This window comes from Kitasatospora sp. NPDC127067 (genome assembly GCF_042724755.1).
In the GTDB taxonomy this organism is placed as follows: domain Bacteria; phylum Actinomycetota; class Actinomycetes; order Streptomycetales; family Streptomycetaceae; genus Kitasatospora; species Kitasatospora lactacystinica.
Genome location: NZ_JBHXEM010000017.1, coordinates 56,559 through 113,625, shown reverse-complemented (window position 1 = coordinate 113,625; position 57,067 = coordinate 56,559). Strand labels below are relative to the sequence as shown.

Genomic DNA, 57,067 nt, shown 5'->3' with positions numbered 1-57,067 from the left:
CGCGGTGTCGTCCCCCGCCGCCAGCTCGACCAGTTGCTCGAACGGCAGGTCGGTGACCGGACGGCGGCGCCGGGCGCGCAGGTGGTCGAGGGCGCGGTGGCGGGCGACGGTGGCGGCCCAGCCGCGGAAGCCGTCCCCGTCGCCGGAGAAGCCGCGCAGGTCGCGGGCGATCTGCAGCCAGGTCTCGGAGGCGATGTCCTCGGCGTCCTGCGCGTCCTCCGGCCGGCCGCCGACCAGCACCCGCAGGTAGCGCAGCAGGCCCGGCTGGACGGTCCGGAACAGCAGCCGGAACGCCTGTTCGTCCCCGGCCTGCGCGGCCCGGACCGCCTCGGTCAGGTCGGGGGGAGCGGGGGCCGGGCCCGGCGGCGGGCCGGCGGGTGGGACTGGTCCGGACCGGCCGACGGGTCCGTCGGTGCCCGCTCCGGGGCGCTCTGCACTCTGCACCCGCCACATGATGCGCCATTCGGGCGAACACTTCGGCTCCGGCCGAACGACCGCCCGCGGCCGGGGCCAAGGTCCCGAGGACTCCTGTCGTTCGCCCACGGCCCGGACCGGCCCGTCCGGCCTACGTTGTCGGTAGGCGAAGCAGTCCGGGCCGACGGCCCGCCCCGACACAGGGTCCGCCGACGCACCCGGAACGCCGCCCGTGCCCCCGCCGTGTCCGAGGGCGCACGCACGACCCGTGCGGGCCCCGGTCGCACGACCCTGCCTGGTTTGAGCCGTGCCGCTGGGGACCAGCACTGACGGGGACCACCACCGGCGCCGGGCCCGGCACACCGCACCCGGCGCACCCGTCCGGCACCACGACCAGCAGGGAAAGACCGCGATGACGACCGCCCACGAGCTCCACGGGCTCCACGAGCTCCATGCGAAGGGCCTGCGCGAGCACCTCGCACCCGCCCTGCGCGCCCTGGGCCTCATCGGGTGGCGCCGGACCTTCAGCCTGCCGGACGAGACCCACTGGCTGCTGCTCGGCCTGGTCGAGCGCCCCGCCGCCGACCGGGTGCCCTTCACCTTCGAGCTCAGCGTGGTCCGCCGCACCGCCTGGAGCGTCGCGGCCCTCCCCGGCCACCGGCCCGACCCGCGCACCCGGTACGGCGTCGAGACCTGGCGGGCCCGGATCGGCGAGGTGCTGCCGGTCGGCGAGGACGTCTGGTGGGAGGTGCTGCCCGGGCCGCGCTGGCAGCTCCCGCTGGACGACGCGGTCGCCGCCGTGCACCGTTACGGCCTGCCGGAGCTGCGGCGCCGGGCCGAGGCGGACCGCACCCCCGCCGGGGAGACCTACCTCCTGCCCGCCGAGCTGGAGGCGGTCAACGCCGCGCTGCTGACCGCGGCGGTGGCCCGGGTGCAGCGCGCCGAGCTCGCCGACGAGGCGCTGGTGCTGACCGGCGCCTGGACCCGCGGCGACGGCGTCGCCCGGACCGTTCTGGCGGGTGTCGCGCAGGGCTTCCTGTCCGCCGGCGACGAGCGCTTCGGCACCGTCCGCTGCCTGGACACCCTGGGCCGCGCACTGTGGACCTTCCCCGACGAGGGGTAGGAATCCGCAGGTCGGAGGCGGTGTCACGGCGCGCACCATGACAACCGTCACGCGGATCACGCAACGGACGGCACTGCGCCGACGGAGGGTCGGACGGAAAGACTGGAGGCACGACGCGGGCAGCGGCCCGCGGCCACCAGTCGGGGAGGAACCCACCGTGAGCCAGACCGTCAGTGCCGCCGCCGTCACCAGCACCGTCGCCCTCACCGGCACCACCCCGGCCACGTCCGCCGCCACCCGCGCCGCCACCCACGCCAAGGCCCCCAACCCGCTGGTCTCCGGGCTCCGCCCGCTGGCCCTCGACGTGGCCGCCCCGCTGGCCGGCTACTACCTGCTGCACTCGGCCCTCGGCCTGAGCGAGTTCGCCGCACTGGCCTGGAGCAGCGCCTTCCCGGCCGCCCGGACCGTCCTCGGCCTGCTGGTCGAGCGCAGGCTCAACCTGTGGGCCGCCCTGATGCTGACCGTCAACCTGGCGGGCCTGGCGCTGACCTTCGTCACCGGCGACGCCCGCCTGATGATCGCCAAGGACGGCGGGCTGAGCGGCACGGTGGCACTGGCGATCCTGGCCTCCGCGCTGGTCGGCCGACCGGTGATGACCCCGATGCTGATGCCCTTCCTCACCAAGGGCCGGCCGGAGCGCGCGGCTGCCTGGCAGCGGCTGGTCGAGGGCCGGGCGGCCGGAGCGCGGGCCTTCCGCCGCCACGAGCGCCTGTTCTCGGGCATCTGGGGCGCCGCGCTGCTGGCCGAGTGCGCGGCCCGGGTGGTCGGTGCCTTCACCCTGCCGGTGTCGACCATGGCCTGGCTGTCCACCGTCGTCCTGATCGGCGCGATCGTGGCCGGTTCGATGCTCGGCCGGATCGCGGTCGAGCCGATGGAGCGGCTGGTCCGCACCGAGGCCGAGGCCCCGACCGCCGCCTGAGCACACGGCCCGCCGCTTTCCCGAACACCCGGTCCCTGAACAGCCGCCTCCCCGAACACTTCCCCGAACACTTCCCTGAACGGCCGGTTCCCGGGACTCGAACGGCGAGGAACCATCCGGATCCCCCGGGAGTCGTTCATAACGAGGGGGTAACGGGACCCCCGCCGAGGAAAACGGGGACCCCCATGTACCGGACGACGCACGCGCCGAGCAGCACCGAGGACCGCACGCTCGTCTGGGACGGCTGCCTGAACGTCCGCGACCTGGGCGGCCTGCCCACCGCCTCCGGCCGGCCCACCGCCCACGGCGCGATGGTCCGGGCGGACAACCTGGACCGCCTCACCGCCGAGGGCTGGGACGCCCTCCTCGACCACGGCGTCCGCACCGTGGTCGACCTGCGCAACGCCGAGGAGTACAAGCCGCTCCTCCCGCTCCCCGAGGACGTCGAGCTGATCCGCGTCCCGCTGGACGAACTGGCCGGCCCCGCCTGGTGGGAGGCCCACGGACGACTGGACGGCACCCCGCTCGCGCTCCGCCCCTACCTGGACCACTGCCCGCACGCCGCCGCCGCGCTGGTCTCCGCGCTCGCCGGCGCCCGCCCCGGCGGCGTGGTCGTGCACTGCGGCGCCGGCCGCGACCGCACCGGCCTGGCCGTCCTGCTGCTGCTCGCCCTGGCCGGGGTCGACCGGGCCGCGATCGCCGAGGACTACCTGATGAGCGGCCCCAACGTCCGTCCGCTGTACGGGATGCTGGGCCTGCCGGACCCCTACCGCCGGATCGACGCGGTGCTCGCCGAGGCCGGGACCACCGCGGAGGATGCCCTGGCGGCCGCGCTCGACGACTTCGACCCGGTCGGCTACCTGCTCGCGGCGGGCGTCGCGCCCGAGCGGATCGCCGCCGTCCGGGAGCGGCTGCTGCCCGCCGAGTAGCGCGGGCCCCGAAGCCGCCGGGGCTCCGAAGGGGTTCCCCGGAGACTCCCGGGAAGACCTCCGCAAACCATCGTCAACCGATGGTTGACGATTCCTGGATCGACAACCTACGGTTGACGCATGGAGAATCCCGTTGTTCCCAACAGCACTCCGCTGCGCCTCGACGACCTGATCGCCGCGATCAAGAAGGTCCACACCGACGCGCTCGACCAGCTCTCCGACGCGGTCATCGCCGCCGACCACCTCGGCGAACTCGCCGACCACCTCATCGGCCACTTCGTCGACCAGGCCCGCCGCTCCGGCGCCTCCTGGACCGACATCGGCCGCAGCATGGGCGTCAGCAAGCAGGCCGCCCAGAAGCGCTTCGTGCCCAAGGATCCGGGCGCCCCGAACGACCTCGACCCCAGCCAGGGCTTCAGCAGGTTCACGCCCCGGGCCCGCAGCGTCGTGGTGGCCTCCCAGGAGGAGGCCCGCAAGGCGGGCAACGCCGAGATCACCACGGCGCACCTGGTGCTCGGCCTGCTCGCCGAGCCCGAAGGCATCGGCATGAAGGCGCTCACCGCCCAGGGCGTCACCCCGGAGGCCCTGCGGGCGGTGGCCGCCGCCGCCCTGCCGGCCGCCGCCGACGACCTGCCGGCACTGATCCCGTTCGACGCCGAGAGCAAGAAGGCGCTGGAACTGACCTTCCGCGAGGCGCTCAAGCTCGGGCACAACTACGTCGGCACCGAGCACCTCCTGCTCGCCCTGCTGGAGCTGGAGAACGGCCAGGGCGTGTTGGCCGGGCTGAAGGTGGACAAGCCCGCCGCCGAGGCCTTCGTCTCGGAGGCGATCGCCGCCATCGTCGCCGCCGCCCGGGACGCGGAGGCCGAGCCGCAGCCGTGAGGCCCCGTGCCCTGTCCCGGACGGAACTCCCGCCCGGGACAGGGCACGTGCGCTCAGAACCCGGAGACCTGGGTGGTGACGATCCGCACCCGGCCGTCCTCGGCCGCCTCCAGCGCCGCCCGCAGCCGGGCCGACCGGGCCGGGCCGAGCAGCTCCAGGGCGTCCTCGACCGACGCCCAGCGGTAGTCGTCCAGCTCGCCGGCCGGGACGGTCACGGGGGTGCCGTCCGGAACGGCGCCGAAGTCGAACATGAAGTGCTGGGCGGGGTGGTCGAGTTCGGCCGAGGCGTGGGTCCAGGAGATGGCCAGCAGCTCGCCCGCCCGCCGGACGAGGCCGGTCTCCTCCCGCAGCTCCCGCTCGGCGCACTCCACCGGGCCCTCGCCGAGGTCGATCGTGCCGCCCGGGAACTGCCAGTGCTCGCGGTACCCGGCCTTCACGATCAGGATCCGGCCGGACCCGTCCCGCAGCAGGCACCCCGCCGCCGCGTAGATCCGTGGCAGGGAGGCCAGCCATTCCTCGCGGGACTTCAACGGCTCAACCGTCACGGTGCTCCTCCTGGGACGGGTCGGGTTCGGTCGCCCCCACTCTGCCACCAGCCGACGACCGATGAGTCGAGGCCGCCCCGGCGGTCCTATCCGGCATGAACACCGTGGAAGGCTCACCGGAACGCCCCGTACTGACCTGCGACCTGGGCGCGCTGACCGCCCCCGACCTGGCCGTCGTCGACGCGCTCGCCCGGCTGCGGCTGGCCGCCGCCCGGCACGGAGTGGCCGTGGTGCTGCTGAACGCCGGCGGCCCGCTGCGCGAACTGCTGGCGTTCAGCGGCCTGTCGGCGCTGCTGCCGGGCGCGGCCGACCCCCCGGCCTTCGCGGAGCTACTCGGCGACGGAGTCCACGGCGGGCTCGACGGGCTCGGCGAGCTCGGCGGCTTCGGCGCCGGACTCCGCGACGGGATCGGCCTCCAGTCGGGACGAGAGGCCGAAGAGCGGGAAGAGCACGTCGGTGTCCAGGAAGTTGGTGAAGCCGGTGATCCGCCCCTCTGACACCTCCGGCACGATCAGCGCCCACGGCTCGTACCCGCCCGCCGGACTCGGCCGGTACTGGCCGAAGGCCGGGCCTCCGTTGGCCGTCACCGGGAGCAGCCGCGAACCGCGGCAGCCGTGACCGGGACCCAGCATCCACGCCCGGAGCTCGTCCCGCCCGCGCAGCCACATCGAGAACGGCGGCATGTTGAGCGTGACGTCCTCGTGCAGCAGCGCGGCGAGACCGTCCATGTCGTACGCCTCGAAAGCGCGGACGTAGCCGTCCAGCAGCGCGCGCCGGCCCTCGTCCAGCTCGGGGGCCGGCCGGGCCGCCGAGGCGTCGACGGCGAGCACCGCCCGGGCCCGCTGCAGCGCGCTGTTGACCGAGGCCACCGTGACGCCGAGCAGTTCGGCCACCTCGGCGGCCTTCCAGCCGAGCACCTCGCGCAGGATCAGCACCGCCCGCTGCCGGGGCGCGAGGCGCTGCAGCACCGCGACGAAGGCCAGCTTCACCGACTCGCGCTGGACGGCCACCTCGGCCGGGTCCCCCGTCTCGGGCAGCACCCGGCCGTCCGGCGCCGGACCGATCCACGTCACCTCGGGGAGCCGGGTGTCGTGCGCCGCGGCCACCGTGACCGGCCCGGCCAGGTCCATCGGCCGAGCCCGGCCGTTGCGGCCGTTCAGCGCGTCCAGGCAGACGTTGGTGGCTATTCGGTACAGCCAGGAGCGCAGCGCGGCCCGCCCCTCGAAGCCCCGGTGCCCGCGCCAGGCGCGGACCATGGTCTCCTGCACCGCGTCCTCCGCCTCGAAGACCGAGCCGAGCATGCGGTAGCAGTAACCGGTCAACTCGGTGCGGTACCGCTCCAACTGGAGCTCGACCGGCTCCTCCGTGATCACGTCGGTCATCGTACGCCCCGCCCCCGTCGTCCTGCCCCGTACCTGCACCGGTACCTGTGCCCTGGTGAACGGGACGAACGTAGCGCACACCACCGACACCGACCGTGCCGGCCGCGCTCCGGCGGCAACAGCCCTGTGGGAGCGGGCCGAAGCCGTCGCCGACCGGCCGCCGCGGGGGGACGGGGAACGTCTGACGATGCGCCAGGAGCGGTCCGGCCGCAGTGCGGTGCAGTGCACTGCGGCACGGTGCGGCTCAGTGGGCGGAGTGCTTCTCCGCGCCACGGTGCCGGTGCCCCTTGAGCTCGGCGTGCATCGCCGGGGCGGCGTGCATCGTCGTGCCCGGCGCATCCCTTCCACCGTGCCGGAACGATTCGCCGGCGCCGTGCCCGGCGGCGGCGTAGGACATCGCGCCGGCGCTCGGCATCGGCGCGAACCGGGCGGGCGGGCTCGCCATGCCCCGGCGTTCCAGCAGTTCCTGGGTGCCCTGGCGGAGCTTGGCGGTGCTGCCGGGCGTTCGCTTGGTCATCGTCGGCCTCCCTTCGTCGGCCACCGGCCGGTCGGATGCCGGCCGGTGGGGCCGAACGGGCTTTATGTCCGGATTTTATCCGGATTGCAGGTCCGTGCCAGTGCGGAAGGGATGTGCGGGCGCCACACCCGGGAGACGTCCGCGGGAGCCTGCGCGAGCGCCGGTACGCGGGCCCCGTCACACGCGGGCCCCGTCACACGCGTGACCGGCTCAGCCCATGACCTCGTGGACGAAGCACCAACGCCAGTCCTCCCCCGGCTCGTACGAGCGGATCACCGGGTGGGAGGTGTTGTGGAAGTGCGCGGTGGCGTGCCGTTGCGGAGAGAAGTCGCAGCAGCCGATGTGGCCGCAGTCCAGGCAGATCCGCAGGTGCACCCAGTCCCGGCGGCCCTGCTCCAGGCAGTCGGCGCAGCCGTCGGCGGGCGGCCGGGGCTCGATGTTCTGAGGGGCCAGAGCGAGGTCTTCGCAGGCGCTCATGACTGAAAGGCTATGCCGCCCCGGCACGGAACGCCCGCTCAGGGCGGCCATGGACGGGCGTCCCGAGGGTGGCACTGCCGTTCCCGGGTTCCCCCGTCCCAGGCGCCCCCGGCCCAGGAAGGGCCGTCCCAGGAAGGGAGTTCCCGGGAAAAGCACAACCCTGGGTAACCGCTCGCAGCCCGCGCAGAGTGGTCGGCACCGGCCCGACCGAACCTCTGGAGTCCCCGATGAGCCACCCCTCCGCCGCCGCCCGCACCGCCGTCGTCACCGGAGCCGCCAGCGGCATGGGCGCCGCCACCGCCCGGCTGCTCGCCGCATCCGGCGCCCGGGTCGCCCTGCTCGCCCGCCGCACCGAGCGGCTGGACGCCCTCGCCGCCGAGATCGCCGCCGCGGGCGGACGGGCGCTCACCGTCACCACCGACATCACCGACCAGGCCTCGGTGGACGCCGCCGCGAGGACCGTCCACGACGCCTACGGCCCGGTCGACCTGGTGGTCAACAACGCCGGGGTGATGCTGCCCAACCCCCTCGCCGACGGCCGGATCGACGAGTGGACCCGCATGGTCGACACCAACCTCACCGGCGCGCTGCGGATCGTCCGCGCCTTCGGCCCCGACCTCACCGCGGCCGCCGCCGAGGGCCGCACCGCCGACCTGGTCAACGTCTCCTCGATCGCCTCGCACGTGGTCTTCCCCGACTACGCGGTGTACGGGGCCACCAAGGCCGCGCTCACCCAGCTGTCCGCCGCCCTGCGCAGCGAGTTCGGCCCGCGCGACGTCCGGGTCAGCGCGATCGAGCCCGGACTGACCGACACCGAACTCGCCGGGCACATCGACAACCCGGTGCTGCGCGAACAGCTCGGCGGCATGTTCACCGCCATCCCGGCGCTCGCGGCCGAGGACGTCGCCGACCTCATCGCCTACACCGTGAGCCGCCCCCGGCACGTCAACCTGCGCCACCTGGTCGTCCTGCCGACCCGGCAGGCGTAGGGCCGCGTCGTCCCGGCACTGCCGAATCCCCGCCCCTCGCCCGCGGGCGGCATGGGAGCATGCCATCCGTGGCGATCGTGACGGGGAGAATGAACGGCGACACCGGCGGGGCCGACCCCGGCGGTGCGCCCGCGCAACGGAAACGCGGCACGCGGACGCGGGACACCGGCGGCGGAAGCGGCGCCGGCACCGACGGCGGCAGCAGCGGCGACGGCACCGGGTCATCGGCCGACGGCACCGGAGTGTCCGCCGACGGCACCGGGGTGCCGGCCGACGGCAGCCCCGGAACGGCCCCCGCCCGGATACCCGAGCAGGCCGGCCCCGGCCGGTTCCGGGCCCGTCCGCTACCCACCACCGACCGGGTCCGGCAGCCCGTCGCCCTGATCCGGCTGCTCGGCGGCCTGTTCGCCATCGCCCTCACCCTGCTGCTCGCCGACTACGCCCGCGCCACCACCGGCGGCATCGCCGCCGACGTCGCCGAGGCGGCCTCCCTGGTGCCGCGCCCGCTGGCCGGACTGGCCGGCGGTCTCACCACCGCCGCCGTCCTGCTGCTCCCGGTCGGCCTCGCCGTCCGCCGGCTGCTGGGCCCCGACCGGCGACGCGCCCTCCAGCAGGTCTCCGACGGGCTGCTCGCCGCCGTCCTCGCGTACGGCGCCACGCTCGGACTGGACCTCTGGGCCGACGGCCTCGCCCCGCCCTCACTGCTCTCCGCGCTCACCCAGCCGCTGCCCGGCAGCGGCGGGCTCGGGCACACCGAGTCCGTCTACGGCTACCTCGCGCCGGCCCTCGCCTTCATGACCGCCTCCGGCAGCCGGGAACGCCGCCTGCCCTGGACCGTCCTCGCCCTCTCCGGCCTGGCCGGGCTGACCGGCGGGTACGCCACCCCCACCGCGCTCCTGCTCGGGCTGCTGATCGGCTGGACCGGCGCCCACGGCACCCTGTACGCGGTCGGCACCCCCGACCCCTGCCCCCGGCCCGGCGAGGTCCTGCGCGCCCTGCGCGACAGCGGCCTGCGCCCGGTCGAGGCCCGGCCGGCCGGCCCCGACCGCTACCGGGTCCGGCAGGCCGACGACCGCCCCGACCTCGACGTCCAGCTCCTCGACCGGCAGGCCGTCACCGCCGCCGCCGTCCAGCGCGCCTGGCGCCGGCTGCGCCTGCGCACCGCCCCCGACCCGCGCGTCCTGCGCTCCCCGCGCACCGGCCTGGAGCACGAGGCCCTGGTCACGTACGCGGCCCTCGCGGCCGGCGTCCGCACCCGCCGCATCGCCGCCACCGCGGGCATCGGCCAGGACACCGCCCTCATCGCGTACGAGCGGCTGGCCGGACGCACCCTCGACGAACTCACCGACGAGGAGATCACCGACGAACTGCTCACCGACGCCTGGCGACAGTTCGCCCTGCTCCAGCGCCGCGAGATCGCCCACCGCGCCCTCGTCCCCTCCTCCCTGCTGATCGACGGCTCCGGCGCCGTGCACCTGGTCGACTTCGCCGACGGCGACATCGCCGCCACCGAACTCGTCCTGTGCTGCGACCTCGCCCAGCTCCTCACCACCCTCGCCCTGCGCGCCGGCGCCGCCCGTTCGGTCCGCACGGCCACCGCCGTCCTCGGCCCCGACCCGATCGACGCCGCCCTCCCGCTGCTCCAGCCCATCGCCCTCACCCACACCACCCGCCGCGCCCTCAGGCAGCACGCCAAACGCACCACCGCCCGAGCCACCGCCCCGGCGAGCGGCGGCCACGGCGCGGCCGGTGACGTGGGCGCGCCCACCGGTGGCACCGGGTCCGCCACCACGACCGGGCCGGGGACCCCGCACGACTCCCCCGCCCCCGGCGGCCTCCTCGACGAGATCCGCGCGGAGGTCCTGCGCACCCGCCCGCAGGTGGTGGGCCGCCCGGTGCGGCTGGAGCGGCTGCGGCCGCGGACCCTGCTGATCGTCGTGGGCGGCGTGGTGGCCGGCTGGCTGCTGATCCCGCAGCTGTTCGCGGCGGAGGACAATCCGGTCTCCGCGCTGGCGGACGCCGATCCCTGGTGGCTGCTGCTGGCGCTGGCGGCGGCGGCGACGAGCCACGTCGCGGCGGCGATGGGCTTCGTCGGTTTCGTGCCGGAGCGGCTGAACTTCCGCAACGCGGTGCTGGCGCAGGTGGCCGGGTCGTTCGTGAAGCTGGTGTCGCCCGGCGGCGTCGGCGGGGTCGCGCTGAACACCCGCCTGTTGCAGCGGGCGGGCATCCCCACCGCGCAGGCGCTGTCCAGCGTCGGCGTGGGGACGCTGATCGGCCTGGTGCTGCACCTGCTGCAGCTGGGGGCCTTCGTCTACCTGCTGGGCTTCGAGCCGGGCGGCTCCGAGCTGGACGCGCTGCCCGCGGTGGTCGCCGGGCTGGCGGGGGCGGCGGCGCTGCTGGCGGTGGTGTCGGCGATCCCGGTGGCGCGGCGGTGGCTGGCGACGCGGCTGCGGCCGCTGACGGCCGAGGTGCTGCCGCGGCTGCTGGACCTGCTGCGCAGCCCGACCCGGCTGGCGGTGGGCGTGACCGGGCAGCTTCTGGTGTCGATCTGCCTGATCGCCTGCCTGTACTGCTGTGCCCGGGCGATCGGCCCGGAGCCGTCCTTCGCCGCGGTCGCGGTGGTGTTCCTGGTGGGCAACGCGGTGGGCAGCGCGGCGCCGACCCCGGGCGGGGCCGGCGCGGTGGACGGGATGCTGCTCACGCTGCTCCAGCAGACCGCCTCGATGGAACAGGGCGGCGCACTGGCCGCGGTGGCGCTGTACCGCCTGCTGACGCTGATCCTGCCGGTGCTGCCGGGCTGGGCGGCCTTCGTCTGGCTGCAACGCCGCCGGGCCCTGTAACCGGGACGGCCGGTCCGGGCGGCAGCGAGCCCGGGGCGGGGGCAGGGCGGGAGCGGGGGCGACGGCTACTCCCGGTACTCCTCCTCGTCGTGCCGGACCGGCCGGGTCTGTTCCACGACGTCCGCGACGTTGGTCGCCGGGTCCGCTCCGAGGGCCCGGCGTTCGGCCACCTCGTCGTAGGTGTCGCCCTCGGGTGCCTTCTCGTCGGTCTCGACGGTCTCGGCGGTCTCCTCGATCAGGTATTCCTCGTGCTGTTCCTGCGGCATGGCATCCGTCCTCACTGTTCGGAGGCCTTCACGGGCCCGGCTGGCGTACTGGCAGTATCCGCCGCCCGGCGCCGGGACGCGAAGTGCCGACGCCGCTCCGGCGTGTTGCCGGGGCTGCCGCGGACCCCTTGCCGACCCGCCGGATTGACCCATGAAACAGCGCCCTGAATGGCCCAGGGAACAGGTTCATTCCGCCCCTAGGGTCATAGGCATGACGACGAACGAGAGCGCCCGGACCGCCCCGACCACCGACGCCGCCGAGGCCCCCGCCCGCCTCGACCACGCCCGCACCGCGCCCAAGGTGTTCCGCGCGATGATCGCCCTGGACGCCGCCGCCCGCGAGGGCCTGGACCCGGCCCTGGTCGAGCTCGTCCAGGTGCGCACCTCCCAGCTGAACGGCTGCGCGTACTGCCTGGACATGCACGTCAAGGACGCCCGCAAGGCCGGCGAGACCGACGAGCGGATCTACCTGCTGCCGGTCTGGCAGGAGGCCCCGGCCGGGGTCTACAGCGAGCGCGAGCGGGCCGCCCTGGCGCTGGCCGAGGAGATCACCCGGATCCACGGCGGCGTCTCGGACGCGGTGTACGCCCGGGCCGCCGCGCACTTCGCGGAGGCCGAGCTGGCGCAGCTGATCTCGGTCTGCTTCACCATCAACGCCTGGAACCGCATCAACGTGGCCACCCGCAAGACCCCCGGCGCCGCGTGACCGCACCGCTGTCCGGAACGCCGTCCGCACCGCCGTCCTGAACGCCGTCCGGGCCACCGGGGGTACGATCGGTGCCGTACAAAGGGCTAACCCACACCCACCCGGTGGCCCCGAGGCCCATACGAACGACGGGGAAATCATGTCCGGCTCGCACTACTTCACCGGTGCACCCGAGGTGGCCAGCGACCGCCGGCCGATCACGGTCTCCCTGCCGGACCTCACCCTGGAACTGACCACCGACACCGGGGTGTTCTCCCGCAGCCGACTCGACCCGTGCACCCGGATCCTGCTGGAGCACGCCCCGCAGCCGCGGGTGCGCGGCCCGATCCTGGACATCGGCTGCGGCTACGGTCCGATCGCCCTGACCTGGGCGAGCCGCCGCAAGCGCCTCCCGGTCTGGGCGGTGGACGTCAACGAGCGCGCCCTGGAGCTGGTCCGGCTGAACGCCGAGGCGCTGGGGCTCGGCAACGTCCGGGCAGCCCTGCCCGACGACGTCCCCGAGGACGTCCGCTTCGCCACCATCTACTCCAACCCTCCGATCCGGATCGGCAAGGCCGCGCTGCGCCGCCTGCTCACGCACTGGCTCGACCGGCTGACCCCGGACGGCTCGGCGTTCCTGGTGGTGCAGAAGCACCTGGGCTCGGACTCGCTCCAGAAGTGGCTGAACGAGCAGGGCTACCCGACCACTCGGGTCGCATCGGTCAACGGGTCCCGGATTCTGGAAGCGCGGCCCCGCCCCGAGGTGGGCGAGGGCTCCGAGAGCGGACGAGGTACGACGACGTGAAGCAGCTGCGCGGGACCGAACTGAAGCGCCTGCACCGCTCCTGGCGGCGCAGCAACGAGTTCCGGCTCGCGATGATCCTGGAGAACCTCCAGTCGCCGTTCAACGTCGGCTCGGTGGTCCGCACCGGCGCGGCGATGGGCGCCGAGAAGCTGTACCTGGCCGGGGACACCCCGTCGGTGCGCTCGTCCGGCGCGCAGAAGGCCGCGATGGGCACCGACAAGTACCTGAAGGTGGAGCACTTCCCGACCGTCGCCGAGGCCGTCGCGGCGGCCAAGGCGGACGGCTTCAAGGTCGTCGGTCTGGAGCTGGCGGACGAGGCGGTGCCGATGTTCGCCGCGGAGCTGACCCCGGCGGTGGCCTTCGTGCTCGGGCACGAGGACCGCGGGATCACGCCCGAGGCGCTTGCCCTGTGCGACCAGGTGGTGTTCGTGCCGCAGCTGGGCCGGGTCGGCTCGCTGAACGTCTCGGCGGCCGCCACGGTGGCCTGCTACGAGGCGCGCCGGCAGGGCTACGCGATCAGCGGCACCCCGGACGGCGACCTCGCGGGCGACCTGGCGGGCGACCTCGGCGACGACGAGTAGCCGAGCAGCGCCCCCGAGGTGTGACCCGAAGCGCGAGGGGAGCCCGGTCCGTCCGCCGACGGGCCGGGCTCCCGGCTTCGCACGGCCTCGGCCTCGGCCTCCGACCCGGGCCCGTTCCTCAACCCGTTCCTCAGCCCGGGCCTCAGCCCTTGACGTTCCGTCGGGCCGCGCCGACCAGGAACACCACCGCGAGCATCACCGCGGACAGCGCCCCGACCAGCAGCGGGCCCGGACCGGCCGGGCTGCCGTCGACGCGCACGGCCCCCATGAAGTCGACGGCGGCGACGTTGTTGACCAGCACCCACCAGAGCGGCAGGTAGACCGCCTGGAAGAGCCGGTGGCTCCGGCTCACCAGGCCGAGCGCCATGGCCAGCGACGGGACGAACAGCGCGCCGCCGAGCCAGCCGGCCGTCCCCGCGCCGTCGCCCGCCACCAGCATGCGTATCAGCGGGGCGGCGCCCGTCACCGCCGTGAGCACCAGCCCGGACGCCCATTCGGCGAGCAGCCGGCGCCGGGCCGACGGGTAGGCGCCCAGCAGCACCTCCAGACCGTTCTCCACCCGCTGGCTGCCGAGCCGGGACCAGATCAGGACCGGCCACAGCCACACCAGGGGCAGCAGCAGGCCGGTGACGGCATCCGTCGGCAGCACGAACCCGGCCACCGTCAGCCCGGCCGCGACCAGCCACCACCACCGGGAGACGCCCTGCACCAGGATGCGGACCTCACCCGCCAGCAGCCGGCCGAACGCCCCGGCCCGCCGCGGTTCGGTCCGTGGCAGGGCACCCCGCACGGTCGTCCGGCGCGCCCCCGCGGGCTCCGTCGCGTCGGGCCCGGACAGCCGGCCCGCCACCCCGGCGGCCGTCGGAACCTCGGCCGGCTCCGGCAGCGCGGCCGGCTCCGGCAGCGCGGCCGCCCCACCGGACCCGCGTGCGGGATCGAACCTGCCGAACCACAGCGCCGGCAGCACCGCCACGGCGAACGCCGCCAACACCAGCGCCAGCCGGCCGAGGAGGAACCCGGAGGACGGGTCGAACCCGTCCCAGCGGAAGGTGCCCAGCGGCCTGTCCACCTTGGTCAGGCCGAGGCTGAACCCGCCCGGGTCGGCCGTCCCGTGCTGGGCCTCCAGCGCCGCGCCCATCGACCGCGCGATCCGGTGCACACCGAGGCCGTCCAGCGGCGCGGAGGCCGACTGCCCGCCGATCGCGAGCACCATGGCCAGCACGAACCAGACGACGTTGCCGAAACCGCCCCGCAGCAGCGGCACCGTCTCGAACAGGAGCGCCGCCGCCGCGGTGACGGCCATCAGGGGCAGCGAGAGCAGCAGGAACGGCTCCGCCAGGGCTGCCGGGTCGACCGCGCGGTCCTCACCGCGGGCAAGCTGCATCAGCAGCGCGGTGACGGCCAGCACGCCGACCATGGAGGCGAGCACCAGCAGGTTGCTCAGGAACTTGGCCAGGAGGTACTGGGAGGTGCGCAGCGGGGTGGCGGCGAGGATCTGTCCGACCCCGGTCGTCTCGTCCCGCGCGATGCCGCTGCGCACCACGTAGAAGCCGCCGAAGGTGAGCCAGAGGGCGCCGGCCAGGGCGGTGACCGCACCGACGTAGGCGCTGTTGTAGACGCCCCGGTTCCCGCCCACGTCCATGATCGTCCAGTGGCCGCCCGCGTCCGGTACGGCCAGGTGGCCGAGCCCGACCGCGGCGAGCAGCGTCACCGCGTACACCGGCCGGCGCACCCGGTCGCGGAAGTCGCCGACCGCCAGCCCGGCGAGCACCGATCCGGTCACCGCGGCACCGCCCGCGGCTCGGCCCCGTCCCGCTCCCCCGGACGGTGGATGACGCCCAGGTACGCGTCCTCCAGGTCGGGCGGCACCGGGACCGCGTCGGGCCGCGGCGGCTCGGCGGCGAGCAGTCGCAGCCGCACGCCGCTCCCGGTCCGCACCATCCGGCTGACCACGTGGCGGGCCTGCACCTCCAGGAGGTCGGCCGGATCGACCACCGCCTCCCACACCCGCCCGTCGACCTCCCGGAGCAGTTCGTCCGGCGCGCCCCGGCGCAGCAGCCGTCCCCGGGCGACCACCGCGATGTCGGAGGCGACCGACTCCACGTCGGAGACGATGTGGGTCGACAGCATCACCACCCGGTCCGCCGCGAGCTCGCTGAGCAGGTTGCGCAGGCGCACCCGCTCCTCCGGGTCCAGGCCGGCGGTCGGCTCGTCGACCACGATCACCCGGGGGTCGGCCAGCAGCGCCTGTGCGATGCCGACCCGGCGGAGCATGCCGCCCGAGTACGCGCCGAGCGGGCGCTTGACCGCCTCGGTCAGGTTGACCAGCTGGATCAGCTCGTCGATCCGGGCCCGGGCCGAGCGGGCGCCGATCCCCTTGGCGGCCGCCAGGTAGGACAGGAACTCCCGTGACGTCAGGTTCGGGTAGACCCCGAAGTCCTGCGGCAGGTAGCCGAGTTCCCGGCGCAGCCGGTCCGGCTCGGCCACCACGTCGGCGCCCCGGTAGCGGACCTGGCCCCCCGTGGGCCGGGTGACCGTCGACACGATGCGCATCAACGACGACTTCCCGGCACCGTTCGGCCCCAACAGCCCCACCATTCCCGGCCCGAGCCGCAGCGTGATGCCGTCGACGGCCCGCTTTCCGCCTTTGTGGACCTTGGTGACATCCACCAGTTCGAGCACGCTCTCCGCCCTCACCCCTTGAGCTCCGTCCCACGCCCGTCCCGCAGCACCACGACCCCCCGGGGCACCTCGACCCGGTACTTCGTGTCGCAGTTCGCCAGCCCCGAACACCCCGCCCTGAGTTCGAGCACCCCGTCCTCGAGCGTCCAGGACTCCTTGGCACTGCCGATCTTCCCGCTCGTGTCGAACCAGCGGGTGACCTTGACGTCCTCGCGGTCGACCGCGACCAGGTCGGCCGGCGCACCGTGCGACTTCACGTCCAGGCTCCTGCCGGCGAACTCGAAGGTCCTGTCCTCGGGCGCGGCATCCCTGGCATCGGCACAACCGGCGAGCGACACCAGCGCGGCCACCACGAGAACGACCGTCCCGTATCCGGATCTCGCACGTCGCTCCACCTCATCCTCCTTGCGACTGTGATCGGATGCACCGCCCCGGGCCCGTCCCCCGGGGCACGTGAACACGCTCGCAAGCCTGGCCGATCCGCGGACTCCTGCCATCTGCCGTTCGGCAGATATCCCGTAGGGCCGAAGGGGGAGTTTCTCCCACCGACAACACCCTCCCGCCGTCGCCAGAATGGCCTCACGGCCGGTACGACCGGGCCGTGCGACAGCACCACCGGGAGGGGACCACATCCATGGACAGCACGACGCGACCCGCACAGAGCCCGGCACCGGCCGAGCCCACCGGGCTCTCCGCACCCGCCGACTCTTCCGTACCGGCCGGATCCCCCGTACCGGCCGGGTTCTCGGTACCGGCCGGGTTCTCGGTACCGGCCGGGCTCACCGCCCTCCGCCGGAGCCTGACCCTCAGCCGGCTCTCCTGTGTCGCCCTCGTCCACTCCCTCGGTGTCACCGGCGCGATCTCCCTCGCCGGCCCGGGCCTCGGACTGGTCCCGCGGGCCATGACCCGGGTACGCGCGCTGACCGACCGTCAACGCGCCCTGGCCGCCGACTGGTCCGGCATCCGCTTCCCGGGGCCGCCCGACCCGCTGCCCCCGGTGCTCAAGGACGCCTCCGGCGTCTTCGCCCGCTACCGCTGGATCACGGGCGACCCGCAGACCCGCCGCGAGTTCCACTGGGTCCTCGCCGAGCCGTTCCTCGGCAGCGTGCTGGCCTTCCTGCCGATCGCCGCCCTGCTCGCCGGCCTCTGGGGCGTCTTCCTGGCCTTCTTCGGCGTCCCGCTGTCCGCCGAATGGGACGGCCTCTGGTTCGAGTTCATCCCGATCGAGGGCACCGTCACCGCCGTCCTCGCCGGCATCCTCGGCCTGCTCCACCTCCCGCTCGCGCTCTGGCTCGCGCCCCGCACCGTCCACCGGCACGCCCGCCACGTCCACTCGATGCTCGCCCCGGGCGAGCAGGAGCTGCTGGCCGGCCGGATCGCCCACCTGACCGCCACCCGCAGCACCGCCGTCGACACCCGGATGGCCGAGATCCGCAGGATCGAACGTGACCTGCACGACGGCGCCCAGGCCCGGCTGGTCGCGATGGGCATGACCCTGGACGCCGCCGAACACCTCCTGGAGAGCGACCCGCAGGCCGTCCGCGCCCTGCTGGTCGAGGCCCGCCAGTCCTCGGCCAAGGCCCTGGAGGAGCTCCGCGACCTGGTCCGCGGCATCCACCCGCCCGTCCTCGCCGACCGCGGACTCACCGACGCGGTACGGGCGTTGGCCATGGTCTGCCCGGTCCCCACCGAGGTCTCGGCGGACCTGCCCGGCCGCCCCGAGATGCCCGTCGAGTCCGCCGCCTACTTCGCGGTCTCGGAGCTCCTCACCAACGTCGTCAAGCACTCCGACGCCGGCCGCGCCGGAATCGAACTCCGCTACGATCGCGGCGTGCTGCGCATCACCGTCTCCGACAACGGACGCGGCGGCGCGGACGCCCGCCGGGGCACCGGGCTGCGCGGCGTCGAACGACGGCTCGCCACCTTCGACGGGGTCGTCTCCGTCAGCAGTCCCCCCGACGGTCCGACCACGGTGACCATGGAGCTTCCTTGCGCATTGTCCTCGCCGAAGACCACTTCCTCCTGAGGGACGGCCTGATCCGCCTCCTCCAGGCCCACGGCCACGAGGTGGCGGCCGCCGTGGACAACGGCCCCGACCTCCTCCGGGCCCTCACCGAGCAGCGGCCGGACGTCTCGATCGTCGACGTCCGGCTGCCGCCGACCTTCACCGACGAGGGCCTGCGCGCCGCCCTCACCGCCCGCCGCACGACCCCCGGCCTCCCCGTCCTGCTGCTCTCCCAGTACGTCGAACCCCTCTACGCCCGCGAACTCCTCACCACCGGCGGCCGAGGCATCGGCTACCTGCTGAAGGACCGCATCACCAACGGCGCCCAGTTCCTCGACGCCATCCGCCGCGTCTCCGCCGGCGGCACCGCCATGGACCCCGAGGTCGTCACCCGGCTCCTGGCCGCCAAGGACCGCGACACCGCCCTCTCCACCCTCTCCACCCGCGAACGCGACGTCCTCGAATCCCTCGCCCAGGGCCGCTCCAACGCCGGCATCGCCCAGGCCCTCTTCATCACCGAGAAGGCCGTCGCCAAGCACATCACCAACATCTTCACCAAGCTCGGCCTCCCCCCGACCACCACCGACAACCGCCGCATCCTGGCCGCCCTCACCTACCTCGACCAGTGACCCCACCCGCCGGCGCACACAAAGGGCCCGGACCGGATCCAATCCGGCCCGGGCCTTCGGCAGTGCGGCACGGTCGGTTCCTGCGGACGAACCACTCAGCACCGGCACTCGACCGATGACCGTGCGTCATTTTTCCCGCAGCCCGGCTTTCAGCGCCCGCAACCGGCTGTCCCACGTGCAGACCAACTCGTGGAAGCCGCCCGCACTTCGACTGCGGGCAGACTGCAGTCGAGACTCCGCGAGATCCAGCCACCCGCGCTGCCATCCGCTGTCTCGGGGAAAGGGGTCCGTGGAGCCGGCGAGTTCGGCCGCCCATGCGATGGTCTGACCGCGCATGAAGGCGGTGTCGACCTTCTCCTGACCGTTGACGGCTGCTTCCATGACCCTGCGTCCGTCGAAGCAGTTGTAGGCGCGCCAGGCGCTGGACCGGGCTGCTTCCGGATCCTGCTCCGCGTTCAAGATGGAACGCCGCAGGTAGAGACTCCCCAGAGACATCAGGACTTCAACGTCGGTGAAGTGCTCTTCAAGGAGATCATCCACCACAAGTGCGTCCTGGGGCGCTGCCGCATGCTCCCATTCAATGGAGTCCGCCGCGGGGCCGCTGTCGATGTCCGCGGCCGTCCGATCCCGACGTTCGTTGAGGTAGCGCCCCACGTTTCCGACGTAGTCGTCACCGATCAGCTCGGCAAACTTGGAGTCGGCCAGGTCCCAGTCCACCGGCCTGCCCAACTCGAGGGCGATCCGAGCGGACAGCAGCGACACCCGGGGGGCCTGTGTGTGGAGTTCGGAGACCTCCTGCAGGTAGTCCGAAGCCGCGCACAAGGCCGACTCGCGCGCCGCGGAGGAGATCCCCTTTTCATAGATCGCCTGTCTCAACAGACACTCGGACGCCTCGATCAGTCCACGGCGCCAACGGTCCCCGTCCCGCTCCTGCCGAGCCGCCTCGGCGTGGAGTCGAGCCGCCTCGCCGTACTCCCAGATGTATCGGTGGTAGGACGCACGGGACCTCATGACGTCCAGGTTCCGCGGAAACAACTGCCCGGCCCTGTCCAGCAGTTCCCAAACCGGTCCGTGATCGACCTCCTGCGGGCGCCTGCTGTAGATCGCGGTCCAGCGTTGGTACTCACGAGTGATCCTGATGCGGGCCTCGTACAGCGCCCAGGTCGGTCCGTACACCCGCTCATGCGCCATCAGAGCGTTCCAGCGCCCACGGTGAACCTGGTCGGCTCGCACCTGCTGCAAGGAACGGCCGGTGTTCCAGCCCGTGTTGTGCACGGGTACGGCCTGCGCCGCGACCACCAGGGTCCCTTCCCGCTGCCAATCGCTGTCCAAGCACCACAAGTGCAGCAGGGCCAATGACTGATTCCCGGCCCGGACCTCCTCACCACTGTCGAGCCACCGACGGACCTCTTCGACGGCCTTGGCGTGCTCCGGAAGCAGCATCCGTCCACGACCGCCCCCGGACCAGGCCTGCTTCGTGCGGAGCAGCCGGAGCCACGTCATGTAGGTACGTCCGGTGGGGAAGGACCGCACGGCGATCCGGGCCATGCGTACACCCTGTTGGAGGCTGTGCCGGGCCGACGCGTGATCGTTGCGCTCACGGTAGACATAGGCCAGGAACGCGTTGGCCTCGGCCAGTTCGACCATGTGGTCCACCGGCATGGTGGCACTGGGCCCCTCCCGATCGGCAAGGCTTCCGGCCCGGCCGTTCAGTAGAGCGAGAACCTCCCGGGCACCCGCGTACTGCAACTCCAGGTCCGCGTGCCGCTCGTGGACCCTGCGCAGGAATCCGGCCGCCTCGACCACCAGTGGCACCGGCCAGTCGTCCCTGGAACCCCACGCCTCCTCAAGTGCCGACAGCGTCTCCTGGGCCAGCTCCAGCCGCTCTCCGTCCCCCCTCGTCTCCTGTGCGTACATGTACCCGCTTGCCAGAAGATTGTGTGTCCACTGCTGCTGCCGCTCCGGGACCACGCTTGCCAAACGGGTGTTCTCGTTCGCGAGTTCATAGGCGAAACGCACTGCTGTCCGTCGCTCGTCCGCCGTCGTCGCCGTCGCACGGCGGAGTCCTGCCAACCTGTAGAGGAACCAGTTCCGGGTCTGGCGGGCCCGCGAGTCCTGCGCCAGAGGAAAAACCTCGAGCAGTTGCTCCGCCAGTTCGAGACTGTCAGAGGCATCGGCGCTGACGTCTGCCGAAATCTGGGCAGCAGCCGTGTTCAGGATCCAGGATGTCGACCACAGCAGACGGTTCAGCGAGCCGTTGGCAGGACCTTCGTGGAGGGCCGCCAGCTGTCGCGTCAACCGTTCACGGGCGGGGGCTACCTGGGCAAGCGCGCGATGGCGGCGCGCCCCGTGGAAGCCGCACTGGTCGACAGAACGAAGCACACGCCACGGGGCGGCTTCACCGCACGCCTCCAAGAGCGATACGGCGTACTCGAACGCGGACAGGAAGGTCGCGGCTGCATCCGGCTCCTGCACCGACGCCCGGGAGGCCAGGTTGAGGCGTCCCGCCGCCGCGTACAGTTCGTCGATCAACTCCCATCGCCGCACAGCGCCGTTGCCGGGTTCTGCATCGTTCGTCACAGCATTCCGGGCAGCCGATCGCTCACTCTCCGCGCCAGTCCGCGAGACCGTCTCCGGCGAGGTGTTCGCCGGCTCCGTCAGCGGAACAGAACCGATCGTCTGCGCCACCGGCAGAAGGACCGCGTCCGCGGAGTCGCCGTTGACGTAGAGGCCGAGTCGCGCGCGCAACCCGGGCAGCGCGTCCGGGACATGGCGGTCGATCCATCCCACGGCCCGACGCAGTGCCTCGATCACACGAGGCACTGCCTCCGACTCCCCCTCCGTCTCCCCGCTCGGCAGCACCGTGTTGGCCAGCAGGCGCCCGGCAGCGATCAGGTTCCGGTCGACAACGTCGCACGGGCGCTCCCCGCCGGCGCCCGCCGCCATGTCAGCGGTGGACCGGATCGTACGCAGGAGGTCGTTCCTGAGCGCCTCTCGACTGACCGGGCTGACCTCCAGCCGGGGGGAATCCCCGGCTGGAGGTCCCGAGTCGGCGGCGGGACGCGAAGGGATGAGAATTCCTTCGTTGAAAAGCACCCGCAACACACTGTCCGGCAACCCCATGCCCCGGAGCGCGACCACCGGGAGTGGCAGTTCGTCGATGACTCCCCACACGGTGAGGAGGGCCTGGCCTTTGGTGCGGTCCATTCCTGTCGCGGTGGACCAGGCCCTGTCCAGTACGCTCGCGATGGTCGGCTCTGCGGCCTCCATCAGAGCTTCTTCGAACTCTTCAGGCCCGATCTCCACCGCCGCCCGGGAACGGGCGTCGAATCCCGCGAGGAAACTGTCGTAATCGTCCTTGCGGTGAATTCGACAGACCAGGCGGACGGCGCGTTCGATGACCCCGGGGCGACGCACTATCTCGTCATAGCCCACCAGATCCAGGCCGTTGACATCGGTCACGAGATTCTCGTCGGCGAGCCAGTCGCCGATCAACGCGAGAGCGTCCGATGTGGCCAGCGCAGGTACGACGAGGGGCCTCGGCCGGTGGCTTCCACCGTCGATCTCAACGGTTTCGGTGGTCTCCACGATGACCGCAGCGCGCTTGAAGACCTCCTGCCTCAGCAGCTCGTCCAGCTCTTCGCGGAGTTCCGGGCGATTCAAGTCGATGCGACACGCCTTGATGACAAGAATGAGACTCCTGCCCTTGACCTGACGAGGCAGAACGAGGTCGAGAAGGCCATCGGTCGTACGCTTGGCCGCAACCATGAATTCGCTGTCGTCCAGCGTCTGGTGCAGCGCTCTGGTGATCGCCTCCATCAGCGGGCTCTCGGCCGCCGCACTGGGCTCGATCTCGAGTACCACGGGCGGGAGGGAACCCGCGGGCAGCAGGTCGGCCTTGGCGAGAAGCGAGGTGAGAAGCGCCGACTTGCCCACCTGCGCCCGTCCCATCACGGGAAGGACCTGCCCCATGCGCACCATTTGGCGCGCCTCACCCAGCAATGCGTCGCGCCCCAGGAAAGGGATCGGCAGCGGCAACGGGTCCGGGCCGAGGTACTGGATCTTCTCAGGTTGCGCCGGCGTCCCACTGCCACTGTCCGGCGCAGGCGCTTGATAGCCGGCCGCCTCGAACGGCTTAACGAACCGCCGGTTCCTCACCCAGGGCAGTTCACCCACCCGCGAGTCATTGGTGACCGGTCGCGGGTAACCACGGCTGGTGAGCCACTTGTCGACATGCGCCAACAGTTGCCGCGGTGTCCAGAACTGCTCAGTGGGCGGCCCACCAGCCACCAGGCACGTGATGAGGGCCTGGCCGAAAGCCGTGAACTCGTTGTCCTCGGGTGACTTTGCCGTTCGGTTGGCTTCGCAGGCGGCGAGGACGTAGCAGCCCTCGGGTGCCTCACCGGCAACGTGTTGCTCGAAGGGCAGGACGTCCATGGCCAGCCCGGCATGGCAGCAGTCGAGAAGTACGAGTTTGATCGGCGCGGGCCCGCTACCCACTGCATTCATCAGGTCGGCGAACGCCAACATGGTGCTCGGCATGTCGGCTCGGGAATGCGTCAGTGGCAACAGGAGTTGCCCGCCTTCCTCGACACCGTGACCCGCGAAGTAGAGGACGAAGCACTCCTCCGCCGCCTGGGACGCCGCCTGGACGACCGAGAGGATTTCGGCGGGGTTGCTCTTGTGCGTCAAGATCTCCTGGCAGTGATCGAGCCTGAGCCCCCACACAGCAGGATCACGCAGTTGCTCGCTCACCTTCTCGACTGTTCGCTCAACCGCCTCGAGCTCGGCGAACGTACTGTCGGTGAAGATGCGGGACGAGATGAGGACGGCGCGTGACTTCTCTCCAGCAGGCGGCTCGGCGTTCATGAACTGCCGAGAGAACGCGGCAGTTCGCGGAGCACCGCCTCGGCAGTTTCGGGGTCACGCGCCTCGATGGTGATGGTCCGCGTGCCGTCGGGAGCGTCCACGCGTTCGATGACCAGCATCGGCCTGTCCTCGGCCGGACGGGAGGCGGCCTTCGACCGCCAGTAGTCGATCACCGACTGTGCCAGCACTCCGACCAGTCCCGCATCGATGGCGAAGCGCAGACAGTCCGCAAGCACTCCCATGTCGCCTGGAAGGGTGGCCGCGTGTTCGCGCCGGATGACCACACGACGCAGATCACGCTCGGACTTGAGCCACTTCTCCAGCGCGCCCAACTCATCGGAGCGCGCGTCCACCAAACGAAGAGTGATCTGCACCAGGCCCCCCGGGCTTGCGACCAATCAGATGCCGCACCCTACCAGCTGCGAACAGGCCGAGGTGCCGGCCTTGGGCACGCTCCTGCGCTTCGTCGCGGCCGACTCCGCGCACGCTGCGGCACGTGATCGCCGCTGCGGATCCGCACCGAAGCGAGCCGTCCGGACCGGGGGCGAAGCCGGGAAGGCCGGGGCCGAGGAGCAAGGACCGAGGCGGGATCAACACCCGCGCTCACGCATCGCTCACGCGAGCGATCCTGCCGCGCGTCGCCGACACCTGCCCGCAGGTCGAGGAAAGGCAAAAGCCCCAGGTCACGGCGAGTGAGTCCTGGGGCTTCTACAGAGCCGCCTGCGGGATTCGAACCCGCGACCTACGCATTACGAGTGCGTTGCTCTGGCCAGCTGAGCTAAGGCGGCACCGTCGCCGTGTGTGGCGGCAACGCGGGCCAGTCTACACAGGTTCGCGGGTGATCCGTTACCCGGTATCCGGGGCGGGGGTCAGGCGGAGGAGACGGCGAGTTTGGCGGCGAAGCCGGCGAAGAGGACGGCGACGCCGCTGGTGAGGGTGGCGGAGAGGCGCTTGCGGCGGCGGAAGGCGGTGGCGAGGGTGGTGCCCGCGAAGATCAGGAGGGAGAGGTAGAGGAAGCTGAAGGTCTGGAGGATGCCGCCGAGGAGGGCGAAGGAGAGGGCGGGCTGTCCGTAGGAGGTGTCGACGAATTGGGTGAAGAAGGAGAGCAGGAAGAGGATGGCCTTCGGGTTGAGGAGGCTGATCACCAGGGCGCGGCGGAAGGGGTTCTCGGTGGTCTCGGGGGTCTGCTCGGTGGTGGGGTCGGCCGCGGCGCGGCGTTCGCGCCAGAGTTGGCGGGCGGCGCGGAGCATGCCGTAGCCGATCCAGAGGAGGTAGGCGGCGCCGCCGAACTTGACCACGGCGAAGACGGCCGGGTTGGCCTTGAGCAGGGAGGCCGCGCCCAGCGAGGTGAGGCTGATCAGGGTGAGGTCGCCGATGAAGACGCCGGCCGCGGCCCGGTAGCCGGTGCGGATGCCCTTGCGGGCCGCGACGGACAGGACGTACAGGGAGTTGGGGCCAGGCAGCAGGATGATGACGAGGGCGCCGAGGACGTACGTCGCCAGGTCGTTGACTCCGAGCACGATGAGCTCCGGTGCAGGGGAGGGTGGCAGGGGGGCGCTCATCGTAACGTCGTACCGGTAATCGGTTGAAGTGAAAACCACCTGTCGGTCGGCCGGCGCCCGGCCCGCCCTACCGCTCGCAGCGCTTGCCCTGCTCCGGGGCCTCCCCGGTCAGCAGGAAGCGGTTCACCGAGCCGTCCACGCAGGTGCTGTGCCGGCCGTACGCGGTGTGGCCGTCGCCGTCGAAGGTGAGCAGGCGGCCGGACTCCAGCTGGCCGGCCAGCGACTGCGCCCAGGCGTACGGGGTGGCCGGGTCGCGGGTGGTGCCGATGACGACGATCGGGGCGGCGCCGGCGGCCCGGACGGTGTGCGCCGCACCGGTGGCCCGGACCGGCCAGTAGGCGCAGGTCAGAGCCATCCAGGCCATGTCGCGCCCGAAGTGCGGCGAGACCCGCTCGAACTCCGGTGCCGCCCGCTGGACGTCCTCCGGGCCGTGGAACGGGGCGGGCAGGTCGAGGCAGTTCACCGCAATGTTGGCGAACATCAGGTTGGGGTACGAGCCGTCCGACTCGCGCCCGTAGTAGTCGTCGGAGAGCTTCAGCAGCCCGGTGCCGTCGCCGGCCTCGGCTTCGGTGAGCGCGGCGCGCAGCTTGGACCAGAGGAAGTCGGCGTACATGGCCTGGATGACGCCGGTGGTCGCCTGGGACCCGGTGAGCCGACGGCCGGCGTCGGTGGTGGGCAGCGGGGTGGTGCGGACCCCGCCGAGCAGGGCGGTGAGCCGGTCGCCGACCTGCTGCTCGGTACGGCCGAGCGGGCAGTCCTCGCGCTTGGCGCAGTCCTGCGCGAAGGCGGCCCAGGCGATCTCGAAGCCGCCCGCCTGGGTGCGGTTGCCGGCGACGGAGTCGAGCGACGGGTCCATCGCGCCGTCCAGCACCAGCCGCCCGACCCGGCTCGGGAACAGCCCGGCGTAGGTCGCGCCGAGGAAGGTGCCATAGGACTTGCCGACGAAGTTCAGCTTCTCGTCGCCGAGCAGGGCGCGCAGCACGTCCATGTCGCGGGCGGCCTCGACGGTGCTGAGGTGGCCGAGCGCCGCCCCGGCCTGCGTCCGGCAGCCCTCGGCGAACTCCTTGTCGGCCGCGACCAGCGCGTCGACCCCGCCCTGGTCGCCGGGCGTCAGGCCGACGGCGGTGTAGGCGTCCATCCGGTCGCCGCTCAGGCAGCTGACGGGGCTGCTGCGGCCCACCCCGCGCGGGTCGAGGCCGACCAGGTCGTAGCGGGCCCGCACCCCGTGGTCGTACGTGCGGGCGGCGGCCTCCAGGTACTCGATCGCGGAGCCGCCGGGCCCGCCCGGGTTGAGCAGGAGGGAGCCGAGCCGCGTGCCCTGGGAAGCGGAGGCGGCAGAGGCGGAGGCGGGGGCGGAGGCGGGGGCGGAGGCGGGGGCGGGGGCGGACGGGTCGGAGGAAGCACTCCCGGTGCCCGCCGGTTCCGCCGCGGCCCGGGCGGCCGCGAGGGTGAGGTCCCCGTTCCCCGGGTGGTCGTAGTCCAGCGGCACCCGGAACGTCGTGCACTCGAACCCGCTGTCGCAGGGCTGCCAGACCGGACGTTGCGCGTAGTACGGCGCGAGCGCGGCCGGGACGGCGGCGGGCAGCGGCTCCAGCGGGGTGGTTCCGGCCCTCGCGGCCGCCGGGGCCGAGGACGTGCCGGAGGCGGCCGGGTCCGGGGAGGGGGCCGCCGGTGCCCCGGCCGGATCCGCGCTGCAACCGCCCGCCAGCAGCCCGACGACGACCAGCGCCGCGGCCAGCACCCGTGCCCGCGCCGATGCCCCCACCGATGCCTGCGCCTGCGCCTGTGCCCGCTCGAAGGCCCTCATCCGCCACCTCTCCGCAACCGACCAGCACGTGGAAGAACCGAAGGAACACCGGGGGAACACCGGAGGAACACCCGCAGTGGGAACAACCCTCGGAGCACCCCGGAGGAAACGCCGCTGCCCGGCACCCGCTCCGGGGTACCGGGCAGCGTAGTGCCGCCGGACCTGCCCTCAGGACGCCCTGGCCAGCGCCTCGGCCAGGAACTGCGCCGCCTGACGGACCAGCCGCAGCCGCTCCCGGTCGGGGGTGAAGTCCTGCACGTTGTCCGAGATCCGCACCTCGGCCTTGGCGGCCGCTCCGGGGCCGGCCTTCAGTGCGGCCTGGAGCTTGCGGGCCGCGTCCAGCCCGGCGGAGTCGCCCTTGGCGGCGGCCAGCAGCAGCTTGGCGGCGCTGCCGGCCGGGGCCTCGGCACCGGTCTGGGTGAGCGCGGTGGCGTCGTACCGGCCGGAGACCGCCGCCGCCGCGCCGTACAGGTCGGGCCGGGAGAGCCCGGCGGCGGCCGCGCAGGGCGCTCCGGCCTCGACGCCGAGGGTGCCCCAGGAGGCCGGGCCGGGCGGCAGGGTGCGGAAGGAGGTCGCGATGGTGGTGCGCAGCGTCGCGTCGTCGGCGACGGCGGCCGGGGCGGCGGCGACCAGTTCGCAGGGGTGGGCGGTGCCGTTCGGCGCCTCGGGGGCGACCAGGATGAACGGGTGGGACTTGCCGGTCTGGAGGGCCGCCCCGATGCCCTCGAAGACGTCCGGGACCTCGGCGTCGGCGGTCTTCTGGGGCGTGGCGGCCTGCATCACGACGACCGGGAAGCGGGCGTTCGGCTCCTTGGCGTACTGCGGCGGAAGCCAGACCCGGATGTTGCGGGGGTGGCCGTCGGGGCCCAGTACGGCGGACTGGAGCAGCTCGCCCCCGCCGGGGTGGCCGACGCTGTCGAAGCGGCTGACCACGGCGGGGGCCGCGGCAGCCGCGACGGCGGCGGGGGCAGCGGGGTCGGGGGCAGCGGGGGCGGCGGCCGACTCGGCGACCGCGGGCGGCACCGCCTGCTGCTGCCGGACCACCGTCCCCGAACCGGTCCCGGCACCCGTGTCCGTGCCCGGAGCCGAGCCCGCCGCGTCCACGACCGGCTCCGCCCGGTCCGGCTCCTGGGTGCCCCTGCCGAGACCGCCGAAGGCGCCCAGCGTGGTGAGCACCGTCAGCGCGGTGACGCACACCCCGCAGACCATCGCCCCGGCCGCCCGCAGCAGCATCGGCCAGCGGTCGCCGGCCAGCTCGTAGGTCTCGGCGGCGCGCAGGTCGCGCCAGCGGTGTTGGGCGCCACGGGCCAGCCAGATACCGCCGAGGGCGGCGGCCAGCAAGGGGATGACGAGGAGCGAACGAACCACGGGACGCACCACCTCTGGAGGGGGTCGCGCCGAACCGGACCCGGCGCGCACGGAAGGCGACCGCCCCGGCAGCGGGCGCAGTCGGCCCCCAGCGTGCACAACGGGTGGACGGTCACACGACGGTGTGCCCGGCGAGTGTCGCTCGTTCACTCGAAGGTGGGATGGCGCACCGGCTCCGGGAGGCGTACAGCCGACGCCCGCCGGAGCGACGCCCGGGCGGACGGCCCGAGGGCCCGAGGGCCCGGAGCCGGACGGCCCCGGACGGGACCGCCCCCGATCGGCAATCCCCGATCGGCGCTCAGCCCGCGCTCAGCCCGCGCGCAGCGCCACCGTCATCGCCTCGACCGCGAGCAGCGGGTCGACGTTGCGGTCCAGCGCCTGACGGCAGGCCAGCACCGCCTCGATCCGCCGCAGCGTGCTCTCCGCCGGCCCGGCCTGGGCCACCCGGTTCAGCGCCTGCCGCTGGTCCTCGTTGGCGAGCGCGCCGGTGGAGCCGAGCTGGATGGCGAGCACGTCCCGGTAGAAGCCGAGCAGGTCGAGCAGGGCGACGCCGAGGGTCTCCCGGCGGGTACGGGTGGCCCGGCTCTTCTGCCGCTTCTCCAGCTCCTTGACCGCGCCGGCCATGCCGCGCGGCACCTTGCCGCCCTCGTAGGCGCCGTAGGCGGCCTTGAGGTCGTCCGTCTCCTTGGCGTCCTGGGTCTCGGCGAGCGCCTCGGCGTCGGCCTTGGCGGTGTCGACCAGGCGCTGGGCGGCGGTCAGGCAGCCGCCGATGTCTCCCACCTCCAGCGGGATGCGCAGCACCTCCGTCCGGCGGGTGCGGGCCTGTTCGTCGACGGCGAGGCGACGCGAGCGCTCGATGTCGCCCTGCCCGGCCAGCGCGGCGAGCCGGGCGGTCTCCGGGTCGACGCCGTCACGGCGGACCAGCGTGTCGGCGACCGCCTCGGCCGCGGGGGTGCGCAGCACCAGCAGGCGACAGCGTGAGCGGATGGTCGGCAGCACGTCCTGGACGGAGGGGGCGCACAGCAGCCAGACGGTGCGCGGGGAGGGTTCCTCCACGCCCTTGAGCAGCGCGTTCGCGGCGGCCTCGGTGAGCCGGTGGGCGGCGTCCACCAGGATCACCGACCAGCGGCCGCCGGTCGGGTAGCTGGAGGCGCGCATGACCAGGTCGCGCATGTCGCCGACGCCGATGGAGAGGCCGTCGGTACGGACGTACTTCACGTCGGCGTGGCTGCCGGCCAGCACGGTGTGGCAGCCGTCGCAGAACCCGCAGCCGGGCGTGCCGCCGAGCGCGAGGTCGGGGCTGGTGCACTGGAGGGCGGCGGCGAAGGCGCGCGCGGCGGTGACCTGCCCGGCGCCGGGCGGGCCGGTGAACAGCCACGCGTGCGTCATGAGGGAGGCGTTCGCGCCCTCGACCGGGGCGGTCCCGCGACCGGCCTCGATCGTCGCCCCGGCCGCCCGGGCGGCGGCGGTCAGCTGCTCGACCACCCGCTCCTGGCCCACCAGGTCGTCCCAGACGGCCACTGCTGCTCCCAAGCTCAGTACGGCAGCGCTCGTGGCGCCTCTTCCCCGCCGTCGAGCATACGTCTCCGCTCCGACACCCACTGCTCCGTCCGGGTCACGGCGGGGCGAGGAGGCGGCCCTACGGAACGCGGCGGCGCCGCCGGGGACCTGCCCCGACGGCGCCGCCCACACGTGTCCGGTCAGCCCCGGCGGCCCCAGCGACGGCCCTTGCCCTTGCCGTCGCCCTTGCCGTCACCCGTGCCGTCGCCCTTGTCCTGTGCGTCCCCGCGGCCCTCGGGCCGCTCCGCGCCGCCCTGCGGGCCGCCGTACGGAGCGCCCTGGCCCTGACCGCCGTGCTCCCAGCGCGTCCACTCGTCGTGCGAGCCCAGCAGGGTGTCGGTGAGGCTCGGCAGGTCGTCCAGCGGCGTCTCCTCGGCCCACTCCGGCCTCGGCCGCTCGGCACCGGGCTGCGACCGCTCGGCCGTCGGCCCGGCGTCGACCACCGGCAGCTCGCGGGTGCTGTCCACCGGCTCCGCGCGCCGCGGCCCCTGCGCCGGCCGGCCCTCGGTGCGGCCTCCGGTACGGCCTTCGGCACGCTCCTCGGTGCGGCCCGGCTCGATCCGCGGCAGCACCTCGGTCCGGTCGGCCTCCGCCGGGACCCTCGGCAGCACGGCCGTCTCGTCCACCGCCGAGGCCGGCACCACCGGCAGCTTGGCGGTCTCGTCGACCGTACCGGCGGTTCCGCCGGCCGCCCGGCGCGCCTCGGCGGCCTCCGCGGCCTTGCGGGCCTCGGCGGCCTCAGCAGCCCGGACGGCCGCCTGCCGGTCCCGCGGCGAGAGCTCGCGCGTCGCCTCGTCCCCGAGCCCGCCCACCGGAGCCTGCGCCGCCGACTGCGCCGCGTCCCGCGGGGCGCCCTTCGGGACGTCCCGGACCGCCCGCAGCTCCGTGGTCGTCTCCGCAGCCGACTCCCCGACCACCGAACCCGAACCCGAACCCGACGCCGAACCCACGTCGGACGCCGAACCCGCGTCGGACGCCGAACCCGAACCCGGCCGCGCCTCGGCCCGGCCCTCCGCGGACTCCGCCGCCGCAGCCGCGACCGCGAGCGCGGCGGCCTGCGCCAGCCGCGCCTCCTCGGCCCGCTGGAGCGCCTCCTCCGCCCGGCGGCGCTGTTCCTCGCGGGCCAGCTCGCGCTGCCGCTGGAGCTCGGCCTGGGCGGCCGCCTCGTCGGCGATCCGCTTGCGCTCGGCGGCCTCGGCGGCCAGCCGGGCCTCCTCGGCCCTGCGGCGCTCGGCCTCCTGCTCGGCGCGACGCGCGGCCTCCTCCTCGGCCCTGCGGCGCGCTTCCTCCTCGGCCTTGCGCCGGGCCTCGGCGGCGGCCCGCTCGGCCTCCTCCTCGGCCAGCCGCTCCTTCTCCGCCTGCTCGGCCCGCAGCTGCGCCAGCACCTCCTGCCGCTTGCGCTCGGCGGCCTCCTCCTCGGCCTTCTTGCGGGCCTCCTCGGCGGCGCGGCGCTCGGCCTCCTCCTTGGCCAGCCGCTCCTGCTCGGCGCGGGCAGCCTTCTCCTGCTCGGAGAGCGGCAGCTCGCGGTCGAGCCGGTGCCGGATGGCGGTGGTGACGAAGCCGGGGGCCTGGCTGCCGTCCACGACCAGGTAGCGCGCCGGGTCGGCGGCGGCGAGGGCGAGGAAGCCGGCCCGGACCCGCAGGTGGAACTCGGTGGGCTCGGACTCCAGCCGGTCCAGCGCCTCGGTGAAGCGCTCGCGGGCCTTGGTCGGGTCGACGTCCAGGACGACGGTCAGGTCGGGCAGCAGCCCGCCGGTGGCCCAGCGGGAGATCCGGGCGACCTCGGTCGCGGCCAGGTCGCGACCGGCGCCCTGGTAGGCGATGGAGGAGTCCATGTACCGGTCGGTGATCACCACGGCGCCGCGGGCGAGGGCCGGCCGGATGACGTTCTCGACGTGCTCGGCGCGGTCGGCGGCGTAGATCAGCGCCTCGGCGCGGTGCGACAGGCCGGTGTTGCCGACGTCCAGGACGAGTCCGCGCAGCCGCTGGCCGACCGGGCTGCCGCCGGGCTCGCGGGTGAGCACGACCTCGTGCCCCTTGCCGCGGATCCACTCGGCGAGCGCCTGGGCCTGGGTGGACTTGCCGGCGCCGTCGCCGCCCTCCAGGGCGATGAAGAAGCCGGTGCCCGCGCCGAGGCGCGGCGCCGGGCCGCCCGGGCCGCGCACCGAGTCCACCAGGTCCCGGACGAACGGCGCGGTGCCGCGCCGGTCGTCGGTGCGCAGCAGCACGACCGCGGCGAGCACCAGCGTGAGCAGCCCGGAGGTGGCGACGGCCAGGGCCGCGCCGCCGTGGATGAAGGTGAAGGAGCCGGGCTCGACGGTGCCGTACTCGACGTCCCCGTAGGCGGCGGCGATCAGCGGGACGACGACCAGCGCGGCGGCGACCACGGTCCGGAGCACCGCGAACAGGTGCTCGGTGACCTTCGGCAGCCGGGCCTCCTCGACCTCCTGGGCGAGCAGGGTGCGTCCGGCCGAGATCACGATCCCGGCGGCCAGCCCGGCCAGCACGGTGAGCAGCAGGACCAGCACGAAGTCCAGCACCAGCCCGGCCAGGATCAGTGCGACGCCCTGGGTGAGCAGCGCCAGCGCGAGCAGCCGGCGGCGGGACAGCGAGGGCAGCGTGGCCCGGGTGAGCCGGGCGCCCAGGGCGGGCGTCCCGGCGGCGGCGAGCACCAGCAGGCCGTAGCCGATGGGCCCGGCGCGGTGCTCGGCGGCGGTGAGCAGCGCGAGCGCGGCGACGCCCGCCATCGCGGCGTAGCCGGCCGCGACGGCGAAGGTGAAGTACGGGGCGCCGCCGGTGCGGCCCTTGCTCAGCGCGGGGCCGGGGGCGGCGTCGGTCGGGGCGCGCAGGCCCTGGAGCGGCGAAGCCGGGGCGACGGACACCGGGCCGCCGGGCAGCTGCTGGAGGTGGTCGCGGACCGCCGCGGCGGCGAACAGCCCGGCCGCGCCGAGCGCCGCGAAGGTGAGCTGGTGGGCGCGGAGCCAGTCGGAGCCGAGGGCCGCGCCGATGTTGTTGAGCAGGGTGAAGGCCACCAGCCCGAGCGCGCCGAGCGGCACGGTCACCCAGCCGGTGAAGCGGTCGATGCTCCGGACGCTCTCCAGGTTGGCCGCGGCCGGGCGCTGCTCGGCGACCGGCAGGTGCGGGTTGGCCGGAGGCAGCAGGCCGGGAACGGCGGCGGTCTTGGCGATCCCCCGGACCTGCTCGGCGGCACCGGTGACGAACACGGTGGCGAGCAGGGCGTAGGTGGCGGCCCCGGAGGGCTCGGCGGCGGAGCCCAGCCAGACGCTCCACCAGGGGGCGAGGCCGATCAGCAGGGCGCGCAGTACGTCGGCGCCGAAGAGCGTCCAGCGCCGGTCCAGTCGGCCGGTGACCAGCCGGTGCACCGGGCCGAGCAGTGCGACGCCGACCAGGCCGGTCGCCAGCACCCGGATCGCGAGGACCGCGGCGAGGGCGAAGGCGAGGCTGCGCGGCAGGCTGCCGAACCGGCCGCCCTGGGCGGCGGCGATCACGGTGAGCGCGAGCAGCACCAGCAGACCGAGCCGGTCGGCAGTGCCGCCGATCAGCTGGGTGGTCCACAGGCGCCGGTAGGCACGTGTCCGCAGCAGCGCCCGGGCCCGGTCCACCGGAGTCCCGGCGGGCGCGACCTCGGGCAGGTCGGACACCCCCGCTCTGGCGGCCGGGGCGCTGGGGGTGGGCTGCTCCTCGCTCGTCATACGGTCAGCGTAGCGGGCTGGGCCTGGCCGGAATGTGGCGAACGGGCTTCCGGATCGTGCTCATCACCGGGTTGTGACGTACCCCGCACAGACCCGACGGGCCTCGGGCCCGCCCCCCGGGGTCGGGGGTGCGGGCCCGGCCGCGGTGACCGCGGATCAGCCTTCTTCGGTGGCCGAGGCCTTGTCGGCCGCCGTCGTGCTCGTGGCGGTCTTCTTGGCCGCCGTCTTCTTCGCCGCCGCCGTCTTGGTGGTGGTCTTCTTCGCGGCGGTCTTCTTCGCGGCCGCGGTCTTGGTCGCCGCGGTCTTGGCGGTGGTCGTCTTCTTGGCCGCGGCCTTCTTCGCCGGGGCCTTCTTCGCCGCCTTCTTCACCGGTCCGCGCGCCCGCTTCTCGGCGAGCAGCTCGTACCCGCGCTCCGGCGTGATGGTCTCGACGTCGTCGTCCTTGCGGAGCGTGGCGTTGGTCTCGCCGTCGGTCACGTACGGACCGAAGCGGCCGTCCTTGACCACCACCGGGCGCTCGCTGACCGGGTCGTTGCCCAGCTCCTTGAGCGGCGGGGCGGCGGCCGCCCGGCCGCGCTGCTTCGGCTGGGCGTAGATCGCCAGCGCCTCGTCGAGGGTGATCGTGAAGAGCTGGTCCTCGCTGGTGAGCGAACGGGAGTCGGTGCCGCGCTTGAGGTACGGGCCGTAGCGGCCGTTCTGCGCGGTGATCTCCGCGCCCTCGGCGTCGGTGCCGACCACCCGGGGCAGCGAGAGCAGCCGCAGCGCGTCCTCCAGCGTGACGGTGTCCAGCGACATCGTCTTGAACAGCGAGGCGGTGCGCGGCTTGACCGCGTTCTTGCCGGTCTTCGGCGTGCCCTCGGGCAGGATCTCGGTCACGTACGGGCCGTAGCGGCCGTCCTTGGCGACCAGCATGTTGCCGCCGACCGGGTCCGGGCCGAGCTCGAAGTCGCCGCTGGGCTTGGCCAGCAGCTCCTCGGCCAGCTCGACGGTGAGCTCGTCCGGCGGCAGCTCGTCCGGGATGTCGGCACGCTGGCCCGGCTCGCCCTCGACGGTGGAGGCGCGCTCGACGTACGGGCCGTAGCGGCCGACCCGCAGGGTGATGTCGTCGCTGACCCTGAACGAGCTGATCTCCCGGGCGTCGATCGCGCCGAGGTCGGTGACCAGTTCCTTCAGGCCGCCCAGGTGGTCGCCGTCGCCGTTGCCGGCCTCGGCGGCGCCGCCCGCGGCGTGGCCCTCGCCCTCGCCGAAGTAGAAGCGCTTCAGCCACGGCACGGACTGCGCCTCACCGGCGGCGATCCGGTCGAGGTCGTCCTCCATCTTGGCGGTGAAGTCGTAGTCGACCAGCCGGCCGAAGTGCTTCTCCAGCAGGTTGACCACGGCGAAGGAGAGGAAGGACGGGACGAGCGCCGTCCCCTTCTTGAAGACGTACCGGCGCTGGATGATCGTGTCGATGATCGACGCGTAGGTGGAGGGGCGGCCGATCTCCCGGTCCTCCAGCTCCTTGACCAGCGAGGCCTCGGTGTAGCGGGCCGGCGGCTTGGTGGCGTGGCCCTCCGGGGTGATCCGCTCGGCGGCCAGCGGGTCGCCCTGGGCGACCTGCGGCAGCCGGCGCTCGCGGTCGTCGAGCTCCGCGTTCGGGTCGTCGGCGCCCTCGACGTAGGCCTTGAGGAAGCCGTGGAAGGTGATGATCTTGCCGGTGGCCGAGAACTCGACGTCCCGGCCGTCGGCGGAGGTGCCGCCGACCCGGACGGTGACGGACTGGCCGACCGCGTCCTTCATCTGGGAGGCGACGGTGCGCATCCAGATCAGCTCGTACAGCCTGAAGTCGTCACCGGTCAGGCCGGTCTCGGCGGGGGTGCGGAAGCGGTCGCCGGACGGGCGGACGGCCTCGTGCGCCTCCTGCGCGTTCTTCACCTTGCTGGCGTAGGTGCGCGGGGCGTCCGGCAGGTAGTCGGCGCCGTACAGCTGGGTGACCTGGGCCCGGGCGGCGGTGACCGCGGTGTCCGACAGCGTGGTGGAGTCGGTACGCATATAGGTGATGAAGCCGTTCTCGTACAGCTTCTGGGCCACCTGCATGGTCCGCTTGGCGCCGAAGCCCAGCTTGCGGCTGGCCTCCTGCTGGAGCGTCGTGGTGCGGAACGGCGCGTACGGCGAGCGGCGGTACGGCTTGGACTCGACGCTGCGGACGCCGAACGCCGTCTGCTCCAGGGCGGCAGCCAGCTGACGGGCCGCCTGCTCGTCCAGGTGCAGGGTGTTCACGCTGGCGGCCTTCAGCCGGCCGTCCTGGCCGAAGTCGCGGCCGCTGGCGATCCGCTTGCCGTCGACGGAGGCCAGCCGGGCGCCGAAGGTCTCCGGGTTGGCGGCGTCGGCCGGGGTACGGCCGGTACCGAAGGTGCCGACCAGGTCCCAGTACGAAGCGGCGCGGAAGGCCATCCGCTCGCGCTCCCGCTCGACCACCAGTCGGGTGGCGACGGACTGCACCCGGCCCGCCGACAGCTTCGGCATGACCTTCTTCCACAGCACCGGCGAGACCTCGAAGCCGTACAGCCGGTCGAGGATGCGGCGGGTCTCCTGGGCGTCGACCAGGCGCTGGTTGAGCTCGCGCGGGTTGGCCACGGCCTCCTGGATCGCCGACTTGGTGATCTCGTGGAACACCATGCGGTGCACCGGCACCTTGGGCTTGAGCACCTGCTGGAGGTGCCACGCGATGGCCTCGCCCTCGCGGTCCTCATCGGTGGCGAGGAAGAGCTCGTCGGACTCCGCGAGCAGCGACTTCAACTTGCTGACCTGGGACTTCTTGTCCGCGTTGACCACGTAGATGGGCGCGAAGTCGTGGTCGACGTCCACCCCGAGGCGCCGCACCTCGCCGGTGTACTTGTCCGGCACCTCGGCCGCGGTGCTGGGGAGGTCGCGGATGTGCCCGACGCTCGCCTCGACGATGTAGCCGGGGCCCAGGTAGCCCTTGATCGTCTTCGCCTTGGCCGGCGACTCGACAATGACGAGTCGCTGTCCGTGCGCGGTCTCGCTGCTCGGGGACACCTTCGCTCTTCTCTCCCGGTCCTTATGTGGCTGGTCGGCGCCGGCAGCACGGGCTGCACTCCGCCCGACCCCTCCACCGCCCCGGGGCTGCCGCGGCACGACACCCCCACCAGCGGAGTGTGACCGTACCCCGGCCACCCTTGTCAAACGGACGGATCCCGCTTTTTCACTTGCCGGGCTCACCGACGCCACTCGAACGGTAACCCGATGACGGAGGTTCGCGCCCCGCGGAGGGGGGCCTTCGGCAGGTTCCGGAGGATGGAATGACGGATTTCAAGATCTGTCAACGGAAATTCGACGGGTTCTCGCGGGGCGGGGGTGGGGCGGAGCGGAGGCGGAGCGGGGCGGGGGTGGGGCGGGGCGGGGGTGGGGCGGAGCGGAGGCGGAGCGGGGCGGGGGTGGGGCGGGGCGGGGGTGGGGCGGAGCGGGGGCGGCGCTCAGCCGCCGGCCACGGCCAGGAGCCCGGTGCCCGCCGCCAGGCAGCCCACGCCCAGGACGCTCCACAGCAGGTCCACGACGGCAGCCCGCCCGACCTCCCCCGCGGCCAGCACCACCCTGCTCGGGCGCTGCGGGTCGTAGCAGATCCGCACCGAGGCTCCGGGCGCGAAGCGGTCCGGGCGGCGCAGCGGGGTGTGCCCCCGCGGACGGGCGATCACCAGCCCGGCGATCCCGCACGCGCCGGCGCCGCCGACCGAGGGCGGCACCGAGAAGGAGAGCAGCGGAGCACTGTCCAGCTGGCCGTGCACGTCGTCCTCGGCCATCACGGCGGCCACCGCCGACGCCCCCCGGCGGCGCACCCGCAGGCGCAACCCCACTTCGGCGGCGCACCAGAGCAGCAGCACGCCACCGAAGAGGGCGAGCACCGACCCGCCCACCATCGCCGTCGTCGTGTCCACCCCTGGCCCCCGGCTCCCCAGCTCTGTCCACAGCCTGTGGACAGAGCTTCACAGTGGAGAGCCAACGGGAGACTGCCACCCGGCGGCGGCCGGACGAACCAGGGGGTACGGGCGAGTGAACCGGTCAGGTCTCGGCGGGTGCGGTCACGGAGGGCCGGGGTCCGGACACGGTGAATCCGGGCACGGCACAACCGGGCACGGTGAATCCGGCCACGGAGAGCCAGGACAGGTCAGGACGGGTCGGGACGCGTCGGGACGGGCCTCAGCGGACCGGGTCGATGAACCCCTGCTCGGTCAGCAGGCGCAGCGACTCCGGCACCCGGTCCCGCAGGACCACCCGGTCCTCGCCGAGCAGCTGCGCGATGGCGTCCACGATCTCGCCCGCCGACAGCGTCCCGTCGCAGACCCCGACGAACCCGGCACCCACGGTGTCCACCTTGGTGGCGCGCCGCATGCCCCGGTTGTGACGCAGGATCACGTGCTCCGGGTCCTCCGCGCCCGGCGCGCCGACCTGCTCCTGGACCACCTCGTCGGCCAGCACGTAGCGGGCCGCGAGCAGGCCCGCGTCGTCGTGCGAGCGGAGGAAGTCCTGCCGGTCGAACCAGGCCTCGATGTGCGGGCCCAGCGGCTGCTCCACCGGGTGCGGCCACTCCTCCACCCGGACGGTCGGACGCTCGGCGCCGCTCGCCCGCAGGGTGATCCAGCCCATCCCGATGCCCTCGACCCGGCCCGCCTCAAAAGCGTCCAGCCACTCGCCGTACCGGGCCTGGTAGTCGCCGCCGGGGCCGCGGTGGTCACCGCCGTCGCGCAGCCACAACTCGGCGTACTGGGCCACGTCCTGGACCTCGCGCTGGACGACCCAGGCGTCCAGGCCGGTGCCCGCGACCCAGCCGGCCAGCCGCTCCTGCCAGTCCTCGCCCTTGACGTGCTGCCAGTTGGCGAGCAGCTGGCAGTAGCCGCCGGGCTCCAGGTGGTCGGCGGCCGAGCGGACCAGGCTGCGGCACAGGTCGTCCCCGGCCATGCCGCCGTCGCGGTAGGTGAACCGGCCGCCCGGCGAGATGACGAACGGCGGGTTGGAGACGATCAGGTCGAACTTCCGCTCCCCGACCGGCTCGAAGAGGCTTCCGGTGGACACCTCTGTGTTGTCGAAACCGGACAGCGCCAGGGTCAGCTCGGTGAAGCGCAGCGCGCGCGGATTGAGGTCCGTGGCGGTGACGGTCCCGGCGTGGCGGGCCGCGTGCAGCGCCTGGACACCGGAGCCCGAACCGAGGTCCAGCGCGGCCCGGACGGAACGGCGCACGGTGATGTTGGCCAGCGTGGTGGAGGCACCGCCGACGCCCAGCACCAGGTCCTTGCGGGCCACCCCGTGCGCGGTCTCGCCGGAGCCGATGCCGCCCGCGCCGCCCACCGCGCAGCCCAGGTCGGAAACCACCCAGGCATCCGAACTGGGCATCCCGGCCACCTCGTTGGCGTACGGCCGGACGTCGACGGTGGCGCGCACCAGATCGCCGTCGGGGCGCAGCCAGCCGTCCGCCAGGCAGTCCTCCACCGGCAGCGCGGCGGCGGCCGCCCGGTACGGGACCGGCTGCTGGAGCAGGAACAGCCGCACCAGCGTCTCCAGCGGGCTGCCACCGCGGGTCGCCCGCAGTGCCGGGACCGCCTCGCTGCGGGCCAACGCCGAATAGCCGGTGGGCCCGAGCAGGTCCAGGCACCCGTCGGCGGTGAACGAGGCGGCGAGCAGCGCCTCGCGGAACTTGGCGAGGCGGGTCGGGTCGAGAACGGGGCTACTGATCACCCCGCCATTGTCCCCCGGCGCCCACCCCGCGGCCGCCGCTGCGCCCCGCGGCCATCGGACGGAAGCCCGCACCACCACGCACGCCCCCGGGAGCCACCGCGCGCCGCCCTGCCGGGGGCGCCGAGTCGTTCGGCGGCGACCGGCGGCGGCTCGGGTGACTTCGTCATGGCCGACGCGCGCCGCCCATCACCAGCCGGGTCCCGGGCCGGGGACGGGGGCGGGCCGGTGACGGGCGGCGCGCGTCGGATCGTGCGGTCCGCCGGGGGGCTCAGCTCGCGCTGGGGGCGGGGTTCGCCGGGGTGCCGGCCGGGGCGGACGGAGCGGTGGTCGCGCCGGCAGCGGCCGGGCTCGCACTGTCGGTCGCGCCGGGCGCCGGGGTGGTGGCCGGGGCGCCCGGGGTGTCGGTGGCGCCGGGGGCGGGGGTCGTGCCCGCACCGCCCGGGGCCGGGGTGCCGCTCGCGCCGGCACCCGCACCACCGGTGGCACCACCGGTCGGGGCGGTGGTCGGGGACGGCTTGCAGCCCTCCTGCTTGGCCATCGCCGCGCCGAGATCGCCGCGCTGGAGCTTGCTCTGCGCCTGGGTGGAGAGCGAGGCCAGCTGCTGCACCTGGTCGGCCACGCTGCGCAGCCCGTCGGCGAACTTGGCCTGGTCGGTGTTGGGCAGCGCGTCCAGCTTCTTCTGGACCTCGACGTAGCCGTCGGCCGCCTTCTTCAGCTCGTCGACGGTGTCCTTCTGGAGGGTCGCACCGTCCTGCACCTTGGGCGCCCCGGCACCGTCGATGGCGGCGGCTATGTCCTGGTTGGTCTTGGCCAGCCGCCCGATGTCCGTGGAGAGCCGCTTCTGGAGGTCGGCGGGGACTTCGCCGGTCTTCACCTGGCCGGTGTCGGCGAGCGCGGCCTGCGCCTGGGAGATCGGGTCCTTGGCGGCGCCGCAGACGGTCGACGCCCAGGACTCCAGCTGCTTGCTGTTGTTGTCGTCGCCGCCACAGCCGACGGCACCGAACGCGAGCAGCACGCCGAGGGCGGGTACGGCCAGCAGTCGCTTGTTCACCGGGAGGAGCCTTTCGGTTTCGGTCGTCATCGGTCGTCGAACCTACACGGCCGGTGTCCGTTCCCCGATTTCCGGTTTCCCTCCCCGCTTGCCCGCTGCCTGCCGCCCGCTGCCCGCTGCCCGTGCCGATGCTCGATGTCGTGCGGGATCGCTGTCGAACGGGATCGCTGTCGAACGGGATCGCTGTCGAGCGGAACGACGGGCGAGGTCGGCCGCTGCTGCTGCGCCGGCAGGGGAGGGCGCGTCCTCGCACAGCCGGCCTACGGGCATGCCGACGCGGACCTCCTCGCCCCGGGTGCCCGCCGACGGCTGACCGGCAGCTCGGCGCCGGAACGCTCCGGAGGTCGAGGCGGCTGCCGATGTCCCGGCGGCCTGCCCGGTCGTCCGGGTGACGGGATGCGAACCCACCCGGACGTCGCCCATCGCGACGAGGCCCGATCGACGAGCTGACCCGGTCGTCCGGGAGCAGCCGACCGCCGGGATCACCACGCGTCGACGCCTGCCCGGGAGCCGGGCTCCAGCCCTCGCGGGCGTGCGGAAGCGCGAAAGCGGCGCCGGCGGCGCCTCAGACCGCGACGGAGGGGACCGAGACCGGCCAGCTCATCCGGATCAGGCCGCCGTCCGTGCCGTTGGTGACCTCCAGGTCCTCGACCAGGCCGGTGATCACGGCGAGGCCCAGGGTGTCCTCGTCCGGGTCGCCGCCCTCGGCGGCGCCGGAGGCCGGGACGGCGGCGGGGCCGGCCTCGTCCTCGACCTCGATGAGGAAACGCTTCTCCTGATCGGTCAGCGCGACCCGGACCGTGCCGCCGATGCCGCCGCGCTGGTGCAGCCCGACCGCGCGGGAGCACGCCTCGCCGACCGCGAGCCGGACCTCGTCGAGCACCGACTCGTCGACCCCGGCCCGTCTGGCGACTGCCGCGGCGACCAGTCGGGCCGTCCGCACATGCTCGGGAAGCGCGCTGAATCGAAGTTCGACGGTTGCCATCTCTCCCCCTCGGGGTGCTCCGACCGGGGCCGGAGGTCCGGCCCCTGCGGGCCGGCGGAACCGGCCCAGGGGCGTCCGAGGACGCACCGGGCCGCACGGGCCCGGGCTCCCGGACGCGAGGAAACGAGCGGGCCGGCCACCCGGGCCGGCCCGGCCGCGTCAGTCGGTCGCGTTGACCGCGTCGTCCACCGAGGTGTGGATCGGGAAGACCTTGGTCAGGCCGGTGATGCGGAAGATCTTCAGGATGCGCTCCTGGTTGCAGACGAGGCGCAGCGAGCCCTCGTGGGCGCGCACCCGCTTCAGACCACCGACCAGCACACCGAGGCCGGTCGAGTCGAGGAAGTCGACGCCCTCCATGTCGACGACGAGGTGGTACTTGCCGTCGTTGACGAGCTCGACCAGCTGCTCCCGCAGCTTCGGGGCGGTGTACACATCGATCTCGCCGCCAACCTCGACGACCGTACGATCGCCGACTGAACGGGTCGACAGGGACAGGTCCACGGAACCTCCAGCACCTTGCCTTGCTACGTCATGTGCGATCCTCGGCCGGACGGCCGCCACCGCATGGTCGCGAGCCCGGGCGCGCCCAGCCAACGCGTGGCAAGCCTCAGCGCTGCGACCCACGGCCATACGGCCGTCACGGCCACATTCAACCACCTGCGGCCATGCCCGCACGATGGCTTACGACGATTCTCCGTCACGCCGGTGACACACTGGGTCCCCATGCCGCCCCGACACAGCCCGCCCGAGGCACTGCTCACGACCCTGGCCACCGGCCGGGGGCGGTCCGACCGGCTCACCCATACGGAGCACCTTCCCGCCCGACCTGCACGTTATTCACCGTGGCCGGACTCGATCCGTCCGGAGGTCGTGGCCGCGGCACGCGCCCTCGGGGTGGAACAGCCGTGGGCGCACCAGGCAGAAGCGATGAATCTGGCCAAAAGCGGCCAGACTGTGGTGATCGCCACAGGCACCGCCTCGGGCAAGTCGCTGGGCTATCTGGCACCGGTGCTCAGCGACCTCCTCGACGGCACCGAGGCCCGCAACGGCCGCGGCGCCACCGCGCTCTACCTGGCTCCGACCAAGGCGCTCGCCGCCGACCAGCGCCGCCGGGCGGCCGAACTCGCCCCGCCGAGGGTCCGCGCCGCCCTGTACGACGGCGACACCCCGACCGAGGAGCGCGAGTGGGTCCGCCAGTACGCCTCCTACGTGCTCACCAACCCGGACATGCTCCACCGGGGCATCCTGCCCGGCCACGCCCGCTGGTCCTCCTTCCTCAAGGCCTTGCGTTACGTGGTCGTCGACGAATGCCACAGCTACCGGGGCGTGTTCGGCTCGCACGTCGCCCAGGTGCTGCGGCGGCTGCGCCGCATCTGCGCCCGTTACGGCTCGTCACCCACCTTCCTGCTGGCCTCCGCCACCACCGCCGACCCGGCCGCGACCGCCCGGCGGCTGACCGGCCTGCCCGCCCTCGCCGTCACCGAGGACGCCTCGCCGCGCGGGCCGATGGTCTTCGGCCTCTGGGAGCCGCCGCTCACCGAGAACGTCGGCGAGCACGGCGCGCCCGTGCGCCGCACCGCGACCGCCGAGGCCGCGCACCTGCTGACCGACCTGGTCGAGCGGGAGATCCGCACCGTCGTCTTCGTCCGCTCCCGGCGTGCCGCCGAGCTCGTGGCGCTCCAGGCCCAGGACCAGCTCGCCCGCCCGCTCGCCGGACGGGTGGCCGCCTACCGCGGCGGCTACCTCGCCGACGAACGCCGCGCCCTGGAGCGCGATCTGCACACCGGCCGACTGCTCGGCCTCGCCTCCACCTCCGCTCTCGAACTGGGCGTCGACATCTCCGGCCTCGACGCCGTCCTGATGGCCGGCTACCCCGGCACCCGGGCCTCGCTCTGGCAGCAGGCGGGCCGGGCCGGCCGGGAGGCCCAGGGCGCGCTGGCCGTGCTGATCGCCCGGGACGACCCGCTGGACACCTACCTGGTGCACCACCCGGAGGCGCTGTTCGCGGCGCCCGTCGAGGCCACCGTGCTCGACCCCGACAACCCGCACGTGCTCGCCCCGCACCTGTGCGCGGCGGCAGCCGAACTCCCGCTCACCGATGCCGACCTGGAACTGTTCGGGCCGTCCACCGCGCCGCTGCTCCCGGTCCTGGAACGGCGCGGCCTGCTGCGCCGGCGCAGTGACGGCTCCTGGTACTGGACCCGTCGCGAGCGCGCGGCCGACGCGGTGGACCTGCGCGGCAGCGGCGGCAGTCCGGTTCAGGTCGTCGAGGCCGACACCGGCCGCCTGCTCGGCACGGTGGACGCCGCGGCCGCCCACACCAGCGTCCACACCGGGGCCGTCCACCTCCACCAGGGCCGCACCTACCTGGTCCGGGAGTTCGACCTGGAGAACTCCGTGGCCCTGGTCGAACCGGCCGACCCGCCGTACACCACGGCCGCCCGCGACATCACCTCCGTCTCCGTCCTGGACACCGACACCACCGTGGAATGGGGCGAGGGCCGACTCAGCTTCGGCTCGGTGGAGGTGGTCAACCAGGTGGTCGGCTACCTCCGCAAACGGATCTCCACCGGGGAGATCATGGGCGAGACCAAGCTCGACCTGCCGCCCCGCACGCTGCGCACCCGCGCGGTCTGGTGGACCGTCACCGAGGACCAGCTGCTCGACGCGGACATCCCGCCCGACCAGTTGCCCGGCGCCGCCCACGCCGCCGAGCACGCCTCGATCGGACTGCTGCCGCTGTTCGCCACCTGCGACCGGTGGGACATCGGCGGCGTCTCCGTTCCGCTGCACCCGGACACCGGCCTGCCGACCGTGTTCGTCTACGACGGCCATCCGGGCGGGGCCGGCTTCGCCGAACGGGGCTTCCGGCGGGCGGTCCAGTGGCTGACGGCCACCCGGACGGCGATCGCCTCCTGCGAGTGCGAGCGCGGCTGCCCGTCCTGCGTCCAGTCGCCCAAGTGCGGCAACGGGAACGACCCGCTGGACAAGGCCGCCGCCGTCCGGCTCCTGGACGTCCTGCTGGCCGGGGCCGCCGGAGCTGCGGAGACGCAGGACGGACCGGAGGCGCCCGACGGCCCGGAGACTCCGGACGCTTCGGACGCTTCGGATGCTCCGGACGCTTTGGACGCTTCGGACGCTTCGGACGCTTCGGAGACGAGCGCCGGTCCGGAGGCGCCCGACGCGCCCGACGCGCCGGAGGCGGCCCCGGGACCGGAAGGTGGAGCGCCGGCCCGTTCATGAGACCGCCGCCGCACTCGGGGCTCCGCTCGGAGCTTCGCTCGGATCCCCGACCGGCCCGGCGTCCGGCACGTCCTCGGGACCGGTGACCGGGGCCCGTACCGGCCCGGCCCTGGCCCTCGCCCGCGCCGGGCCGACCGGCAGCCGGGCCGGGAGCCCGCGGACGTCCACCTCGGCCACCACCTCGACGGCGTCCGCCGACCGGTCGACCGCACAGGACACCAGTCCGGCGCCCTGCGCGGCGGCGATCGCGGCGGCCCGGGCGCAGCCGCCGTCCCGGTCCAGCAGCAGCCGGTCCGCCGCGGCGAGGGCCGCGAGGTCTGCCGCCGACTCGGCCCGGTGCCGGGAGGCGACCACGGAGCCGACCGCGATCGTCCCGGCGAACACCGCCGTGCCCAGCATCGCCAGGGCGAGCAGCCAGACCGTCGCCGAGCCGGCGTCCGGCCCTCGCCCGCCCGCCGCGACGGCTCGGGCCGCACGGGCGCGTGCCACCCGCTCCGCCGTCTCCCGCAGCCCGGTCAGGACGGCCATGGACCACCACCTCCCGCCGTGACCGCCACCAGGACGTCCTCCCGCGCCGCCACGGCCGCCGCACTGAGCCGGACGGCGAGCAGCCCGCCGAGCCTTCCCGGCCCCGCGCACGGCGCCTCCACCTCGACCCGCACCGTGTCGGCCGCCAAGGCCACCCGGACCTGCGCGCCCGCCGGTGCCGCCGCACGGGCGAGTTCGGCGGCGTCCGTCTCCCCGCGTGCGGCCGCCCTGGCGCCGACCCGGGCGGCGTCCACGCAGCGGATCTGCGTGGCCGCCGCGAGCACGCCCCAGATCAGCATCGCCGCGAGCAGGACGAGCGCCGGCAGCGCCACCGCCGTCTCCGCGGTCACGAAGCCCGCGTCGCCGCGCGACCGCAGCGGCCACGCCCGGCCGGCGCCGCGCTCCCCGGCCCGGCCGGAAGCCGTCCTCAGCCCCCGGTCACCCACCGGGAGCGCGGGCGGGGCGGCGTCGAGGGGCATGCCGCACGCGGCGGTGGCGGGAGCGCCTCCCGGCCGCCGGGCCGGAGACCGTCGGCGGCCGACGACCACCCCACGGGGTGCGCCTGCGTGCCTGGGCCTCCCGGCCCCGGCCGGCCGACCGGCAGGAGTTCGACGGCCCGTCCTAGGTGGCATGGAGCGCCCGCACCAGCATGTCGGTCAACGCGCCCGTGATGGCCTCGCTGGTCACCACCTTGTACAACCCGGCCGCGAGGGCGCACGCGCCCAGCGTCCCGACGGCGTACTCGGCCGTGGTCATCCCCGCGTCCGAGCGGCCCCGGAGCCGGGCCACCCTGCGCACCCGGCAGGCTGCCCGACGGCTCCTCCGCCGCCACGCCCCGGCCAGCGGGCGGAGCGACCGCCCGGTACCGGTCCCGATCGCGATCACTGCGGTCATGAGATCCTCCTGTCGTTCGTCGTCCGTCGATGTCCGTGCATCCGGCTCTTGTTCACATCGCCTGCGCGAAGCGGCTGGTGAGGCCGACGACCACCGGCACCACGCCGATCAGGACGAAGGCCGGGAGGAAGCAGAGCCCCAGCGGCGCGGTGGCGAGCACCGCCGCCCGGCGGACCCGGGCGTGGGCCGCGCGGGCAGCCGCCGTGCGCTGCCCCTGGGCCAGCCCGATCAGCGGGCCCGCGGCGGGGACACCACCGAGGCTGCTGCGCTCCAGGCAGCGCGCCAGCGGCGCCAGCGGCGGGTGCTGCTCGCCCAGTCGGCTCCAGCACAGCTCCGGCGGCGCGCCCAGGGCCAGTTCGGCCCCGATCGCCACCAGCCGGGGACCCAGCGGCGCACCCACACTCCGGCCCACCGCCGACACGGCGTCCGAGGGCAGCGCCGCCGACCCGAGGCAGGCCGCCAACAGCTCGGCGCTCAGCGGGAGTTGCCTGGTCAGCAGCTCCTCGTCACGGGCCTCCCGGCGGTCGGCCGGCGACCGTGCCCGGGCCGACCACCGGTGAACGCCCACCGCCAGCAGCACCCCGACGGCCAGTCCGGTGCCACCACCGAGCAGCACCGCCGCCGCGAGCCCGGCGACGGCCGCTGTCACCGCCCGGCGTCGGCGCCCAACGTCCGTCGCCGTCAGCCCGGTTCGCCTCGCCGTCCCCTTTCCGACCCGGGCCGGGGCGAGCACCCGTCGGCGCCTCACCCGGCCGCGCACCGGTGTCCACCCCAGGGCGGCCGCGCCCACCGGGAGGGCGAGCGCGACCCACTCGATGCCCCGCATCACCTCGCCACCGCCCCGAGCGCCCGCGCGCGCACCCGCGACAGCCCGCAGACCCGCCCGCTCGCCCGAGGGCCGGGCACCGTGCGGCCGGAGGCTCGAATTCGCTCGCGCCGCACCGGAGAAGCCTCCAGCGCTCCGTGGGCCGCCGCCCGGACGATGCGTGCCGTCCAGAGCACGCCCAGGCCCTCCAGGACCGCCCCCGCCACGAGGCAGCCCAGCCCGGCCGGGGTGTGCAGCAGGACCTCCAACGGGTGCGCCCCGAGCGTCGCGCCGAGGAGCAGCCCGATCCCCGGCAGCGCGGCCAGGACGGCGATCGTCGCGCGCGGCCCGGCCAGTTCCCCGGCGATCTCCTCCGCCAGCACCCGCTCGCCGCGCAGCGCCTCGGCGACCCGGTCCAGCGCGGCGGCGAGGCCCGACCCGCTGTCCGCGGCCACCCGCCAGCAGGCCGCGATGGCCGCGGCCCCACTGCCGCCCGGCAGTTCGGCCAGCAGGTGCAGCGCGGCGGGCACGTCCCCGCCGTAGCGGCCCGCGGCCAGCCGGGCCACCGGCTCCTCGCCGAGCCCGCGCAGCCCCGCCGGGTCGGCGGCGAGCCGCGCGGTCACCAGGTGCAGCGCCTGCTCCGGCGTCGCCCCGCCGCGCAACTCCCCCGCCAGGCCGGCGCAGAGCTCCACGACGGCCGCGGCCCGGTGTCGGGCCTCCGCCGCCAGGCGTCTGCGCGACCGCCATCTGCGCAGCGGCAGGACGGCCAGGGCCGCCGCGAGCACCGGCACCGGCGAGGCGGTGGCCTGCCCGGCGGCCAGTCCCGTCGGCAGGAGCAGCAGTTCGGGTGCCAGGAACCCCGGCAGCCGACCCCGGGCCCGCACCACCGCCTCCGGGCCCACCCTCAGCACCGGCGGCCCGCTGCCCGCCAGCACCAGCCTGGAGCGCCGCCCACCCGGCAACTGCTCCTGCACCGCACGCCACGCCGCGACGGCCACCAGGCACAGCACCGCGGCCCAGCAGAAGGCTGACTGACTCTGCGTCATATTGTTCACCTCCGTCCTCCTCGGTCCTTGCGCCCCGCACCGCCGAGCAGCAGCAGGGCGCCCACGGCGCACCCGCTCAGCAGCAGGGCGAAGGCGAGTTCCACCGCCCGCGCGTCCGCGCTCGCCGACCCGGCCACCGTCACCGCGATCACGGCCGCCCCGACCCGTGCGACACCCCGCGTGCCGCCAGCAGTCCGATCAGCCGCTCCCAGCCCGCACCGGGACGCAGGCCGCCGGACGCCGGGAAGGCCACCGCGGGCACGGTCACGGCCGACCCGTCACCGGCTCCGGTCAGTGTGTGGATCTCCGCCACCCGGCGCCGCCCCGAGCCCGGGTCGCGGACCAGGTGCACCACCACGTCGAGCGCGGCCCGCAGTTGGCTGTGCAGCGCCGGCCGGTCGAGACCGGCGAGCGAGCCCAGGGCCTCCAGTCGGACCGGCACGTCCGCCGCCGTGTTGGCGTGGACCGTGCCGCAGCCGCCCTCGTGCCCGGTGTTCAGCGCGGCCAGCAGGTCCGACACCTCGGCGCCGCGGACCTCGCCGATCACCAGCCGGTCCGGGCGCATGCGCAGCGCCTGGCGGACGAGGTCCCGCAGGGTGAACTCGCCGAGTCCCTCCTGGTTGGGCGGCCGGCTCTGCAGGCGGACCACGTGCGGGTGGGCCGGCTGCAGCTCGGCGGAGTCCTCGGCGACCACGATCCGCTCGTCCGGCCCGACGAGGCCGAGCAGGGCCGACAGGAGCGTGGTCTTCCCGGAGCCCGTCCCACCGGACACCAGCAGCGACAGCCTGGCCCGCACGATGCCCGCCAGCAGCTGTGCGCCTTCCGGTGGCAGCGACCCGCCCGCCACCAACTCGTCGAGCGTGAAGGGCCGGGGGCGGCAGACCCGCAGCGAGATGTGCGTGCAGCCGGCCGCGATCGGCGGCAGCACGGCGTGCAGCCGGGTGCCGTCCGGCAGTCGGGCGTCCACCCACGGGCGGGCGTCGTCCAGCCTCCGGCCGGCCGCGGTGGCCAGCCGGTGGGCCAGCCGCCGCACCGCCGCGGCGTCGGCGAAGCGGACTCCGTCGGCTCGCTGCAGGCCGCCGCCACGGTCGACCCACACCTCCTCCGGACCGTTCACCAGGACGTCCGTGACGTCGGGCGCCGCCAGCAGCCGGTCCAGCGGGCCCGCACCCACCAGTTCGGCGCGCAGCGAGCGCACGGTGTCCAGGACCTCGTCCCCGCCGAGCGGCGGGCGGGTGGCCCGCAGCGCGGCGGCGACCGAGCCGGCCGTCGGGGCGGCCCCCGACTCGGCCAGCCGCAGCCGGACCGCGTCCACCAGGGCCGCCGTGCGCTGCTCGCGGGCCGTCCGGCCGTACGGGCAGGGCTCGTGCGCGGGCCCGGGCGGCCCGCCGGGCGGCGGCACGCTCCGCAGCGGCCGGTGCTCCCGCGCACCGCCGCCCGGTTCGGGCGAGCCGGTCCGGAGGACCGTTCTGCGCAGACGGACCATCAGTACACACCTCCTCCGACCGCCGGCACCGGCGGCAGCACCTCGTTCAGGAAGCTCGCGCAGAAGCGGGCGAGCGGGCCGCTCTCCCGGCTCCCGGGCGGGACGCCCTTCACGACGTCCTGGGCCAGGCCCGGCTCCGGCTCCAGCTCTCCCGCCAGCGGCAGCCGCAGCCCGCGGACGATCTGCCGGGCCGGGAGCCCGCCGGCCCGTGCCGGGCGCACCACGGCCCGGACGTCCCCGAGCCTCATCCGGGCCGCCGCCGCGACCCGGTCGGCGGCGGCCACCGCACGCAGCTCGGCCGACACCACCAGCAGCGCCAGGTCGGACTGCTCCAGCGCCTGCCCGGCGGCCGCGTCGAGGTGGCGGGGCACGTCGACCACCACCAGCCCGCCGCGCCGTCTGGAGGCGGCCAGCACGCTGCGCATGGCCTCCGGCGGCACCGTCAGGGTGTCGCCGCGGTCCCAGGACAGGCAGGACAGCGCGGAGAGCCGTTTGAGCGCCGGCAGTGCCCGGGCCAGCTCGGCCCCGCTGACCCGCCCGCGGGAGCCGGCCAGATCGGGCCAGCGCAGCCCGCTGACCCGCTCGCCGCCGAGCAGGATGTCCAGGCCCCCGCCCAGCGGATCGCCGTCCAGCAGCATCGTCCGCCGGCCCGCCCGCGCGGCCGTGACCGCCAGCGCGCAGGCCAGGGTCGAGGCTCCGGCCCCGCCGGACCCGCCGAGCACCGCGACGGTGACCGCCGGGCAGCCGACGCCCTCGGCCGCGTCGGCGATCCGGTCGAGCAGCCAGGCCTCGGCGTCGGGCAGGAACAGCACGTGCTCGGCCCCGAGTTGGACGGCTCTGACCCAAACCCCGGGGTCGTCCAGGTCCAGCCCGAGCAACAGCACCCCGCCGCGCCGCCCCAGCCCGGAGCAGCGGACGGCCTGGTCGTCCCCGACCAGGACCAGCGAGGCCCCTTCCCAGAGCTCCCGCGTCGGCGGCGCGCCCCGGACCAGCCTCGGCTCGGTGCCCGCCGCCGCGCAAATCCGCAGCAGGTGCTCGGCCAGGCCGTCGTCCTCGGTGACGACGAGCGGCCCGGCGACCGCGGGGCCCTCGGCGGTGATGTGGTCGGCGATCGGCGTCGACATGGATTCTCCCCTCCGCGCCGCCGGCCACCGGGGTGGCGGGCGGCGCACGTCGGACGGTTCCGGCGGACGGCCGCCCGACAGATCCTCTGGGGATGGAAGGGGTGAGGCCCTGTCCGGCGACCGCCGCCGGACATCACGGTGGGGGGAGATCCGGATTCCGTCATCCGAGTTCCGATTGCCTGTGGATAACTCGTGGACTGTGGAGGAAAACGTTCACCCGGGCGGGGGGCTAATCGGTGAAGAATTGACGAAAGGGGGTCACCGAGATGAACCGGCGATCCTCCGCATCCCGTTCGAAGGCACTCCCGACGAGTGCTCGACACCTTCCCGACACCGCTTCCGAGCGGGCCCGCGGCACCGATCGGAACCAGCCGTTCGATCTCCGACGAACCTGAGCAAATGGCAACGCAGAGTGACGAAAGTCGATCGGCGGGCCGAGGTGACGACACCCCCTGCAAGCCGTCGGCACGACGGCGGCGAACGCGCCGCGAGGGGCGTTCAAGCCCTGAAAATGGCCCCGGACGTGCGACGACCCCCGCCGGGGGGGAGAGCGGGGGTCGTCTATCCACAGCCCGGCTCGGGGGGGAGGAGCCGGACCGGGTTAGCACGGTCGCGAACGATCCGTGACTTCCATGGTGTACCCGAGCGGCCAGAAACACAAACCCGCACGCCCACGAGTACGCCGAATGGCGGGGTGTTTTGCGGCTCCCTCTATCCTCGGTTCCCGTGGACACCACCGAGAACGCCGACGAGTACGCCGACGAGTCCCAGGGCGACACCACCGGGCCCGGAGAACTCCGCCCGCCCGTGCGCCCTCGACCCGGCGGGCTGCGCACGGCGGCCTTCTTCGACCTCGACAAGACCATCATCGCCAAGTCCAGCGCACTGGCCTTCAGCCGCCCCTTCTACCAGGGCGGCCTGATCAACCGTCGGGCCGTCCTGCGCAGTGCGTACGCCCAGTTCGTCTTCCTGGTCGGCGGCGCGGACCACGACCAGATGGAGAAGATGCGCGAGTACCTCTCCGCGCTCACCCGGGGCTGGAACGTCCAGCAGGTCCGCGAGATCGTCGCCGAGACGCTGCACAACCTGATCGACCCGATCATCTACGACGAGGCGGCCTCGCTGATCGAGCAGCACCACGCGGCCGGCCGGGACGTGGTGATCGTCAGCAGCTCCGGCTCCGAGGTGGTCGAGCCGATCGGCCGGCTGCTCGGCGCGGACCACGTCATCGCCACCCGGCTCAAGGTCGAGGACGGCTGCTACACCGGCGAGATCGAGTACTACGCCTACGCCGAGAACAAGGCCGCCGCCATCCGGGAGTTGGCCGCCACCGAGGGCTACGACCTGGCCGCGTCCTACGCCTACAGCGACTCCTCCACCGACCTGCCCCTGCTGGAGGCGGTCGGCCACCCGTCGGCGGTCAACCCCGACCGGGCGCTGCGGAAGGAGGCGCAGGCACGGGAGTGGCCGGTGCTGGTCTTCGACAAGCCGGTGGAACTGCGGCGCCGGCTGCCCGAGTTCTCCGCCCCGAGCGGCTCGGTGCTGACCGCCGTGGCGGTCGGGACGGCCGTGGTGACCGCCGGGGTGATCTGGTACCTGGCCCGCCGGCGGCGCCCCGCGGCCTGAGGCCGTGCCGCCCGGCACCCCTTGGACAAAACGGTCAACCGGGACAGACTTCTCGTTTCGGGTTCCCCTTTCGCCCGAAACGCGATACAAATGAAGCACGGCCCGCGAGACCCGGTCAGGACCTAAGAGGTCAAACCGACAACGCAGTTCAGGCCCCACGGACCGCACGTACAGATATCCGGGCACCCACATGCAGCCGACCCGCTGTCGGGCCGCCGGACCAGACGAACGGGCAGGATCCCCGTCTGATCGGCACTTCCGGTGCATGCATGGTCACCCGGTATCTGCACCAGCGGCGGCACCCGGCAGGATCAGGTGCCGCCGCATCCGTGTCTTCGCGCGCCCCCTCGCGGAGCGCGCGCCGCCCCGGTCCGACCGCTCAGACCATCCCGCGCTGCATCGCCTCGCAGACCGCCGTGCTCTCCCGGACGCCGAGCCGCAACGCCCGGCCGCAGTGCGCGATCCAGGCCGCCATCCCCTCGGGGGTGCCCGCCAGGTAGCCGGCCAGGGCCCGGCGGTAGGCGGCGGTGCCGAGCTCCGCCAGGCCGACCTCGGTCGGACAGATCGACTTCGGGTCGAGCCCCTCGGCGATCAGCACGATCCGCTGGGCGGCCCGCGCGATCACCCCGTTGTGGGTGCCGAACGGCCGCAGCGCGAGCAGCTCACCGTGCACCACCGAGGCCATGACGAGGGCCGGCGTGCCCACCCCCTGGCCCTCCGCACGCGCCACCAGCAGCCGGGAGAGCTGGTCGAGCCGGGCCGCGACCTCCTCCGCACCCGGGGCGGGCGGCAGCACGGGCAGCGGCCCGTCCAGGGCGTCGACCTCGACGCTCTCCACCGGCTCCAGCTCCAGCGGGAACAGCTCCTCGGCGCCCTCGCCGGCCCGCCGCGGGCGCCCGGCCGCCGGATCGCCGTCGCCCGCCGCGAGCAGGTGCAGCCGGGCCAGCACCTGGAGCGGCGAGTGCCGCCAGATGCTGAGCAGCTGGCCGGCCTCGGCGGCGATCCGCAGGGCCGCGCCGACCGTCCGGGCTTCGGGGTCCGCGCCGAAGTCGCTGCGGCGGCGGACCTCCTCCAGCGGCCAGTCGGCCCCGGCCAGGGCCGCCGACGCGCGGGCGCCGCGCAGCGCGGATTCGGAGGTGACCTCGGCCGCCCGGCGGCGCATCACCCGGTGGCCGTAGAGGCGGTCGACGGCCTTGCGCACCTCGGCCACCGCGTCGGGCACCCCGGGGAGCTGGGCCAGCGGGGCGAGGGGATCAGTTCCAGTGCTCACCTACCCGAGAGTAATGAACGGGCCGCCCCTCCCGGAACAGCAACCCCGCATCACCCATTAGAGGCAATCCTCACTTCCCGCCCGCGACGGAACCCAAACCCCGGCTAGCATGGCCACTATCGGAGACGATAACGATTTCCAACTAGGGGTCGCGGCGCGCGCACCCCGGGCACGCGGCCCGCAGCGAGGGCCCTGAGCGAGAGCCGGAGTCCCCAGATGAAGATCGCCTTCGTCGGCAAGGGCGGCAGCGGGAAGACCACGCTGTCCGCGCTGTTCATCCGCCACCTGGCGGCCATGGGCCGGCCGGTCGTCGCCGTGGACGCCGACATCAACCAACACCTCGGCCCCGCCCTGGGGCTGACCGACGATCAGGCCGCCGAACTGCCCCCGCTGGGCGGACACCTGCCGGAGATCAAGGAGTACCTGCGCGGCAGCAACCCGCTGATCCGCTCCTCCGACGAGATGATCAAAACCACGCCGCCCGGGCGCGGTTCGCGGCTGCTGCGGATCGTCGAGGAGAACCCGGTCTACGCCTCCTGCGCCCGCCCGATCGCACTGGACGAGGGCTCGGTACGGCTGCTGGCGACCGGCGCGTTCACCGAGGAGGACCTCGGGGTGGCCTGCTACCACTCCAAGGTCGGCGCGGTGGAGCTGCTGCTCAACCACCTGCTGGACGGCCCCGGCGAGTACCTGGTGACCGACATGACCGCGGGCTCGGACTCCTTCGCCTCCGGCCTGTTCACCCGCTTCGACCTGACCTTCCTGGTCGCCGAGCCGACCCGCAAGGGCATCTCCGTCTACCGCCAGTACAGGGACTACGCCCGCGACTTCGGCGTGCAGCTGCGAGTGGTCGGCAACAAGGTGCAGGGCCCGGACGACCTGGCCTTCCTGCGCCGCGAGGTCGGCGCCGACCTGCTCACCACCTTCGGGCAGTCGGACTGGGTGCGCCGTCTGGAGCAGGGCGCCGAACCGCCGCTGAAGACCCTGGAGCCGGCCAACCGGGCCGTGCTGGAGGAGCTGCGGTTCGAGGCCGACGCGGCGTACGGGCGGCGGGACGCGCGCCGCTACACCGAGCAGGCGGTGCTCTTCCACCGCCGCAACGCGGAGAGTTGGGCCAACTCCAAGGTCGGCATCGACCTCGCGACACAGGTGGACGAGGAGTTCGTCCTCGGCGGGTTCGCGGACGACGGCGGGCGCGCGGCCCCGGCGGGCGCCCACGTCTGACCCGCACCACCGCAGCCGAACGGGCCGCGGCCTCCCCACCCCGGGAGGCCGCGGCCCGTTCGCCGTGCGCGCTCCCGCCCCGGGACCGCTCCCGCTCCCGGCGCCGCCCCCGGCCGGCCGGTGCCACGACCCCTGCCACCAGCAGATTCCCGACCGTTCGGCCACCACCCATTGGGGTGAATCAGGGGGTTTTCCGCTTCCCTCCCGGAACCACGCTGTGCAAAGCTTTCATTACCCTCGGTTTACCGAGTCTTGATGGTTCGCCCGGCGGCCCCCGGTGAGACGTCCCGCACCTCGCCCGGAGCCCTGGCGGGCCTGATGGTCAACGCCGGCCGGTGACACCCGCACTCCCCCGCCGCGCCCACGCCATCCCGCCACACCGTCGCGACCCACGACAGCCGATCCGCCCCGGAGCCCCACCCCGGACTCACCGCCGGACCTGACTGCGTTCGCTCCCCCGGACAGACGGGAAGACAATGACCCTCGACATCTCCAGCGCCCCCATCGCCTCCGACACCACCGACCACGCACCGCCGGGCCCGGCCCCCCGGATCCGGTGGGCCCAGGACCTCTCCGCGTCCCTCGTGGTCTTCCTCATCGCCGTGCCGTTCTCCCTCGGCATCGCGCTCGCCACCGGCGCCCCGCTCACCGCCGGCCTGGCCGCCGCGGCCGTGGGCGGGATCGTGGTCGGGCTGTTCGGCGGCACACCGCTCCAGGTCAGCGGCCCCTCGGCGGCACTGACGGTGATCACCGCCGGGCTGATCGCCCGGTACGGCTGGCAGGCCACCTGCGCCATCACCGTCGCCGCCGGCCTGCTCCAACTCCTCCTCGGCGCACGTCGGGTGGCCCGGACGGCGCTCGCCGTCTCACCCGCGATCGTGCACGGCATGCTGGCCGGGGTCGGGATCACCATCGCGATCGCGCAGCTCCACGTCGTCCTGGGCGGCTCACCGCAGAGCTCCGCGATCGCCGACATCCTGGCCCTTCCCGGCCAGTTGTCCGGCCCGCACCCGGCCGCGGTGCTGGCCGGCACGGTGACCGTCGCCGTCCTGGTCGGCTGGCCCCGGCTCGGCCGACTCCCCGGCCGTGCCGGCGAGTTCGGCGCCCGGCTGACCAAGGTGCCCGGCCCGCTGGCCGGGGTCGCGCTGGCCACCGCCCTCGTCCTCGCCCTGGACCTGCGGCTCGCCCACATCGAGCTGCCCGCCTGGCGCCCGCAGTCGCTCCTGCCCGCGCTTCCGCACGGCCCGGTCCTCGGGTTGCTCGCCGCCGTCCTCACCGTCACCGCCGTGGCCAGCGTGGAGTCGCTGCTGTCCGCCGTCGCGATCGACCGGATGTCCCGGCGCACCGGCGACCTCGACCGCGAACTGCGCGGCCAGGGCCTCGCCAACCTGGTGAGCGGCCTGGTCGGCGGACTGCCGGTCGCCGGGGGCGCGGTGCGCGGCACCGCCAACGTGCGGGCCGGTGGCCGGACCAGGTGGGCCTCGGTGCTGCACGGCGTCTGGGTGCTGGCCGCCGCGCTGGCGCTGACCGGCGGGCTGCGCCACATCCCGCTGGCCGCGCTCGCCGCGCTGGTGCTGGCGGTCGGGCTGCAGATGGTGAGCTTCGCGCACATCCGCAGGGTGCACCGGCACCGCGAGTTCCCCGTCTACCTGATCACCGTGCTCGGCGTGGTGGCCGCCGGCGTGCTGTGGGGCGTCGCGATCGGCGCCGGCACCGCCGTACTGCTCGCCCTCTACCGGCTGACCCGCGCCCACGTGGACGTGGAGACCGGCCCCGACGGGACGGTCACCGTCCGGACGCACGGCCCGCTCACCTTCACCGCCGTGCCCCGGCTCAGCCGGGCGCTGGCCGGCATCCCCGCCGGGGCCGAGGTCACGGTGATCCACGACGGCTCCTTCCTGGACCACGCCGCGTACGAGACGCTGCACACCTGGCGGGCCGCGCACCAGGACGCGGGCGGCCGGGTCTCGATGGTGACGCGCCGCCAGGACGACGAAGTGCTGGACCCGGACGGCACCGTGCGCGCGGGCAGTTCACCGGGCCCGCACCGGTGCCGGGCCTGGACGCCCTGGGTCGGCCACCACTGCATCGATCAGCAGGAGGACCCGCACGGCCGACTGCTGGACGGAGTCCGGGTGTTCCAGCTGCACACCGCCCCGCTGATCAGGCCGGAACTCGCCCGGCTGGCCCGCGAGGGGCAGGCGCCCTCCCAGCTCTTCCTGACCTGCGCGGACTCCCGGATGGTCACCAGCATGATCACCAACAGCGGCCCCGGCGACCTGTTCACCGTGCGCAACGTGGGCAACCTGGTGCCGGCCCCGCACGAACCCGGAGCGGCCGACGACTCGGTGGCCGCCGCGGTGCAGTACGCGGTCGAGGTGCTGGAGGTCCGCTCGATCACGGTCTGCGGCCACTCCGGCTGCGGCGCGATGAAGGCCCTGCTGGACGGCGTGCACGAGCGCCCCGGGCCGCCCACCCCGCTGGCCCGCTGGTTGCGCAACGGCCG

General features: G+C 74.2%; 46 protein-coding genes, 1 tRNA gene and 1 pseudogene (2 of these 48 only partly in view). 16 read left to right on the top strand and 32 right to left on the bottom strand.

All coding sequences use genetic code 11. The features are described from left to right. Window positions 1–453, bottom strand: the 5' portion of a protein-coding gene (locus tag ACFWJ4_RS10450; RefSeq protein WP_380541604.1) for an RNA polymerase sigma factor. It extends 423 nt beyond the left edge of the window; the window shows 453 of its 876 coding nt (coding positions 1–453); its start codon is at window positions 451–453; its stop codon lies beyond the left edge, outside the window. 373 nt (window positions 454–826) lie between these two features. On the opposite strand from ACFWJ4_RS10450, the gene ACFWJ4_RS10445 reads away from it, so the two are divergent. The 4 genes from ACFWJ4_RS10445 to ACFWJ4_RS10430 all read left to right on the top strand — a co-directional run bounded on the left by ACFWJ4_RS10445 (window position 827) and on the right by ACFWJ4_RS10430 (window position 4,267). Next, window positions 827–1,537: a hypothetical protein gene (locus ACFWJ4_RS10445; protein WP_380541602.1), complete on the top strand. Its 711-nt coding sequence runs from the start codon at window positions 827–829 to the stop codon at window positions 1,535–1,537. 157 nt (window positions 1,538–1,694) lie between these two features. Next, a complete protein-coding gene (locus ACFWJ4_RS10440; protein ID WP_380541599.1) occupies window positions 1,695–2,456 on the top strand; it encodes a VC0807 family protein in 762 nt (253 codons plus the stop codon). Between the two features lie 185 nt (window positions 2,457–2,641). Next, window positions 2,642–3,385: a tyrosine-protein phosphatase gene (locus tag ACFWJ4_RS10435; protein WP_380541597.1), complete on the top strand. Its 744-nt coding sequence runs from the start codon at window positions 2,642–2,644 to the stop codon at window positions 3,383–3,385. A gap of 120 nt (window positions 3,386–3,505) precedes the next feature. Then, complete coding sequence (locus ACFWJ4_RS10430) at window positions 3,506–4,267, top strand: Clp protease N-terminal domain-containing protein (RefSeq protein WP_380541594.1); 762 nt, start codon at window positions 3,506–3,508, stop codon at window positions 4,265–4,267. A gap of 53 nt (window positions 4,268–4,320) precedes the next feature. Here the strand turns inward: ACFWJ4_RS10430 and ACFWJ4_RS10425 are convergent, their stop codons facing one another. After that, the gene (locus ACFWJ4_RS10425; protein WP_380541591.1) at window positions 4,321–4,812 is read right to left on the bottom strand and encodes an NUDIX domain-containing protein; all 492 of its coding nucleotides are present in this window, start codon (window positions 4,810–4,812) and stop codon (window positions 4,321–4,323) included. A gap of 95 nt (window positions 4,813–4,907) precedes the next feature. Between ACFWJ4_RS10425 and ACFWJ4_RS10420 the strand changes: the two are divergent. Continuing rightward, a pseudogene (locus tag ACFWJ4_RS10420) lies at window positions 4,908–5,084 on the top strand (hypothetical protein); the annotation flags it as partial. A gap of 57 nt (window positions 5,085–5,141) precedes the next feature. On the opposite strand, the gene ACFWJ4_RS10415 reads toward ACFWJ4_RS10420, so the two are convergent. The 3 genes from ACFWJ4_RS10415 to ACFWJ4_RS10405 form a co-directional block, all read right to left on the bottom strand. Next, window positions 5,142–6,194, bottom strand: coding sequence for a sigma-70 family RNA polymerase sigma factor (locus ACFWJ4_RS10415; RefSeq protein WP_380541588.1), 1,053 nt, complete (start codon window positions 6,192–6,194; stop codon window positions 5,142–5,144). Window positions 6,195–6,438: 244 nt separating this feature from the next. Further along, complete coding sequence (locus ACFWJ4_RS10410; protein ID WP_380352428.1) at window positions 6,439–6,711, bottom strand: hypothetical protein; 273 nt, start codon at window positions 6,709–6,711, stop codon at window positions 6,439–6,441. Between the two features lie 210 nt (window positions 6,712–6,921). Continuing rightward, entirely contained in the window at window positions 6,922–7,188 is a 267-nt protein-coding gene (locus ACFWJ4_RS10405; protein WP_359902101.1) for a UBP-type zinc finger domain-containing protein, read from the bottom strand. Window positions 7,189–7,415: 227 nt separating this feature from the next. On the opposite strand from ACFWJ4_RS10405, the gene ACFWJ4_RS10400 reads away from it, so the two are divergent. Both ACFWJ4_RS10400 and ACFWJ4_RS10395 read left to right on the top strand, forming a co-directional pair. After that, the gene (locus ACFWJ4_RS10400; protein WP_380541585.1) at window positions 7,416–8,177 is read left to right on the top strand and encodes an SDR family oxidoreductase; all 762 of its coding nucleotides are present in this window, start codon (window positions 7,416–7,418) and stop codon (window positions 8,175–8,177) included. 68 nt (window positions 8,178–8,245) lie between these two features. Beyond that, window positions 8,246–11,017 carry a lysylphosphatidylglycerol synthase domain-containing protein gene (locus ACFWJ4_RS10395; RefSeq protein ID WP_380541582.1) on the top strand — a complete coding sequence of 924 codons (2,772 nt, stop codon included), beginning with the start codon at window positions 8,246–8,248 and terminating at the stop codon, window positions 11,015–11,017. Window positions 11,018–11,082: 65 nt separating this feature from the next. Here ACFWJ4_RS10395 and ACFWJ4_RS10390 read toward each other — a convergent pair whose 3' ends face one another. Further along, complete coding sequence (locus ACFWJ4_RS10390) at window positions 11,083–11,283, bottom strand: hypothetical protein (RefSeq protein ID WP_380541579.1); 201 nt, start codon at window positions 11,281–11,283, stop codon at window positions 11,083–11,085. A 211-nt stretch (window positions 11,284–11,494) separates the two neighbouring features. Between ACFWJ4_RS10390 and ACFWJ4_RS10385 the strand changes: the two genes are divergently transcribed. The 3 genes from ACFWJ4_RS10385 to ACFWJ4_RS10375 all read left to right on the top strand — a co-directional run bounded on the left by ACFWJ4_RS10385 (window position 11,495) and on the right by ACFWJ4_RS10375 (window position 13,354). Next, a complete protein-coding gene (locus tag ACFWJ4_RS10385; protein ID WP_380541576.1) occupies window positions 11,495–11,989 on the top strand; it encodes a carboxymuconolactone decarboxylase family protein in 495 nt (164 codons plus the stop codon). A 139-nt stretch (window positions 11,990–12,128) separates the two neighbouring features. Beyond that, window positions 12,129–12,773, top strand: a complete 645-nt coding sequence (locus tag ACFWJ4_RS10380) for a methyltransferase (RefSeq protein ID WP_359902088.1) — start codon at window positions 12,129–12,131, stop codon at window positions 12,771–12,773. After that, window positions 12,770–13,354 carry a TrmH family RNA methyltransferase gene (locus ACFWJ4_RS10375; RefSeq protein ID WP_380352434.1) on the top strand — a complete coding sequence of 195 codons (585 nt, stop codon included), beginning with the start codon at window positions 12,770–12,772 and terminating at the stop codon, window positions 13,352–13,354. The genes ACFWJ4_RS10380 and ACFWJ4_RS10375 overlap by 4 nt, the downstream gene beginning before the upstream one ends. A 142-nt stretch (window positions 13,355–13,496) precedes the next feature. On the opposite strand, the gene ACFWJ4_RS10370 is transcribed toward ACFWJ4_RS10375, so the two are convergent. From ACFWJ4_RS10370 to ACFWJ4_RS10360, 3 genes are read right to left on the bottom strand one after another with little or no spacing between them, the layout of a single operon-like run. Further along, the gene (locus ACFWJ4_RS10370; protein ID WP_380541573.1) at window positions 13,497–15,137 is read right to left on the bottom strand and encodes an ABC transporter permease; all 1,641 of its coding nucleotides are present in this window, start codon (window positions 15,135–15,137) and stop codon (window positions 13,497–13,499) included. Further along, window positions 15,134–16,036: an ABC transporter ATP-binding protein gene (locus tag ACFWJ4_RS10365; RefSeq protein ID WP_380541618.1), complete on the bottom strand. Its 903-nt coding sequence runs from the start codon at window positions 16,034–16,036 to the stop codon at window positions 15,134–15,136. The genes ACFWJ4_RS10370 and ACFWJ4_RS10365 overlap by 4 nt, the downstream gene beginning before the upstream one ends. Before the next feature lie 11 nt (window positions 16,037–16,047). Further along, window positions 16,048–16,431 carry a hypothetical protein gene (locus ACFWJ4_RS10360; RefSeq protein ID WP_380541570.1) on the bottom strand — a complete coding sequence of 128 codons (384 nt, stop codon included), beginning with the start codon at window positions 16,429–16,431 and terminating at the stop codon, window positions 16,048–16,050. 239 nt (window positions 16,432–16,670) lie between these two features. Here ACFWJ4_RS10360 and ACFWJ4_RS10355 point away from each other — a divergent pair, with 239 nt between their 5' ends. Together ACFWJ4_RS10355 and ACFWJ4_RS10350 are read left to right on the top strand one after the other, a co-directional pair. Further along, entirely contained in the window at window positions 16,671–18,062 is a 1,392-nt protein-coding gene (locus tag ACFWJ4_RS10355) for a histidine kinase (RefSeq protein WP_380541568.1), read from the top strand. Continuing rightward, the gene (locus ACFWJ4_RS10350) at window positions 18,026–18,670 is read left to right on the top strand and encodes a LuxR C-terminal-related transcriptional regulator (protein WP_380541565.1); all 645 of its coding nucleotides are present in this window, start codon (window positions 18,026–18,028) and stop codon (window positions 18,668–18,670) included. Before ACFWJ4_RS10355 ends, ACFWJ4_RS10350 begins: the two co-directional genes overlap by 37 nt. Before the next feature lie 126 nt (window positions 18,671–18,796). On the opposite strand, the gene ACFWJ4_RS10345 is transcribed toward ACFWJ4_RS10350, so the two are convergent. The 14 genes from ACFWJ4_RS10345 to bldG form a co-directional block, all read right to left on the bottom strand. Then, complete coding sequence (locus ACFWJ4_RS10345) at window positions 18,797–23,539, bottom strand: caspase family protein (RefSeq protein WP_380541562.1); 4,743 nt, start codon at window positions 23,537–23,539, stop codon at window positions 18,797–18,799. Then, window positions 23,536–23,892, bottom strand: coding sequence for a hypothetical protein (locus tag ACFWJ4_RS10340; RefSeq protein WP_380541559.1), 357 nt, complete (start codon window positions 23,890–23,892; stop codon window positions 23,536–23,538). The genes ACFWJ4_RS10345 and ACFWJ4_RS10340 overlap by 4 nt, the downstream gene beginning before the upstream one ends. A 361-nt stretch (window positions 23,893–24,253) precedes the next feature. After that, window positions 24,254–24,327, bottom strand: a tRNA-Thr gene (locus ACFWJ4_RS10335). Window positions 24,328–24,408: 81 nt separating this feature from the next. Beyond that, window positions 24,409–25,059, bottom strand: coding sequence for a leucine efflux protein LeuE (gene leuE, locus ACFWJ4_RS10330; protein WP_380541615.1), 651 nt, complete (start codon window positions 25,057–25,059; stop codon window positions 24,409–24,411). A gap of 109 nt (window positions 25,060–25,168) precedes the next feature. Then, window positions 25,169–26,908 carry an alpha/beta hydrolase gene (locus ACFWJ4_RS10325; RefSeq protein WP_380541556.1) on the bottom strand — a complete coding sequence of 580 codons (1,740 nt, stop codon included), beginning with the start codon at window positions 26,906–26,908 and terminating at the stop codon, window positions 25,169–25,171. A 168-nt stretch (window positions 26,909–27,076) separates the two neighbouring features. Further along, a complete protein-coding gene (locus ACFWJ4_RS10320; RefSeq protein WP_380541553.1) occupies window positions 27,077–28,276 on the bottom strand; it encodes a hypothetical protein in 1,200 nt (399 codons plus the stop codon). Window positions 28,277–28,585: 309 nt separating this feature from the next. Continuing rightward, window positions 28,586–29,797, bottom strand: a complete 1,212-nt coding sequence (locus ACFWJ4_RS10315; RefSeq protein WP_380541612.1) for a DNA polymerase III subunit delta' — start codon at window positions 29,795–29,797, stop codon at window positions 28,586–28,588. Window positions 29,798–29,976: 179 nt separating this feature from the next. Next, complete coding sequence (gene tmk, locus ACFWJ4_RS10310; RefSeq protein ID WP_380541550.1) at window positions 29,977–33,549, bottom strand: dTMP kinase; 3,573 nt, start codon at window positions 33,547–33,549, stop codon at window positions 29,977–29,979. Window positions 33,550–33,705: 156 nt separating this feature from the next. Continuing rightward, entirely contained in the window at window positions 33,706–36,588 is a 2,883-nt protein-coding gene (topA, locus tag ACFWJ4_RS10305) for a type I DNA topoisomerase (protein WP_380541547.1), read from the bottom strand. A gap of 437 nt (window positions 36,589–37,025) precedes the next feature. After that, entirely contained in the window at window positions 37,026–37,484 is a 459-nt protein-coding gene (locus tag ACFWJ4_RS10300; protein ID WP_380541544.1) for a hypothetical protein, read from the bottom strand. 262 nt (window positions 37,485–37,746) lie between these two features. Then, window positions 37,747–39,279, bottom strand: coding sequence for a methyltransferase (locus ACFWJ4_RS10295; protein WP_380541541.1), 1,533 nt, complete (start codon window positions 39,277–39,279; stop codon window positions 37,747–37,749). A 268-nt stretch (window positions 39,280–39,547) separates the two neighbouring features. Beyond that, window positions 39,548–40,360 carry a hypothetical protein gene (locus ACFWJ4_RS10290; RefSeq protein ID WP_380541538.1) on the bottom strand — a complete coding sequence of 271 codons (813 nt, stop codon included), beginning with the start codon at window positions 40,358–40,360 and terminating at the stop codon, window positions 39,548–39,550. 535 nt (window positions 40,361–40,895) lie between these two features. Further along, window positions 40,896–41,315: an ATP-binding protein gene (locus tag ACFWJ4_RS10285; RefSeq protein ID WP_359902044.1), complete on the bottom strand. Its 420-nt coding sequence runs from the start codon at window positions 41,313–41,315 to the stop codon at window positions 40,896–40,898. A 159-nt stretch (window positions 41,316–41,474) separates the two neighbouring features. Further along, a complete protein-coding gene (gene bldG, locus ACFWJ4_RS10280) occupies window positions 41,475–41,816 on the bottom strand; it encodes an anti-sigma factor antagonist BldG (RefSeq protein ID WP_049659132.1) in 342 nt (113 codons plus the stop codon). 222 nt (window positions 41,817–42,038) lie between these two features. Between bldG and ACFWJ4_RS10275 the strand changes: the two genes are divergently transcribed. Then, entirely contained in the window at window positions 42,039–44,558 is a 2,520-nt protein-coding gene (locus tag ACFWJ4_RS10275) for a DEAD/DEAH box helicase (RefSeq protein WP_380541535.1), read from the top strand. Here ACFWJ4_RS10275 and ACFWJ4_RS10270 read toward each other — a convergent pair. The 8 genes from ACFWJ4_RS10270 to ssd form a co-directional block, all read right to left on the bottom strand. Then, window positions 44,553–45,086, bottom strand: coding sequence for an Rv3654c family TadE-like protein (locus tag ACFWJ4_RS10270; protein WP_380541533.1), 534 nt, complete (start codon window positions 45,084–45,086; stop codon window positions 44,553–44,555). The two genes, ACFWJ4_RS10275 and ACFWJ4_RS10270, sit on opposite strands and share 6 nt — an antisense overlap. After that, the gene (locus tag ACFWJ4_RS10265; RefSeq protein WP_380541530.1) at window positions 45,074–45,565 is read right to left on the bottom strand and encodes a TadE family type IV pilus minor pilin; all 492 of its coding nucleotides are present in this window, start codon (window positions 45,563–45,565) and stop codon (window positions 45,074–45,076) included. Before ACFWJ4_RS10265 ends, ACFWJ4_RS10270 begins: the two co-directional genes overlap by 13 nt. Before the next feature lie 142 nt (window positions 45,566–45,707). Next, window positions 45,708–45,980, bottom strand: a complete 273-nt coding sequence (locus tag ACFWJ4_RS10260) for a DUF4244 domain-containing protein (RefSeq protein WP_380541527.1) — start codon at window positions 45,978–45,980, stop codon at window positions 45,708–45,710. Window positions 45,981–46,032: 52 nt separating this feature from the next. Further along, the gene (locus ACFWJ4_RS10255) at window positions 46,033–46,806 is read right to left on the bottom strand and encodes a type II secretion protein F (protein WP_380541524.1); all 774 of its coding nucleotides are present in this window, start codon (window positions 46,804–46,806) and stop codon (window positions 46,033–46,035) included. Further along, window positions 46,806–47,831: a type II secretion system F family protein gene (locus ACFWJ4_RS10250; protein WP_380541521.1), complete on the bottom strand. Its 1,026-nt coding sequence runs from the start codon at window positions 47,829–47,831 to the stop codon at window positions 46,806–46,808. The genes ACFWJ4_RS10255 and ACFWJ4_RS10250 overlap by 1 nt, the downstream gene beginning before the upstream one ends. Window positions 47,832–47,836: 5 nt before the next feature. Further along, window positions 47,837–47,983 carry a hypothetical protein gene (locus ACFWJ4_RS10245; protein WP_380541520.1) on the bottom strand — a complete coding sequence of 49 codons (147 nt, stop codon included), beginning with the start codon at window positions 47,981–47,983 and terminating at the stop codon, window positions 47,837–47,839. After that, a complete protein-coding gene (locus tag ACFWJ4_RS10240) occupies window positions 47,980–49,317 on the bottom strand; it encodes a TadA family conjugal transfer-associated ATPase (protein WP_380541518.1) in 1,338 nt (445 codons plus the stop codon). The genes ACFWJ4_RS10245 and ACFWJ4_RS10240 overlap by 4 nt, the downstream gene beginning before the upstream one ends. After that, complete coding sequence (gene ssd, locus ACFWJ4_RS10235; protein WP_359902017.1) at window positions 49,317–50,441, bottom strand: septum site-determining protein Ssd; 1,125 nt, start codon at window positions 50,439–50,441, stop codon at window positions 49,317–49,319. The genes ACFWJ4_RS10240 and ssd overlap by 1 nt, the downstream gene beginning before the upstream one ends. 807 nt (window positions 50,442–51,248) lie before the next feature. Here ssd and ACFWJ4_RS10230 point away from each other — a divergent pair. Next, window positions 51,249–52,067, top strand: coding sequence for an HAD family hydrolase (locus ACFWJ4_RS10230; protein WP_380541609.1), 819 nt, complete (start codon window positions 51,249–51,251; stop codon window positions 52,065–52,067). Between the two features lie 379 nt (window positions 52,068–52,446). On the opposite strand, the gene ACFWJ4_RS10225 is transcribed toward ACFWJ4_RS10230, so the two are convergent. Beyond that, entirely contained in the window at window positions 52,447–53,337 is an 891-nt protein-coding gene (locus ACFWJ4_RS10225) for an oxidoreductase (protein WP_380541515.1), read from the bottom strand. 216 nt (window positions 53,338–53,553) lie between these two features. On the opposite strand from ACFWJ4_RS10225, the gene ACFWJ4_RS10220 reads away from it, so the two are divergent. Next, complete coding sequence (locus ACFWJ4_RS10220; RefSeq protein ID WP_380541512.1) at window positions 53,554–54,561, top strand: ATP-binding protein; 1,008 nt, start codon at window positions 53,554–53,556, stop codon at window positions 54,559–54,561. Window positions 54,562–55,037: 476 nt separating this feature from the next. Then, window positions 55,038–57,067, top strand: partial view of a SulP family inorganic anion transporter gene (locus ACFWJ4_RS10215; RefSeq protein ID WP_380541510.1) — the 5' portion only. 403 nt of this gene lie beyond the right edge of the window; 2,030 of the gene's 2,433 nt are visible here — the first part of the coding sequence; it begins with the start codon at window positions 55,038–55,040; its stop codon lies beyond the right edge, outside the window.

What these genes read in the sequence shown, in the direction of transcription:
- ACFWJ4_RS10380 (WP_359902088.1), top strand. Translation starts at nt 12,129, where the DNA reads ATGTCCGGCTCGCACTACTTCACCGGTGCACCCGAGGTGGCCAGCGAC.
- ACFWJ4_RS10415 (WP_380541588.1), bottom strand. Translation starts at nt 6,194, where the DNA reads ATGACCGACGTGATCACGGAGGAGCCGGTCGAGCTCCAGTTGGAGCGG.
- ACFWJ4_RS10220 (WP_380541512.1), top strand. Translation starts at nt 53,554, where the DNA reads ATGAAGATCGCCTTCGTCGGCAAGGGCGGCAGCGGGAAGACCACGCTG.
- ACFWJ4_RS10325 (WP_380541556.1), bottom strand. Translation starts at nt 26,908, where the DNA reads ATGAGGGCCTTCGAGCGGGCACAGGCGCAGGCGCAGGCATCGGTGGGG.
- tmk (WP_380541550.1), bottom strand. Translation starts at nt 33,549, where the DNA reads ATGACGAGCGAGGAGCAGCCCACCCCCAGCGCCCCGGCCGCCAGAGCG.
- ACFWJ4_RS10385 (WP_380541576.1), top strand. Translation starts at nt 11,495, where the DNA reads ATGACGACGAACGAGAGCGCCCGGACCGCCCCGACCACCGACGCCGCC.
- ACFWJ4_RS10265 (WP_380541530.1), bottom strand. Translation starts at nt 45,565, where the DNA reads ATGCCCCTCGACGCCGCCCCGCCCGCGCTCCCGGTGGGTGACCGGGGG.
- ssd (WP_359902017.1), bottom strand. Translation starts at nt 50,441, where the DNA reads ATGTCGACGCCGATCGCCGACCACATCACCGCCGAGGGCCCCGCGGTC.
- ACFWJ4_RS10410 (WP_380352428.1), bottom strand. Translation starts at nt 6,711, where the DNA reads ATGACCAAGCGAACGCCCGGCAGCACCGCCAAGCTCCGCCAGGGCACC.
- ACFWJ4_RS10275 (WP_380541535.1), top strand. Translation starts at nt 42,039, where the DNA reads ATGCCGCCCCGACACAGCCCGCCCGAGGCACTGCTCACGACCCTGGCC.
- ACFWJ4_RS10400 (WP_380541585.1), top strand. Translation starts at nt 7,416, where the DNA reads ATGAGCCACCCCTCCGCCGCCGCCCGCACCGCCGTCGTCACCGGAGCC.
- ACFWJ4_RS10355 (WP_380541568.1), top strand. Translation starts at nt 16,671, where the DNA reads ATGGACAGCACGACGCGACCCGCACAGAGCCCGGCACCGGCCGAGCCC.
- ACFWJ4_RS10285 (WP_359902044.1), bottom strand. Translation starts at nt 41,315, where the DNA reads ATGGCAACCGTCGAACTTCGATTCAGCGCGCTTCCCGAGCATGTGCGG.
- ACFWJ4_RS10290 (WP_380541538.1), bottom strand. Translation starts at nt 40,360, where the DNA reads ATGACGACCGAAACCGAAAGGCTCCTCCCGGTGAACAAGCGACTGCTG.
- ACFWJ4_RS10260 (WP_380541527.1), bottom strand. Translation starts at nt 45,980, where the DNA reads ATGACCGCAGTGATCGCGATCGGGACCGGTACCGGGCGGTCGCTCCGC.
- ACFWJ4_RS10240 (WP_380541518.1), bottom strand. Translation starts at nt 49,317, where the DNA reads ATGGTCCGTCTGCGCAGAACGGTCCTCCGGACCGGCTCGCCCGAACCG.
- ACFWJ4_RS10345 (WP_380541562.1), bottom strand. Translation starts at nt 23,539, where the DNA reads ATGAACGCCGAGCCGCCTGCTGGAGAGAAGTCACGCGCCGTCCTCATC.
- ACFWJ4_RS10445 (WP_380541602.1), top strand. Translation starts at nt 827, where the DNA reads ATGACGACCGCCCACGAGCTCCACGGGCTCCACGAGCTCCATGCGAAG.
- ACFWJ4_RS10405 (WP_359902101.1), bottom strand. Translation starts at nt 7,188, where the DNA reads ATGAGCGCCTGCGAAGACCTCGCTCTGGCCCCTCAGAACATCGAGCCC.
- ACFWJ4_RS10270 (WP_380541533.1), bottom strand. Translation starts at nt 45,086, where the DNA reads ATGGCCGTCCTGACCGGGCTGCGGGAGACGGCGGAGCGGGTGGCACGC.
- ACFWJ4_RS10435 (WP_380541597.1), top strand. Translation starts at nt 2,642, where the DNA reads ATGTACCGGACGACGCACGCGCCGAGCAGCACCGAGGACCGCACGCTC.
- ACFWJ4_RS10255 (WP_380541524.1), bottom strand. Translation starts at nt 46,806, where the DNA reads ATGCGGGGCATCGAGTGGGTCGCGCTCGCCCTCCCGGTGGGCGCGGCC.
- ACFWJ4_RS10430 (WP_380541594.1), top strand. Translation starts at nt 3,506, where the DNA reads ATGGAGAATCCCGTTGTTCCCAACAGCACTCCGCTGCGCCTCGACGAC.
- ACFWJ4_RS10390 (WP_380541579.1), bottom strand. Translation starts at nt 11,283, where the DNA reads ATGCCGCAGGAACAGCACGAGGAATACCTGATCGAGGAGACCGCCGAG.
- ACFWJ4_RS10250 (WP_380541521.1), bottom strand. Translation starts at nt 47,831, where the DNA reads ATGACGCAGAGTCAGTCAGCCTTCTGCTGGGCCGCGGTGCTGTGCCTG.